Raw genomic sequence first — 45,586 nt, forward strand, 5'->3', positions numbered from 1 at the left:
CTTTTAACGCCCTGAGTAGCGTGGGGAGCGCCAGGCTGGCATGTGTGGGCGCGATTTTCTCGGACATCGGCGGCAAGGGCACATAACGGTCTTGCGGCGACAGCGGCGGCGCCATCGAAGGCCGGAGCTTGGCGATGATGATCACGTAAAGGATGTACAGTCCTGCCAGCATCAGGCCAGGGAAGAATGCACCGGCATACAGCTGCACGACGGAAACGCCTGCGGTTGCGCCATAGACGATCAGCAGCACCGAAGGCGGGATCAGGATGCCCAGGCAACCGCCGGCCGTGATGGCGCCGGCCGACATCTGCACGCTGTAACCCGCGCGCAGCATGGCCGGCAGAGCCAGCAGACCCATCAGTGTCACGACGGCGCCCACGATGCCGGTCGCCGTCGCGAAGATGGCACAGGTCACCAACGTGGCCACGGCCAGCGCTCCGGGCAAGCGCGACATCGCAAGGTGCAGGCTGCGGAACAGCTTTTCGATCAGGTTGGCACGCTCCACAAGATAGCCCATGAAGACGAACAGCGGAATCGAGATGAGCACGTCGTTGCTCATGGTCTTGAACGCGGCCTGCACCATCAGGTCCAGTGTGTGTGTGGTGTTGCGCTCGTAGGCCAGCCACGTGAAGATCATGCCCATTCCCATCAGCGTGAAGGCGGTGGGAAATCCCAGCATGATGGCCACGACCACCAGCGAAAGCATCAGCAGGCCAATGTGCCCGCGCTCGATGACCGGCACGGCGAAGAGCATGTAAATGGCGGCCACAACGATCAGCGCCATCAGGCTGAAGCCGAACCAGAGTTCCTTGCGGATTTTCATTGGGGGGCTCCTTCTCTGGCGACGTACTTGTCGAGCGCCTGGATGTCTTCATCCCTGACGTTGACCATCGCCTTGAGTTTGTCCACGTCCACTTCCTCGACGTCCTCCCCCCGGGAAGGCCAGAAGCCCTGGCGGATGCAGATCACGCAGCGGGCGATTTCCACCAGCCCCTGCATCAGCAGGATGAGGCCGGCGAAAGGAATGAAGAACTTGAAGGGATACAGCGGAATCGGATCCGCATTGAAAGTCTGCTCGCGGATGGCCAGCGAATCGGTGAAGTAATTCCAGCCGGCCCAGGTCAGCGCGACCACGCCCGGCAGGAAAAACAGGATGTACAAGGCCAGGTCCACCGAAGCCTGTGTGCGTGGGCGGAAAAATCCGTAGAGCACATCGCCACGCACGTGGCCATTCTTGGACAGTGTGTAGCCGCCGGCCATCATGAACAGGATGCCGTACATCATGATCTGTGCGTCCAGCATCCAGCCGTGCGGTTTTCCCAGCACATAGCGCGAGAAGACTTCCCAGGAAATGGCCAGCGTCAGCACGACGATCGACCAGGCGAACAACTGCCCTATCCAGGTGGACAGCCGGTCTACCGCCAGCAAGAGTTTTTGCATGTTATGTATCCCCAAATCCAAAGAAAAGGGCGGCCGTCCCGTTCAGGCAGCCGCCCCAGCCCGTCAAGCCGCCATCAGGCTTTCTTGGCGCCCTTGCCGAAGTAGCGGTCGTACGCCATGCGGAAGTTGGTGTTGTAGTCGTTGTCCCAGGCGACAGCGCGTTCCGCGAAAGCGCGCTGCGAATCCAGCACCTTCTTGAACAGCGGGTTTTCGCCGGCCTTCTTGCCGATGACCTTGTCCCACGCATCCAGTTGGGCCTTCAGGATGGCGTCCGGCGTCTTGTAGAAGTTGACCTTCGCTTTCTTCAGTTCAACATAGTCGCTGGAATTGCGGTCGATCGCCTTCCAGCTCATGTCGGCGCTGGCGGCCTGCACACCGTAGGTGATGATGGACTTGAGTTCGGCCGGCAGGGCGTTGTACTTGGTCTTGTTGAACAGGATCTCGAACTGTTCGCCCGACTGGTGGAAGCTCTGAAGCATGCAGTTTTTGGCCACGTCAGGAAAGCCCAGCACGCGGTCGGAGGAGGCATTGTTGAACTCGGCCGCATCGATCAGGCCCCGGTCAAGCGCGGGGACGATTTCGCCACCCGGCAACGGATTGACGGCGGCGCCCAGCTCGTTAAATACATCGACGGCCAGACCGACCGTACGGTACTTGAGGCCCTTTAGCTGCGCAACGCCGGCGATCGGCTTCTTGAACCAGCCCAGCGGCTGCACCTGCATTGGGCCGTACAGGAAGGAAACGACGTCCATGTTGATGGACTTGTAGATTTCTTCCAGCAGGGCTTTGCCGCCGCCGTACTCATGCCAGGACAGCACCATGTTGGCGTTCATGCCGTAAGCCGGGCCCGAACCCCACAGGGCCAGCGCCGAATTCTTGCCATAGTGGTAGGCCACCACACCATGGCCGCCGTCCAGCGTACCTTTGTTCACGGCTTCGAGCAACTGGAACGCCGGCACCACGGCGCCCGAAGGCAGCACTTCAATTTTCAGGCGGCCGCCGGCCATGTCATTGACCTTCTTCGCGAAGTCGTTGGCGTATTCATGGAAGATGTCCTTTGCCGGCCAGGTGCTCTGAAAACGAAAGGACGTTGTCTGCGCCATGGCAACCATGGGGGCGGACAGGGCGCCGGCTGCAACCGCAGCACCTTTTAGAAGGCCGCGCCTGCGGGGGCTTTTGCTCTCGGTCATGACTGTCTCCTTTGTTTGAAAAAGATAAGAACACTCATCATTCCGCCTTGCCCAAAGCTTACAAAGAGGGTTTCCACCAACGCCAAAGGTTCATTAGCTCTTCTCAGGGTGAAACTGTTTTGCGCCGTGTTCAGGAATCCGCTTTCGTGGAATCAGGCGACTTTGAACTTTTTCAGCGCGGGATCGCCCGGTGGAAACCGCAGCTTCAGCGCCAGAAGCCTGGCCCGGACAAGGGTTGCAATCATCAAATTGCGGTGCGTCTTGGAGTCGGAGGGCACGACGGTCCAGGGTGCCCAAGGCGTGCTCGTAGCGCGAAGCAACTCGGCGTAGGCCTTCTGGTACTGCGGCCACTGCTTGCGAACCTCCAGATCGCCCTCACTGAATTTCCAGTGTTTGGCGGGATCGTCCAGCCGCTCCTGCAGCCGCTGCCGCTGCTCGTCAGAACTGATGTGCAGCATGAACTTGAGGATCACGGTGCCGGTTTCCGACAGCATGCGTTCAAAGTCATTGATCTGCCGGAATCGCTGTGCCGTTTGTGCGGCTGTGATCCATCCGTTGACAGGCGGCACCAGCACGTCTTCGTAGTGGCTGCGGTTGAAAATCACGACTTCCCCCGTGCCAGGCATCTGCTGGTGGATTCGCCACAGATAGTCATGCGCACGTTCGTCTTCCGTCGGTGCCTTCCAGCTGACGGTTCGTACCCCCAGTGGGCTGATCCGTCCGAAAACGCCGCGCATTGTTCCGTCCTTGCCGGATGTGTCGGTGCCCTGGAGAACCACGAGGAGCTTGTAGCGCTTGTCCGCGTAAAAAAGGTTTTGCAGTTCGTCGATATCTGCCGCCAGCGCTTCGACCGCCGCTTTGTCGCGCGCCTTGTCTCCTGTTGAAAACGGTTTGGCGGCCGGGTCGAGGCTGGCGAGAGAAAATTTCCCGGGCCTGGTCGGTGACGGTTGCCAGGCGGCTGCAGCTTTGGCAAGAATCTTGGCGCGTGCCTTGCCAGGCGGTTTTATTTGTAAAGGTGTGTCGGCATTGCGGGGCATCCCGGTCTCCTGCAGTTCATTGATAGGTGATTGTGCATGCCTGGCCATGCGCGAAGGCCTCTGCTGCCTATGGCCTCACCCGCGTGCGGGGCGCCTCCGGGGGATAAACTTGATCTGCGCACTCCGGGTCTGCCATGCATGCGGGGGGCCTGAGATCGCTGTTGATCAATACCTGAACCGGGAGTCTCACCATGAAAAAAAACACCTCTCCAAACACTTCAGCACCGGCGGGTGTCCAGCCTGCTTCGGGTTATGCCGGCGACGTTTCTGCACCACTGGCTTTTGAATGGATGCAGTCAGGCGAGGCAGTGCTGGTGGATGTCCGCACCGACGCTGAACGTGAGTGGGTAGGTTACGTGCCCGGCGCAATACCCCTTGCGTGGAAGCAATGGCCAGGCATGGCGATCAATGCGGGGTTTGACGAAGGTCTGAAGGCTGCAGTGCCTGCCGGCAAGAAGGCCGTACTGTTGTGCCGCAGCGGCGTGCGCTCGGTCGCGGCGGCCAAACGTGCTACCGAGCTGGGCGTCGAGGCTTACAACATCCTCGAAGGTTTCGAAGGCGATGCTGACGAGCAGGGGCAGCGCGGCCGCAAGGGGGGATGGCGTTTTCGGGGATTACCCTGGAAGCAGGGTTGAGATGACGGCAACCCGCGTTTGGCCCGTCGCATCTACTTTTGGTAACTTGAATTTGTAAGCAAATGGCGGTTGGACTTCATCAAAATGAGGTGAATAGTTCACACCATGAGGTCGCGAATTTGGTGTATTGATGTACCCCCTGTTAATTCTGACAGGGGGTGAGAAGTATCAATTTGTTTGAGCGCTTTCAATGGGGTTCCCCTTTTTAAACGGAGCCCCCTCATGCAAGTACTCGAACGCAAACTTTCTCCTGATACTGCGTATTTTCCCAACCCCGCCCTGGGGACACGGCTGTGCCAGCGCATCTCCCGGGACTTCACGCCGCGCTGGAACCAGCAGTGGGGCGGGAAGTTCATGCTCCACGGCAAAACGCCCGACTCCAACGCCATCCGTCTGGACGGGAACGATTACCTCAGCGTAACGGGTCATCCGCACATTGTCCGTGCCCAGGTGGAAGCCTTGCGCAAGGAACAAGAGTTTGTCGTGCAGTCCGGGGTTTTTCACCTGAACCAGCATCCCACGCATGCGCTGGAGCTGGCTCTGGCCTCCTGGGTCGGCAAGGACGACGGGTTCATTTGCCAATCCGGCTACGCCGCCAATGTCGGCCTGCTGCAGGCGATTGCCGATGCCGAGACGCCCGTGTACCTCGATACGCTGGCCCATGCATCGCTTTGGGAAGGGGCCCATGCAGCGCGCGCTCCAGCCTTTGCCTTTCGCCACAACGATCCGGTTCACCTCGCCAGGATGATCGCCAAAAACGGACCAGGCATCGTGGTCGTTGATTCCGTCTATAGCACCACGGGCGCCATCTGCCCTTTGGGCGAAATTGTCGATGTGGCCGAGCAGCACGGCTGCATGATCCTGGTGGACGAATCACATTCATTGGGCACCCACGGCCCCGAAGGGGCCGGGCTGTGCGCCGAGTTGGGTCTCACCAGCCGCGTGCACTTCATCACCGCGAGCCTGGCCAAGGCTTTCGCGGGCAGGGCCGGGTTTTTTACCGCGCCGGCGCACATGCGTTATTACATCCTCTGTTCAAGTTTTCCCAACATTTTCAGCTCCAGCCTGTTGCCGCATGAGATCGCCGGCCTTGCGGCCACGCTGGAGGTGATCCGCGACAGCGACGACGCACGCATGCGGCTTCATGCCCACACGCGCCGGCTGCGGTCTGCCTTGACCGAGTTGGGCTATCCCATCCATCAGGGGAGCCAGCAGATCATCGCGCTGGAGGTCGGGCTGGAGTGCGACACCATGGTGCTTCGGGACCGGCTGGAGGAGCGCAACGTGTTTTCGTCGATGTTCTGCGCGCCTGCCACCAGCAGCAAGCGCGCCATGATGCGCTTGACCCTCAACGCCGGCCTGATGGACTCGGAACTGGACCACGTGGAGGCGGTCGCACGCGAGATTGCGCCTATCGTGAAACCGTGGGACTGGCCGATTGCCCGGCGCGCGCGGGCCGGCCAGGAGGCTTGATGCTGCCGTCAGTCCTGCAGGTGCCTTTCACCCGAGGTGGCAATAAATCGCTCGTGGCTGCTCATGAAGCCGGGGTTAAAAGGCTCGCCGACGGTAAAAAGCGCCGCATGGAGCGCGGCTGGCCCGGACGCAATGGCGAATGCCTGGCGCGGCTGGGGCTTGTGGCCGGCGCCCAGCGCCAGCTGCAGTTCCAGGTCGATGAGTTTCCTGCCTGCCGCCACGTCCTGTACGGTCGCGGCATCCCAACCTTGCGATGCCGCCATTTCGGCAAGCTCTGGCAGGTTCCCGGCAGGTTCCAGCTGCAGCCAGCTGACGCTGCCTTTACGGTCAAGGGCCAGCACGCCAAAGGGCGCACCGATCACCACATGCTCGATCCAGCCTTGCCGCAGTGCCAGGTTTTCCAGTTCCTGCGCGACGGATGGGTCGCACAACAGCGTATGCTGCGCGCGGGACAGCGTCGCCCGCCAGGTCTGCTGGTGTCGGGGGTCGGGCTGCCGCAGCAGCGCTTGCACGGCGTCAGTCAGGCGCAGCCGGATTTCCGGGGATTGCTTGGGTATGAATTGCTCGATCAGGCCGCGGTTGAAGGCCGAGACAGCGAGTTGCTCGTCGGCCCGGCCAGTCAGCAAAACCCGCGAGCCCGACCAGCCGGTGAGCTCGCTCAACACCCGCAGCCCGCTCATGGCCGGCATGGAATAGTCGACCACACAGACCTGGGTCAGCGCAAAGCGCGTCGCGCCGTCTTCACGCCAGTATTGAAGCAGTTGCGGGATCAGGGCCGCTCCCTCGCGCCAGCGGTTGATGATCTCCTGCTGGCGCCAGGCATCCGCCTCCCAGCGCGCAGGCTCCTGCAGCAGCAGGTCTATGCATGCAACCGGGCGCAGGAACAGGCGCACATACCAATCCAGCGGCATGACTTCCGCGAGCATTTCGAGGTAATCGGGGTCGTCATCCAGGAAAACCACGCCTCCGGGACGGCGGTAGAGTGCAAAGGACATGTTGTCAGTCTAGCGCGGGTTGTCAAAAGCAGTCATGAGCAAGGCTATCAGGCCGCAATCGGCAGCTCAATGGTAAATGCGGCTCCCACGGCAAACTCCGATTTCACATGAATGGTGCCACCTGCGCTTTGTACCACTTGCTGGCAAAAGGCCAGGCCCAGGCCGTGTCCCGTGCCACGGTTGCTCGAGAAGAACGGCTTGAAAATTTGCGGCACCAGGGCGGCGTCTATTCCCATGCCCTCATCGGCAACCATAATGCGGCCACGAGCCTGTGCCCGGCCAACCTCGATGCGCAGCGCGCCGTGCGGGTATTTCGAGTCGGCCGCCATCAGGGAATGCAGTGCGTTCTTGATCAGGTTGTCGAGCACCTGGGAAAACTGCGTGGCGGAAGAACGGAAGGTGAAATCTTCATGAACAAGCACCCGTACGCATTCGCGCTGGCGGCTCGACTGGTAGGGATACGCTGCCACGACATCCTGGACCAATCTGCCTGCCATGACCTGTTCGGTATGACGGGGCAGTTGCAGCAGCTTGGCATTTGCGATTTGCGTGTCGATCTGGTGGTTCATGTTCCGGACCAGCGCATGAAGGCGCAGTGCCAGTTTGTCCAGCTGCAATGCCCGTGGGTTGTCGGGCTGACGTTGCACTTCGAGCTGGATGGCATCGCCCAGCAGGGCCGCTGTCGACAGCGGCGTGCGCAGTTCATGCGCCATGATGCCGATGGTGGTGAGCGTGCTGGAAAGCTGTTCACGCCGCAGGTTGGCCGAAGAAAGGTTGAGCACCAGCGCGATCGACCAGGCAAATGCAAAAACCACCGCGTGTACGGTGCGCTGCTCTTCGGACAGCGCGGGAACCGCCGGCCCCACATACAGGAACATGATCCAGGCCAGCGCCCCCCCGGTGATGGTGCCCAGGGTGGCCAGGCGCCAGTCGGTGACGTGGTAGTAAATCAGCACCATGGCAGCCAGGGTGGCCAGCCACACGGTATTGCCGCCGTTGCACAGGTACATCCAGCTGAAAAGGACCGGCAGTTCGAGCCAGAACACCACGCCAAACACCCTCTGCGCCAACCGGCTTGCGGGATCGTGGTTGACGCGTTTGGTCATCAGGCTGTAGCCCAGCACGCTGGCCACGACGCGCAACGGCAGGTTTTCATAGGGTTGCGGCAGCCAGACCGACCAGATCCAGGCAAACAATGCGTTGCCCGAAAAAAAAGAAAGGCCCAGCCACCACAGGCGCCGCGGCGATGGATGCAAAATGGGCTCCAGGGGCGCAAGGATCAATTCCTCGCGCAGCCACTGAAGCAGGGGGCGCCGCGCAAGCCACGCGTGAAAGCGGGCGCTCCTCACTTTAAGAACTTCTCCAGCACAACCGGGAACTTGACTGATGATGCATATGACATTTGACTGTATTGTCCTGGTTCTTCTTTCGTCAAGCTAATGCTGCTACCTGCCAACTTTGACAGCGTCAGCCTGGACGGCGTCATCAGCGACTGGCTGTGCGCCCTGCGCGAGTTTTCTGTCGAGGCGCTCATGGTGCTCGGCCCTGATCCGTTCGGAGGGCAGGAAGACCGCCTGGTGCTGGCCATCCATCCGCCGCGCCTGCTCGAGGCCGCCGAGGCGCTGGCCGAAAGCCGGGACTTCGGCGCCCCCTGGCGGGATTCCGATGCGCCCCTGGTGGCCTGGCAGGATATTTCAAAGTCCGCGTTCGAAAACCTGAGCCGCTGGCGCCGGCTGTGGCTGGCCCACGGTTACCAGAGTGTGGTGCGGATTGCCTTTCCATTGACTGTGGGGCGGGCCTTTGAATGCTACCTCTTCAGCCCGCGCCAGTGGCATGACCGCAGCGAGGCCGCTTTGCTGGCCTGGTCCGCCCTCAACATCTGGCCGCTGCTCAAGCGTGCGCTGGCCGAAGCGCGCAGCCCGCTGAGCCCGCGCGAACTCGAATGCCTGAGCCTGGCCTTCCAGGGGATGACGGCACGCGAAACCGGCGAGTTGCTGGCCTGCAGCGAACGCACGGTGAACTTTCACCTCTCCAATGCCATGACCAAGCTCAAAGTCGACAACAAGCTGGCCGCCATCCAGCGTGCGTGCTGGTTCGGGCTGATCTGAGCGCTCCTTGCCGTGTCTACTGGAAAACCTGTAGGCCTGCGCGTGCAGGTGCGCGTCAAACCTGTTCATAATCCGCCAAATGACCTTTCTAGCGCTTGACGTGGGTAACACCCGCCTGAAATGGGCCCAGTACGAGTCCCCTGTGCCCGGGGCCAAGTTGCTGGCGCAGGGCGCGGTGTTTCTGGAAAACATCGACAAGCTGGCCGAAGAAGAGTGGGGCGGCATGCAGCCGCCTTCGCGCATCCTCGGCTGCATCGTCGCCGGCGACGCCATCAAGCGGCGCGTGGCTGAACAGATGGAGCTCTGGGACGTAGCGCCGCACTGGGTGGTTTCCAGCCCGCAGGAGGCCGGCGTCACCAACGGCTATGACCACCCGGCAAGGCTTGGCGCAGACCGATGGGTGGCCATCATCGGTGCGCGTCACCGGCTGCTGGCGCGCGGCATCAACAAGCCTTGCGTGGTCGTCATGGTGGGGACTGCCGTCACGGTCGAGGCGATCGACGCTTCCGGAAAATTCCTGGGCGGCTTCATTCTTCCAGGCCACGGCATCATGCTGCGCGCGCTCGAGTCCGGCACGGCGGGCCTGCACGTGCCCACCGGCGAGGTGCGTGACTTTCCCACCAATACCAGCGATGCGCTGACCAGCGGCGGCACTTTCGCCATTGCCGGTGCGATACACCGCATGGTGGAAAACGTCGCCCGCCACTGCGGTGAGACACCTGAATGCATCATGACCGGCGGCGCCGGCTGGAAGATGGCGCCCAGCATGTCTGTGAAGTTTGAGCTGGTGGACAGCCTGATTTTTGATGGCCTGCTGGCGATTGCGTCGCGTCGCTTTGCGGCATGACATCTACGGCCTCAGATCTTTAAGAATTTTCGGCCTCTAGCCAATGTGGTGCCTTGGCCGACAGCTATCAATTTCATAGCGGTATGGCATGAACGCCTTGGCCCCTTCAAGCGGGGGCCGCGGTCCGGCTTCGCCGGCCGCAAGGCGCCTGTCCCCTGCAAGGGGAGAGGAAGCTACACGAAGTGAGCTTCAACAGGGGTGTGTTATTCACTCTCCCCAGGGGAGCATCAGCGTCACGATGGACAGCTTGGCGAATTCCGGCACGAACTCGTCGATGATGCGCTGCGGTTCCGGGCACAGCGTGCTGTCGGTGATCACGCCAAACTGCACGCCGCCGCCATAGCTCAGGATGGACACGCCCAGGCCCACATCGCCCGACTGCGGCACCCAGAACAGGCTTTGCTCCAGCGTGGATCCGCAAAACTTGAGCTTTTCGCGCGGGCCCGGCACGTTGGTCATGACCGCCGTGGTCTTCTTGGCGAAGAGGTTGAGCATCACGTCCTGCGCGGGCTTGATCAACAAGCCCGCCACTGCCAGCAGGCTGAAGGCCAGCAGCGGCTGGTAGCTGCCCTTGAGCGCGGCCATGCGCCGGCGCACTTCGTACACGCGCTCGATGGGGTTGTCTACGCCAATGGGCAGCACCAGCGGCACCAGGCCGAAGCGGTTGCCCAGCTTGTGCGCCTGGTCCATGGGGCGCAGGTTGACCGGCACCATGGCGCGAATTTCCTGACCCGCCACATCGTCGCCGAATGATTTCAAATACTCACCCAATGCCCCGGCCACGCAGCTGAGCAACACGTCGTTGATCGAGCAGTTGAGTGCCTTGCCAACCGCCTTGACCTCGTCCAGCGGAATCGGCTGGCACCAGGCTACTTTTTTGGCGCCGCCGGGCTTGCCCTTGAGGCGGGTTTTCGAGTCGTCGGGCATCAGGGCCAACGCGGCGCCATCCTTGAGCACCTGCATCAGCACCCTGGCCATGTCCATGGAGCCATGCATGCCGTCTTCCACGCCTTTTTTGGGATCCCCGAGCATGCCCAGCGAACGCGCTGCGCCTTCGCCCACGGCGCCCAGTGCCTTGACGGTGATGTCGGTAAAAGGCTTGAGCAGGGTGTCGGCGATCCAGTCTTCCGTCCCGGCAGCCGCGGCCGCCTTTTTGCGCCGCTCCGGCGGCGGCGTGCCGCCGTCGACCAGCGACATGGTCACCGAGATCAGGGCAATGCCGTCCGCGATGCAATGGTGGATGCGCACGATCATGGCGCTTCCCTTGACGCCGTCGGGCCCGGTGTAATCCTCGATCAAATGGATTTGCCACAGCGGACGTTTTGGGTCCAGCCGCTGGGTGGCCAGCACGGCCACACGGTCCTGCAGGGCCTGTTCCTGGTTCGCCGATTTGGGCAACTTCTCGGGCACGACGTGGTTGGCCAGGTCGAAGTTGCGGTCCATCACCCAGGTCGCGCCGACGGCATCTTCCATCACGCGCTGCTTGAAGCGGTCGTACTTGAGGAGGCTGTTTTCAATGCGTTCGCACACTGCAGCGTGCTTCACACCCGGCGCCAGTTGCCATACGCCCACAATCATCATGAGGTTGGCATCGTTGTCCATGCGCAGCCAGGCCGTGTCGACCTTGCTCATGCGTTCCCCTGAAATGCCCAGGGTTCCCGAGACGGCCCGCTTGACGTTCTTCTGGACGTTTTTTGCCACTTTGCGGCCTGCGGCCTGAGCGGTAACGCGTGTAACCATGAGCACTCCCGATGCGAAACTGATGCGAACTTACCCCGGATGGGGTAAGTTCCCTATTTTGCAAGCAACGGCCTCGCTAAGATACCGGGCAGTTACCCCAAGCCGCCTCATTGGTGACCCACTTCTAAAAACGGAGATTCCACATGTCAGACCTGAAAGCCGCCTTCGACAAAGCCATGGCCGATTCGAAAAACCTCAGCGAGCGACCTGACAACGCCACGCTGCTGAAGATTTACGCGCTCTACAAGCAGGGCAGCATCGGCGACAACGCCGAGAAAAAGCCCGGCTTCGGTGACATGGTCGCCCGCGCCAAGTGGGATGCCTGGAACAACCTCAAGGGCACGTCGCAGGATGATGCGATGCAGCAGTATGTGGATCTGATTGAGTCGCTGAGCTGATTTGCTCTTGGGCAGTTTGTCAACGTAGCGCTCGATCTCTTACCCCACAACACCGCGTTCCCTCAGCGCACTGATCTGCACCTCCGTCAACCCGACCTCACGCAGCACCGCATCAGTATCCTGGCCGAGCGCAGGCGCATTACGCCTCTGGCTGCCAGGGGTGGCTGAGAGCTTGGGCACAAAGCCCGGCACGGCCAGGTCGGTGCCGTCGTCCATGCGCACTTTTTGCAGCATGCCGCGCGCGGCGTAGTGCGGGTCGGCGGCGATGTCGGCCACGGTGTAGATTTTTCCTGCGGGTACTTCGGCGGATTCCAGCGCTGCCAGCACTTCCTCCACCGTCAATCCCGCCGTCCATTGCCCAATTGCGGCGTCAATTTCCTGCACGCGTGCCACGCGGCCGGCGTTGTCTGCCAGGGCTGGATCGGTGGCGAGGTCCTGGCGGTTCATCACCGTCATCAGGCGTTTGAAAATGCTGTCGCCGTTGCCAGCGATCAGGGCGTAACCATCATCCTTACAGCGGTAGGCGTTGCTGGGGGCAATGCCGGGCAGTGCGCTGCCGGCCGGGCCGCGCACTGTGCCGAAAGCGCTGTATTCGGGCAGCAGGCTTTCCATGCAATTGAAGACAGCCTCGTACAGCGCCACATCAACGACCTGACCTTTACCCGAGGCATGGCGGTGCTGCAGCGCCAGCAGGATGCCGATCACGCCGTGCAGCGCGGCCAACGTGTCGCCTATGCTGACGCCAACGCGCACCGGCACGCGGCCGGGCTCGCCGGTCAGGTGGCGCAGGCCGCTCATGGCTTCGGCCACCACGCCAAAACCCGGGCGGTCGCGGTAGGGCCCGGTCTGGCCGTAACCGCTGATGCGCAGCATGATGAGCCGGGGATTGAGGGCCAGCAATTCATCAGGTCCCAGGCCCCAGCCTTCCATCGCGCCGGGGCGGAAGTTTTCAATCAGCACGTCGGCGTCCAGTGCGAGCTTGCGCACGATGTGCTGCGCTTCGGCCTGGCGCAAATCAAGCGCCACCGAGCGCTTGTTGCGCGACTGGACTTGCCACCAGACCGAGGTGCCATCTTTCAGCAGCCGCCATTTGCGCAGCGGATCGCCGCTACGGGGAGCTTCGATCTTGATGACGTCGGCGCCAAAGTCGGCGAGTGTCTTGGCGGCAAATGGCCCGGCAATGAGCTGGCCCAGCTCCACCACTTTCAGGCCGGTCAAGGGACCCGAAGAGGCGGTCATTTCGTCGCAGGCTTCTTTTTCGCGGCAACTTTTTTCGCCGCGGGCTTCCTGGCGATCAGGGTGTCCAGGTTTTTCACGATTTCCTCCTCGATCCGGTCCTTGAACGCGCCGAGCAGAAAACCCAGTTTGGCCTGGAGTTCGAAGCGGTCTTTGGTGACTGCCAGCGTGCCGCTGACACCGGAACGGGTAAAGCTGACCAGGTCTTCGTCCTTGCCCTCTTCGTAAGTGCATTCCATGTCGAACTTTTCTTCGGCCTGCTCGGCCCACTTGAAGGCGATCTTGCGCGCCTCGGCAAGGCCCAGGGTGTGTTCGCGCTGGATCTGGATGTCAGCCATTGGAAGTCTCCGTATTGTTGTGAATTTGAAGCGCCTTGTGCCGCTCGTCCTTGGGTAGGCGGGCCAGCTTTTTCACTGCATCATAAAACCGTTGCCAGTCACGGCCCTCGCGTTCGAACAATGCTTCAAAGCCTGGCACCAGTTCGTCGTACGCGGCCTGTGCCCCAAACGAGGCATTGTTGGCGTTCGCTACCCACAGGTCGTAACCGGCAAAGCCGCCCCATGATGCCTTCAGTCCGGCATAGGCGTCGCGAAAGCGCTGGTATGCTATTATTTTGATAGCTGCTTGCGCTCGTCCTGATTGGTCTGCAGCATCTTTTTGATCATAAATGGCGGCCAGTTCGCGGCGCGTGGCCAGCGCCAGCGCCCGGAACTGCCGGCGCCGGCCGTCGAACACCGCGTAGGCCTTGCGTGCGTCATCGCCCGCCTGCGTGGCCAGCCAGCGCTCGATGCCCAGGCGCTCGACGGCGGTGGCGAATGATTCATTGAACATCGTGTCGCCCGGCGCAAACACCACCTGGTGCGACAGCTCGTGGAAGATCAGCCGCGCCAGTTCGCCTTCCGGGTAGCCGATGAAGGTGTTGAGCAAAGGGTCGCCGCCGGCCCAGTTCATCCAGCCCAGGGTGGAATAGGCGGGCACGCCATAAACGCTGGCTTCCAGGCCTTCGGCCTTGAGCCGCGCCGCTTCGGCGCGCGCGTCAGCCTCGTTGAAGTAACCGCGGTAGCCGACACAGCCCGTGACCGGGAAGCACCAGGTCTTGAGCGTCAGCGAAAACGCCGGCGCCGCTACGACGTTCCACACCACGGCGCTGCGGTGCAGGTCAGCATAGCGGCGGTAGCTGGCGTTGTCCGGCAGTTTCAACTCGGCCACCGCAAAGCTGCGGATGCGCTGCGACAGTTCCAGCCGGCTTTTCAACGAGGTCGATGTCTGCGCATCACCGAGCCAGTCGCTTACCGGCCGGGCCGCGTTCAGCATCTGCATGTGGCCGCTGACAGACTGCCAGTAATAACTGAGGTCAGCGCAACCCGTGAGGCACAGCGCGGCTGCAGCCAGTGCTGCACCGAGGCCGGTCAGTGTCAGGGCGCGGGCTCGGGTCACTGTGCGGCTCAGGCAGGCTCGGCTTCGCGCTGCACCTGCACCAGGCAATCGTAGAAGACGGGGCCGCGGCCCATGTCGGTGAGGTGCTGGCTGGTGAGCTGGTTCACGTTGGTGCCGTCCAGGCCCAGCTTGCGCCACCAGATGCCCAGGCCGTTGACCACGCCGGGGCGTGCCCGCGCGGAGACCTCGGCCTTGACGCGGTATTCACCGCGCTGGTTGAACACCCTGACGACGGCGCCCGTGGTGATACCGCGCGCGGCTGCGTCGTCCGCGTGGATTTCCAGCACCGGTTCGGTTTCGATGTCGCGCAGGCTTTTCACATTGACAAAACTGGAGTTGAGAAAGTTGCGTGCCGGCGGCGAGATCATGGCCAGCGGGAACCGGTCGTCGGTGCCGGACGCTTCATGGTTGGGCACATGGCCGGGCAGTCCGTCGGCGCCTGTCGCCGCCAGCCGTGCGCTGTAGAACTCGCAGCGGCCCGATGGCGTGGGGAAGTTGCCTTCGGCAAACGGCGCGTCGGGCAGCTTGAGGGTGGAAAAACCTTTGTCCTGCAACTGCCGGAAGTCCACCTTGTCGCCATAGGCCGCGCGGCACAGCGACTCGTCGCTCTCGGCAAAGCAGGGGTCGGTAAAACCCATGTGGGCAGCCAGTTCGCGAAAAATCTGCGTATTGGGTTTGGCCTGGCCCATCGGTGCAACGGCGGGGCGGTTCAGCAACGCATCGGTGTGGCCGTAGGACGCATGCACATCCCAGTGCTCCAGCTGTGTGGTGGCCGGCAGGATGTAGTCGGCGTAGTCGGCCGTGTCGGTCTGGAAGTGCTCAAGCACCACAGTGAAGAGGTCTTCGCGCGCAAAGCCCTGAACCACTTTTCCGGATTCCGGTGCCACTGCCACCGGGTTGCTGTTGTAGACGATCAGCGCCTCGATCTTCGGGCCGAACTGCGGCGACGCGGGTTCCAGCAGGGCGTTGCCGATGGTGCTCATGTTGATGGTGCGCGGCTGGCGGCCTCGCAGCAGGTCGGGGCGTTGCAGCGCGGCCTTGTCGACGGGGAACAAGCCCGAGCTGCTGAGAAGCACGCCGCCGGCCCGGTGCCGCCATGCGCCCGTCAGCGCCGGCAGGCAGGCGACGGCGCGCGCCGCGTTGCCTCCGCCGTGCACGCGCTGCATGCCGTAGTTCAGCCGGATCGCAGCGGGTTGCTTGTTGACAAAGCATTCGCCATAGTCGCGGGCCAAGGAGCGAATCTGTTCCACGGGCACACCGCACACCTGTGCTGCGCGTTCAGGCGGCCACTGCAGCGCGCGTTCGCGCAGCCCGCCGTCCGGGCTTTGCCAGCCCAGCGTGTGCTGCGCGATGTAGTCGTGGTCGAGCCAGTCGTGGGTGATCAGTTCATGCATCAGCGCCAGCGCCAGCGCGGCGTCGGTGCCGGGCAGCAAGGCGATGTGCTCATGGCATTTCTCGGCGGTTTCGCTTTTGCGCGGGTCAATGCACACAAGTTTGGCGCCGTCTCTTTTGGCCTGCTGTGCATAACGCCAGAAGTGCAGGTTGCTGCCGATGGAGTTGCTGCCCCAGATGATGATGAGTTTCGATTCGGCAAAAAACTCCACCCGCATGCCGACCTTTCCGCCCAGTGTTTGCGTCAGGCCTTCGCCGCCCGCCGAAGCGCAGATGGTGCGGTCCAGCAACGAGGCCCCCAGCTGGTGAAAGAAGCGGCCCGCCATGCTCTCGCCCTGCACCTGGCCCATGGTGCCGGCATAGCTGTAGGGCACGATGGCTTCAGGGTTGCGTGCGGCGATGGGCTTGAGGCGGGCCGCAATGTCGGCCAGCGCCGCCTCCCAGCTCACGGGCTCGAACTGTCCGCTGCCTTTCGGGCCGCTGCGCTTGAGCGGGCTCAGCAAGCGCTCCGGATGGTAGGTGCGTTCGGTGTAGCGCGAGACCTTGTTGCACAGCACGCCGCCGGTATGCGGGTGGTCCGGGTTGCCCTGCACGCGGGTGGCCACACCGTCTTCCACAGTAGTCAGCAATGAACAGGTGTCGGGGCAGTCGTGCGGACAGGCGCCCAACACCTGCACGGCGCCAGGCTTCAGCCCAGTGTCAGGTTTGGCCTTGGCTATAGGGGAGATGCTGATGGTATTGCTCATGGTTCAACTTTATATTGGCAGCCATACCGGCCCCCGGGGATGAGGAGACAACATGACAACAAAAACAGGAATGCAGTCATTCCGCGCGCTGGCCAGGATCACCATGGTAGCGGCACTGGCCGCCCTGATGGCGCCGGGGGTGTATGCCGAGGACGGCATCAGCAAAACCGCGGTCACGCTAGGCCAATCTTTGGCCATGACCGGACCCGGCAGCACGCTGGCTGTGCCGTTCGCGCAAGGCGCGCGCCTTTACTTCGACCACGTCAATGCCGGCGGCGGCGTCAACGGCCGCAAGATCGAACTGACCACGCTGGATGATGCGGGGAACCCCGAGACCGCAGCGGCCAATACCCGCAAGCTGCTGGACCAGAAGGTGTTTTCGCTGTTCGGCTACTACGGCTCCCCGCAGGTTACGGCCGTCAATCCGTTGCTGAAAGACACCGACATCCTGCTGTTCGCGCCCATGGCCGGCGCCGACGAGCTGCGCGGCTCGCTCTACCCGAATGTCTATTCCGTCCGGCCCGGCTATTCGGAAGAGGCGGCCGTGATCACGCGGCACGCCGAAACGCTGGGCATGCGCAAGCTGGCCATCCTGCACGGCAAGGATGCCGAATCGCTGGCGGCGCTCGACTCGGCCGAGCGCACCATGGGCGGGCTGGGTGCCAACCTGGTCGCCAAGTCGGCCCTGGCCGGCGGCAATGTGGCCACCAGCGTTGACCAGGTGCTGGCGAAAAAACCGGAATCGATCCTCGTGATCAGTGATGCTGCCGGCGCCGCCGGTGCGATACGCGACTTGCGCGCCAAAGGCTTTCGCGGGCCTATCTATGGCTTTTCCACTACCGGCGAAAGCCTGCTGGCCGAGCAACTGGGTGCGGCGGGCGCCGGTGTGGTGGTGGTGCGCGTCACACCCAAATCAGACAACGCCAAGAGCGTGCTGGTCCGTGAGCTGCAGACCGATGCTGCAGCGGCAAAACTCGGCAAACCCAATGTGTACATGCTTGAAGGCTACATTGCTGCCTGGACGTACGTTGAAGCGTTGCGCAAGGCCGGCAAGGACCCCACGCGCGCCAAACTACGCAAGGCACTCGACACCATGCAGGAGCTGAACCTCGGCGGCTTTCGGGTGCATTTTGACGGCGACCGCGTGGGCTCCAAACTGGTGGAACTCAGCCTGATTGATGGCACCGGACGGGTGCGCGAATAGGCGCCAATACGAGGCCAATTCGCGGCAAAAGGTGGCAGTTTCCTGAATTTAGGGCCTAAAACAACGCTGGTGCGGCTTAATTCCGCTCCCAACGGTGATTGATGTCACGGGGTTGCCTTCTATTACCTTACGGGTAAACAAACTGTAAGGTGGGTTGCGAAAATCAGGCCATGACCTCCATAACCACATCTACCCCCACACTCAGCCGCAGAAAATTCTCTGTGGTCGCAGGCGCATCCATGCTTGCCGGCTTCAACCTGGCCCATGCGCAGAACGACAAGATCATCCTGGGCCAGTCGGCGCCTTTCACCGGCCCTGCCGCGCAGCTGGGCATCCAGTTCTACCAGGGTGCGAAGGTGTACTTCGACCAGGTCAACGAACAGGGCGGCGTCAACAAGCGCCTGATTGAGATCCGCAACCTCGACGACGGCTATGAGCCAGCCCGTTGCGCCGAAAACACCCGCAAGCTGATCGACGACGACGTGTTTGCACTGTTTGGCTATATCGGCACGCCCACCAGCATCGTCGCCCTGCCGATGGCCACCAAAGACAAAGTCCCGTTCATCGCGCCGTTTACCGGTGCCATGGCCTTGCGTGACCCCTTCAACAAATACGCTTTTCACGTGCGCGCGTCCTACAACGACGAAACCGGCCTCATCGTCAAACAGCTGACCGCCCTGGGGCTGAAGAAAATCGCCGTGTTCTACCAGAACGACGCTTACGGCAAGGCCGGGCTGGACGGCGTTGTGCTGGCCCTGGGTGCGCAGAACCTCAAGCCCGTGGCACAGGCAACGGTCGAGCGCAACACGGTAGACGTGGCCAAGGCCGTCACCACGCTGGTGGCCGCAGGGCCCGACGCAGTGGTGCAGATCGGCGCTTACAAGGCCTGCGCAGCTTTCATTCGCGAAGCCCGCAAGGCTGGCTACGGCGGCACGTTCTACAACGTGTCGTTTGTCGGCACGCAGGCGCTGGCCGACGAGCTGGGCAAGGACGGCGCGGGTGTGGTGGTATCGCAGGTCATGCCTTCACCCTACAACGGCGCGCGGCCGATTGTGCGCGAGTTTACCGAAGCGGTGAAGGCGGCCGGCAAGGATGCAAAGGTCAATTTCTCCAGCATGGAAGGCTATGTGGCCGCCAGGATCCTGGTGGACGGCCTCAAGCGCGGCGGCGCCAAGATGAGCCGCGAGTCGCTGATTTCCGGCATGGAAGCCATCGGCACCCAGTCGGTGGGCGGGTTCTCCGTATCGTTCTCGCCGACCGACCACGTGGCGTCCCACTTTGTGGAGATGTCGATGCTGACGGGCGACGGCCGAATCAGGACTTGAAGTACTGACTCCCCCCGAAGCGGCCTTGCGGCCGCCCCGCACCGCCGCCTGAGGCGACGGCTCTTCGGAGCCGTCCAAGCCTGCGCAGGCAGGCTTGGAGCCGCGGCTCTCAGCCCCCAAGGAGGCGCCACCTGCGGCCCGGCAAAGCCGGTTCCGCGATGGCCTGCGCAAAAGCCCGCCTCTAGCGAAGCTCGCTGGTGTTCGCCAGGCCTTCCATGAACGCCTCGCATCGCGCGAGCTGCTCCAGGCTCACAAATTCGTCCGGCTGGTGCGCCTGGTTGATGCTGCCGGGGCCGCACACCACGGTGGGAATACCGGCGCTCTTGAAAATGCCCGCTTCGGTGCCGAAGGCGACCAGCGTGGTCTCTTTCGCGCCGGCCAGGCGCTGCGCCAGTTGCGTCACCGTGTCGCCGGCGGAGCCGAGGAAGGCCGGCACTTCACAAATCGTCTCAAAGCTGAAGCCGGCCTCGGGCGCTATCTTTTTCATAGCTGGTTGCGCACGTTCTGTATAGGCTACAAGCTCTTTTTGCATAAGGGTCGCATCCGCCGTGGGCAGGTTGCGGAACTCGTAGCGGAACTCCGCGTCGCGCGGCACCACGTTGTCGGCGATGCCGCCATGGAACTGCCCGACGCTGGCCGTGCTGAAAGGCACGTCGAAGCCTTCATAGCGCGGCTCGTTCGCTTCAAAACCTTCGGCCATGTCGCGCAGCTTGCCGACGACACGCGCCGCCATCTCGATGGCGTTGACCGACTGCGGCGTGAGCGAGGAATGCGCCTCCTTGCCGCGCACACAGCATTTGTAGCGGTACACGCCCTTGTGCGCGGTAGCCGGCACCATGCTGGTCGGCTCGCCAATGATGCAGGCCAGCGGTGCAATGCCCGCGTCTTTCATGTCGGCTATCAGCTCCCGCACGCCCAAGCAGCCGACTTCCTCGTCGTAGCTCAATGCCAGGTGCACCGCAAAAGGCGCCTGGCTGTTCAAAAAATCCCCGGCATGGGCCAGGGCCAGACCGATAAAACCCTTCATGTCACAGCTGCCGCGGCCGTACAGCCTGCCATCGCTGACCGTGGCCGACAACGGGTCCAGCGTCCAGTCCTGGCCGTCCCAGGGCACGGTGTCGGTGTGGCCTGAAAGAATGATGCCGGCCGGCTTGCCGTCGCCCAGCGTGGCAAACAGGTTGGCCTTGGTTTTGCCGGCATTGGTGGTGATGCGGCTGGCCACGCCGAGTTTTTGCAGCTCGTCGCGTACGAAGTGGATCAGCTCGAGGTTGGAGTTATGGCTGACCGTGTTCATGCGCACCAGGGTCTGGATCAACTGCAGGGCGAAGGGTGAGACGGCGGGCAGGGAATGAGTGGCAGCGAGGGTGGATGAAAGTGTGGGGGTGGGTGCGAAAGACATGGCTTCATTTTGGCCGTATTCGGCAATGTCCGTTGCCTGTCCGTCAGTTATGCTTGAAGCCCGCTTCCGGCGGGGTCCCGTGGGGTATTTCCCTTCCCGATGGCATCTTCGTCCTCCTCACCGTTTGAAACAGGCGGCCCTTCGATACGAACCCTGCCTGGGTATTGCCAATTCTCATGAAGATATTGATCGTCAATGACAAGGTCCCCGCGTACATCCGGTTTCACTCGGAAACCGTCAATGCTGTCGACTTGCCGGACGGAACTTTCAGCGTCACGAACAGTTCGTTTCTGGTGCGGAATCTGGCCTACGGTGACCGGGTTAGTGCAAGCGTTAGTGCCGAGTCAGGTCTTGTCTTCGCCAGGCTGGTCGAAGCGGGCGGCTTTTCGTCCTTCAGGGCGTATAGCAAGCATCGCGAGGCTAAAAAGCTGTTGTACGAAGCGTGTCGTGCGACTGATCAGATGGGCGCTGGCAGTAGCCTGTTGAACGATCACCGGCTCGCTTTGGTGACGATTCCTCCAAGCGTCGACTGCCTGAGCGTTGCAGTCGCATTTCGCGAGTCCTTGAAGGAAGTTCCACTGGTATTTACCTGGATGGCGCTACGCCACAAGGCGACTGGAAGCGAAACAAAGGAAGCCGTGTGACGCCCATGCTGCAATGGATAATCGCCTATTCCTGCGAACTGAGAGCCTTTTTGGTTAAGAGCGCGAGTCTTGGGAAGCTGAGGGGCTACGAATGACAAGAGGGGTATGGGAGGCGCCGGCTGCATTGATCCGGCTCATGCGGCCGCACCAATGGCTCAAAAACGCCTTTGTATTTGCCGGCCTGGTGTTCAGCCAGAACTGGCAGGACAGTGCGCTGGACCTGCGCGTGTTTTACGCCTTTGCCGCGTTCTGCTGCCTCTCGAGCATGGTCTACATCATCAACGACTGGCATGACCGCGCAAGCGACGCCCTGCACCCCGCCAAGCGGCACCGGCCGCTGGCCAGCGGCGCAGTCGCCGTGCCGGTGGCGCTGGTGCTGGCGGGCCTGTTGCTGGTGGCGGGGCTGCTGCTGGCTGCAGGCAACCGTACGCTGCTGGTGCTGCTGGGCCTGTACACGGTGCTCAACCTGGCCTATTCGTGGCGGCTCAAGCAGGTGCCGGTGGTCGACGTGTCCATCATTGCCTCGGGCTTCATGCTGCGCCTGCTGGCCGGCACCGTGGCGGTGGGGATCCCGCCTTCGCGCTGGCTGCTGCTGACCGGTATTTTTGTGGCGCTGTTCCTGGGTTTTTCCAAACGCAAGGCTGAAAGTTTTCATGAGGAAGCCAGCCAGCGCGCCGTGCTGGCGCACTACCCGGCGGCCCTGCTCGACACCTTCATGGCCGCGACCATGACGGCCACCCTCACCACCTACAGCCTGTTTGCCACCAGCCCCGAGGCGCAACTGCAGCACGGCGAACGGCTGCTCTACACCGTGCCGGTGGTCATTTTCGGCATGCTGCGCTACACCTACCAGGTGCACCGCGGCCGCGGCGAAGACGTGGCGCGCGACATGCTGCGGGACCCGTGGATCCTGGCGGCCGGCGCGCTCTGGCTGGCTATCTTCCTGAGCCGCCGCCTGTGATTCCCGGGGGCGCTCCGCCGCCCGCGCGCGGCACCTTGCCGTTCAAGCAGCTGTTGCTGGTGCTCGGCGTGGTGGCTACGGCTTATGCGGCCGTGCTGCTGATCTGGGGTGACAGCCCCAGGGCATCGCTCGCGCTGCTGTGGTCGTGGACGGGCGTACAAGCTGCAGGCCTTTGCCTGCTCAACTATTTGCTGCGAGGCCTCCGTTGGCGGCTCTGGATGGCTCACTTCGGGCGCCAGTTCGGCTGGCTGCAGGGGCTGAGGCTCTACCTGGCCGGTTATGCCTTCACGCCCACGCCGGGCAATGTGGGTGAAGCGGTGCGCGGCCTGATGCTGGCGCAGCGGCCGCTGGGCGCGGCGCAGAGCCTGGCCATCTTCGGCGCCGAGCGCCTGGCCGACCTGCTGTGCCTGCTGCTGCTGTGTTTGCCGGCCATGTTGTGGGGCCTGAACCATGGTGCGATGCCGTTGTCGGGCGGCTGGCTGATGGGCTTGCTGGCGGTTGGTGCGCTGTTGGCCGTCATGGCTGCGGCGCTGTTCTTTATTTACCGTGCACGGCTCTTTGCGCGTTTTGCCTGGCTGCAAGAAGCATGGCATTGCCTGTCGGTGCACCCTTGGCTCTGGTTTGGCCTGACCCTGGTGGCCTGGGCTGCGCAGGGGCTGGCGGTCTGGCTGGTCTGCCGTGCCATGAATGTGCACCTTGAATTGCTGACGGCCGCCGGCTTTTACGCGGCGGCCATGGTGGCCGGCGCATTGTCGGCGCTGCCGGCCGGCCTGGGCGGCACGGAGGCCGTGCTGACGGGCCTGCTGGTGGCGCAAGGCGCTACACCGGCTGCGGCCCTTTCCATCACGGTGCTGGTGCGGCTGCTGACGCTGTGGCTCGCCGTGGCCATTGGCGTGGTGGCCTTGCTTTATAGTGCGGCCATCCGCAAGGAAATCAGCTTTCGCTAGCCCGTGCGGGCCTTCCTCCCCGGCCTTCCGCTGTAGCGCGCAGCATCGCCATACCGATCGCCCTTCCTGCTGACACGCCAAACCAAACCGTTTCTCCCCCAGCTTCCAGTTTCATGCCCCAGTACCACGACACCGCCGCCTTTCCTGTTTCGCTGAGCCGCTGGCTACTCGCCGCCGGTCTTCTGTCACTGCTGCTGCGTTTGTGGATTGCCGTCACGTTTCCGGTCACCGGCGACGAGGCCTTCTTCTACTGGTGGGGTGTGTACCCCGACTGGGGCTACTCCGACCACCCGCCGATGGTGGGCTGGCTGATCGCGCTGATGCGCGCCACGCTGGGCGACAGCCTCTGGTCCATTCGCTTGCCCATTGTGCTGCTGCCGCTGGCGCTGGGCGCGGCGCTCTGGTGGGCGCTCAAGCCGGCGGGCAAGGTGCGCGCGGCCTGGGCGGTGCTGTTTTTCTGGCTCGCGCCGCTGAACTGGCTCAACGTGCTGATCACCACTGACACCCCGCTGATCTTCTGGTCGGTGCTCTCGGTGGCCGCCCTGATGCGTGCCGAGCGACGTGCGGCGCTGGACCGTGCCGCCTACGGGCTCTACGCCCTGTCAGGCCTCTTCCTGGGCTGTGCCTTTCTTTCGAAGTACTTCTCGGTGGTGCTCGGCTTCAGCTATCTCGTTTACTTCGTGTTGTACCGGCGCGAACGGCTCGCGGGTTTTGCGCTGCTGGTGCTGTGTGCCTTGCCTGGCCCGGCCATCAACATCGCCTACAACATGTCGCACGGCTGGTCGAACATCATGTTCAACGTCTACAACCGCAATGAAGACGCGGTGTTCGAATGGCGCAAGCCGCTGACCTACGTCGGCATGATGGTCTACCTGATCACACCTGTGGCGGTATGGATGGCTGTGCGCTACCGTGAAGCGCTGATGGCCGCCGCACGAAGCCAGCGCCTGCTGGCCTGCCTGGTGGTGGTGCCGCTGCTGTTCTTTGCGCTGCTGTCAGGCAAGAAGGTGATCGGCCTGCACTGGGTGCTGTCGTTTTACCCTTTTGGCTTCGCATTTTTGGCGTTTGCCTTGCCGGCTGACAGGCTCAAGGCCTGCGCCAAAGGGCTGGCCGTGTTTGCCGGCCTGCATGTGCTGGTGGTGGCCGGGCTGTACATGACGTCGCTGGATACCTGGAAAACGACCAAGCTCTATCCGCAGATCATCCGCAGCTACAAGACCGCTGAAATGCTGCAGCAGGTCACCGCGCCGGGCGTGGTGCTGATGGGTGAGGCCTACACGCCCGCGTCGATTTTCGGGTTTGAGCGCCGCGAATACATGCCTGTGTTCGGCGTCGGCAAGTTCCATGCACGCCAGGACGACATGCTGGTCGACTTTTCGCTCTACCAGGGCAAGACGGTGCGTGTCATCGTCGCCGACAAGCCGAGGCTGGAAGAGTTTGCGCCCTACTTCGAGTCGGTGCGTGTGCTCAGCTTCGAGCAGGACGGCGTGCCTTTTTATGCGGTCGAAGGCACGGGCTTCAAATACCAGGCCTACCGCGAAGGTGTGCTGGGCACGATTTTCAAGCGCTACTTCAACATTCCCTCGTGGCTGCCCATGACGGGCTGCCCGTTCTGCGTGCGCTACTGCGGGCAGGTGCGATGCCCGAGGTGAGCGCTACCGGGGCCGGCCCTGTCGTTGCCGCCTTTGACTTCGACGGCACGCTGACCCGGCGCGATACCTTCACGGTGTTCCTGGCACGCGGCCTGGGCTGGCCGCGCTTTCTGTGGGCCGTGTTGCGCTGCCTTCCCTGGCTGGCCGGTTATGCGCTGCGCCTGGTGCCCAACCACGTCGCCAAAGGCAAGCTGATGCAGGCCACGCTGGCCGGCCGCAGCCTGGCCGAGATGCAGGACTGGACGGCCCGCTGGCTGGCACACGATTTCCCCGGCCAGCTGCGTGAAGACGCCATGGCGCGCCTGGCCTGGCACCGCGAGGCCGGGCATTGCTGCGTGATGGTCAGCGCCTCGCCTGATATCTACCTGCAGGTGGTGGCGCGCCAGCTGGGCTTTGACGCGCTGCTCTGCACCGAGATGGAAGTGGTAGGCGAAAGCGTGAGCGAACGTCTCACCGGCCGCCTCACTGGTCGCATGAGTACCCCCAATTGCCATGGCGAACAGAAGGTTCTGCGCCTGCAGGCGTGGGCGCTGGCGCGCTATGGGGAAACAGGACTGGGTGGCGTGACGCTGTATGCCTATGGCGACACCTCCGGCGACAAGCCCATGCTGCGGCTGGCCCGGCATGCGTGGTACCGCGGCAAGCCCTGGGTGGACGAAACGCAGCGGGTGTGAGGGCTTGAATTGGCCGGGTCGGCGTCTGACGCAGGAGGTTCACGCGGTCGCTATTATTTTGATAGCTGCTAGCGCACGACCCGTATGCCTTTCAGCCTTGTTTGACACTCAAAAAATGCCTCAAAACCTGTTTGCGACGCTGAAAATCGCCAAAACGGCCCCAAAGCACAGTTTGAAGGTCGTTTTGGCCCGTTTTTGGGCATCAATTTGCCCTCCAGCCCAATAGGGGTGTGCGCGAGTAGCTATCAAAATAGTAGCAAAAATGGGCAGGGCCCGCACGCCTTGCGACGCGCGGGCCCTGCCGGGAATGTTGAGGTAAGGCTGTTGCCGGCTCAGTCCTCGAGTTCGGCCTTGGCCATCTCCACATCCAGCCGCTCAGTCGCATCCAGCGGCTTGGCTGCAGCGGCCTGCTCGTACAGCTTGGTGGCTTCCTTCATTTTTTTGTCGCCTTCCAGCATGACCAAGCCGTTGGCGTATTCGATCATGCCGATGGCCGAGCCCGGGTTCAGCTTGAGCGCGTCCTTGTAGAGCGCCAGACCGATGTCTTTTTTGGCGCCGTAGGTCATGCCGCCGATCAGCGAGCCCACCTTGTCGATCACTTCGGCATGAAAGGCCGCCAGCGCGATGTGGGCGTCTGCGTGCTTGGGCGACAGCTTGATGGCCTGCTCCAGCGAATTCTTCACCTTGGTTCCCAGGCCCTGGGCCAGCGCCTTTGCCACGCTGATGCCCTGGCTGTAGCGGCCCAGCGCGTAGGCCTGCCAGTACCAGGCGTTGGCGTTCTTCGGGTCGTCCTTTTGCTGGGCTTCGGCGCGTGCGGCCACTTCCATGAACATGTCCAGCTTGGCTTTTTCCTTGGTTTCCAGGTAGGTGGCGTACATGCTGGTGGCCTTGTTGGCCACGGTGATGCCGTTGCCGCCGGCCTTGATGCCGGCCTCTGCCGCCTTCTGGAAGTCGCCGTTGTGAAACAGCACCCAGGCCTGCAATACATCGGCATCCTTGGGCAGGGGTTCGCAGTCGCCCTGGTGCAGGCGGGCCCAGCTCTTTTTCAGGCTGGCGGCATCAAATGTGTAGTCGCCGGCGTGGGGAAAGGCAGTCCATTTGGCCATTTTTGTTGTCTCCTTGGTAAAAATTGTTGGTGTTATGAATGCGGCGTTGTGAGGGCGCTCAAGCCGGGTTGCTGTAGGCGCCTACCAGCGCCTGCAAATGCGCACGCTGGCCTTGCTCGAGGTAGGGAATCAGCAGGTTGAGCACGTGGTGGGCGCCGCGCAGCAAGGCGGCCTGCGCATTGGCCGGCTCCAGCGCGTTGCGCGGGTCGCGCACGTACTCAAAACTCAGCCAGTAAGTCAGTACCACCACCATGCTGGTGGCCGTGGCCTCGACCTCGCGCGAATCAATCGTCACGGCGCCGGTTCGGCTCATGCCGTCCAGCAGGGCTTTCACGGCGCGGGTCTTGTTTTTGAGGACCCACTGGAAGTGCGTTTCGAGCCGGCGGTTTTTGCTCAGCAGGTCGTTGAGGTCGCGGTACAAAAAGCGGTATTGCCAGATCAGCTCGAACAGCGTGTGCATGAAAAACCAGGCGTCTTCCACATCGCGCACGCCGTCGCTGGCATTGAGCAGCTCGCTCAGGGACTTTTCGTAGCGGTCAAAGAGCGAGTTGATCAGCTCGTCTTTGGCCGGGTAGTGGTAGTACAGGTTGCCGGGGCTGATGTTGAGCTCGGCGGAGATCAGGGTGGTCGACACATTGGGTTCGCCAAAGCGGTTGAACAGGTCCAGGGTGACCTCCAGGATCCGCTCGGCTGTACGGCGCGGCGCTTTTTTCGCCATAAGTTGTCTACCTTGTGTTTTCTTGACTCTAACCCACCGGTTCCCTGCGCGGCACTAGGGAAGTCCAGCAATCTGCGGGGGTGTGTGAGGGGGCGTAACCAGCATGGCGCAACTTTGGCAATCTTTGGCAGGTATTTGGAAAACCTTTGTTTAAGCCGGGGCCGGCGCCGGGGCGGACAGCTTGCCGGCAGCCGGGCGCAGCACGTGGCTCAGATCTTCCATTGCGTCTTCCAGCGAGGCAATGGCGCGGCCCAGGCGGGTGGCCGCGGGCCTTTCGGCCACCAGGTGGCGCCGGGGGTCTTCCAGCACGTCCAGGTTCAGCGACACGCCGTGCCGCGCCAGCGTGGCCGCCAGCGTGGTCTTGCGCGAGCGCAGCATCTGCCGGGTGTTCTGGTAGGCATGCTCGGCCAGTTCGCGGCGCTGCCGGTAGCTGAAGGTATTAGCCAGGAACATCTCGGTGTCGCGGGCGTCGGGTTCCAGCAGCACGATGTCGGTGCCGGGGTAGGCGTGCGCGTAGTGCTTCATGCCAAGTTCCAGCCGCGAATGGATCATTGAGCGGAAGGTCTGGCTCATCACGGCGGGCAGGCCGCCGTTCACGATGCGCGGAATCGCCTGCTTTTCGGCTGGCAGGCCGCGGCGCATGACACGCTGGTTCATGGCCAGCGCCGGCGCGCGGGTGGCGTTGAAGGGCACGAGCGGGTTCAGGCAGAACATCAGGTCAACGCCGTCGTCCAGGGCCACGCCGGCGTGCATGGTCTTTTTCAGGGCACCGTCCACGTAGTAATGGCGGTCGATCTCCACCGGCGGAAAGAGGCCCGGCAGGGCAGAGCTGGCCTGTACGGCTTTGGAGATTGGAACGTGGTCCCAGCCGGGGCGGCCGAAGGGCGCGGCGTCGCCGCTGTCAAGGTTCGTCGCGACCAGTGTCAGCCGCGTGCGGAGCTGGCGAAAGTCGTTGGTGCGGCCGGGTTTGGAAAACAGCGCGGCCAGGCGCGTGTCGATTTCGTCGTTGGAGAAAATACCAGTCGGCAGTGCCGGGCCCAGCGCCTCCAGCGCATTGACCAGCGACTTGCGCCCGAAGGTGGCGCGCCAGGCCGCCGACGCCAGCAGGCCGGGCAGCATGATGCTGCGCCGCAGAAATTCGCCGTACGCCGGCACCATCAGCCAGGCCGGGTCAAACACCTCCGACGCCTGGTCGTCGTTTTCAATGAAGGCGGCGCACAGTTCACGCGGTGTCATGCCGTTGGCCAGGCCCGCGGCAATAAAGCCGCCGGCGGACACGCCGACATAGTGGTCCAGTCCGGTGAATGAAAGCCCGTGCAGGGATTCGTCAAGCGCGCACAGCGCACCGATTTCGTAGATGGCACCCAACGGTCCACCGCCAGAGAGGGCCAACGCAATGCGCGGTTTTGTTGGGCGTTTACTTTTGGCGTGCTTCGCTTGGGTCATGGCTGGAAAGTGTAGACGGCGGCCCTGGATCTATTTGCTGCTTTGCAGCAAAGTCGGGGCATTGGGTGATTGCGCGCGGGCGTAAAAAAAGGGACGGCATGTCCCTTTTTCCAGAGCACCGTGTCCTCAGGCCGATTTGCGTGCAGCGGGGCGTTTTGCCGCGGGGCGGGCCGCCTTTTTTGCTGCGGGTTTTGCCGCTGCGGTTTTGGCAGCTGGCTTGCCGCTCATTTTTTGCACATTGCGGTTGAGCTCGTCGATGCGTGCGATCAGTGCGTCCACGTCTTTGGCCGAAGGCACGCCGAGTTTGTTCAGGGCTTTGGCCACGCGGTCTTCGAAGATGTTTTCCAGCTTGTCCCACTGGTGTCCGGCTTTGGACTGGATGTCGGTCGCCATGCTGGCCATCTTGTTGGTGGCTTCGGAGATCTTTCCTTCGGCCACGGCCTGGGTCTTGCGCTGGATGGACAGGCCTTCCTTGACCAGGGTCTCAAACACTTTGCCGCCTTCTTCTTGCGCCTTGGAGAAAGCGCCCAGGCCGGCGAGCCAAATCTGCTGGGCGGACTCCTTGACGGCCCCAGACAGCTGTGGACCGGACTTCTTGTCAGCGCTCATTTTTTGCAATTTCTTGACCATGGGTTACTCCAGACAGTTTGTGTTTATGGAACTTCGCGGGCAGTATGCCGCATGCACCCGGAAAATATAAGGCCTCCACGTGGTGGTGTTTAGGTGCTGTGTTCTAGAACGCGGTCTGTTTAATCCGTGGGCAGGTTCTAGGCAGGCGGCTCTATGGAAAAGCACGTGCGAGGCGGGTGAGCGCGGGTTTCTGCTGAATAGAGACTTATGCGCTTTAAGCAAGAATCACTTTTTGACTTGGCCGTTCAGCGGAGGAAACACAAAATGCATTATTTCGTTACAGGGGCCACAGGCTTCATTGGCAAGCGCCTGGTAAAAAAACTTCTGGAACGAAAAGGAACGACCGTTCATTTCCTTATCCGCAAGGAAAGCGCCGGCAAAGTGGCAGCACTGCGCGAGTATTGGGGTGTGCCTGCTGCCCGTGCGGTGGCTGTGCACGGCGACCTGACCAGCAAAAAGCTCGGTGTCAGCAGCGAAGACATCAAGAAACTCAAGGGGCAGGTCGGGCATTTTTACCACCTCGCGGCGGTGTATGACCTGGGCGCCGACGAGGAAAGCCAGGTAGCCGTCAACATTGACGGCACCCGCAACACGGTGGAATTCGCCAAGGCGATTGATGCCGGCCACTTTCACCATGTGAGCTCCATCGCCGCAGCGGGCCTCTATGAAGGCGTGTTCCGGGAAGACATGTTCGAGGAAGCCGAAAACTACGAACACCCCTACTTCATGACCAAGCACGAGAGCGAAAAAATCGTGCGCAAGGAATGCAAGGTTCCCTGGACGGTGTTTCGCCCGGCCATGGTGGTCGGCGACAGCACCACCGGCGAAATGGACAAGATTGACGGGCCGTATTACTTCTTCAAGCTGATCCAGCGCATGCGGCAGCTGCTGCCGCCCTGGATGCCGGCGGTGGGGCTCGAAGGCGGACGGGTCAATATCGTTCCGGTCGACTTTGTCGTTGATGCGCTGGACCACCTCAGCCACAAGGCCGGCATTGCCAAAAAATGCTTTCATCTGGTGGACCCGGTGGGCTACCGCGTGGGTGATGTACTGGACATCTTCAGCCGCGCGGCCCATGCGCCCAAGATGAACCTGTTCGTGAACGCCGCCTTGCTGGGCTTCATTCCGCGCGGCGTCAAAAAGAGCCTGATGGCGCTGGCGCCGGTACGCCGTGTGCGCAATGCGGTGCTGGCCGACCTCGGCCTGCCCGAAGACATGCTGACATTTGTCAACTACCCGACCCGCTTTGACTGCCGCGACACCATGGCCGCGCTCAAGGGCTCGGGCATTGAGTGCCCGAACCTCAAAGACTACGCCTGGCGCCTCTGGGATTACTGGGAGCGCCACCTGGACCCGGACCTGCACATCGACCGCTCGCTGCGGGGCACGGTCAACGGCAAGGTGGTGCTGGTCACCGGGGGATCATCGGGCATCGGCCTGGCGGCGGCACACAAGTTTGCTGATGCCGGCGCCATCACCATCATCTGCGGGCGCGACCAGGACAAGCTCGACGAAGCCTGCAAGGAAGCCAAGGCCAAGGGCTATAACTTTGTGGCTTACCCGGCCGACATCGCCGACATGGCCGACTGCGACCGCTTCATCCAGGAGCTGATCGCCAACCACGGCGGCGTGGATTTCCTGATCAACAACGCGGGCCGGTCCATCCGCCGCGCCATCGAAGCCAGCTACGACCGCTTCCACGATTACGAGCGCACCATGCAGCTCAATTACTTCGGCTGCTTGCGCGTGACCATGGGCCTGCTGCCCGGCATGGCGGCCAAGCGCAAGGGCCATGTGGTCAACATCAGCTCCATCGGTGTGTTGACCAATGCACCGCGCTTCTCGGCGTACGTCGCCTCCAAGGCCGCGCTGGATGCGTGGACGCGCTGCGCCTCCAGTGAGTTCGCGGATGTGGGCATCAGCTTTACGACCATCAACATGCCGCTGGTGCGTACGCCCATGATTGCGCCGACCAACCTGTACAACAACGTGCCAACGCTCTCCCCTGAAGAAGCCGCCGACATGATTGCGCAGGCCTGCATCTTCAAGCCGGTTCGCGTGGCCACCCGCCTCGGCATCACCGGCCAGCTCATGCATGCGCTGGTGCCGCGCATCGCCCAGATCGCCATGAACACCAGCTTCCGGATGTTCCCCGATTCATCAGCCGCCAAGGGTGAGAAATCCACCAAACCGACGCTGTCGGCCGAAGCGGTGGCGATGCAGCAGATGATGCGCGGGATTCATTTCTGATCGCTTGTTAGCGCCATTGCGCGAAGGGCCTGGTTTTCCAGGCCTTTCGTTTTTTCGCCCGCGGCGAGGTGGGAGATAATCCTGGTCCAGATGCGGCTGCGGCACTTGCCGGCCAGTGCCGCCAAAAAGGAGACCCCATGATTTTGGTGACAGGCGGTGCCGGCTTTATCGGCTCCAATTTCGTGCTCGACTGGTTGGCAGACGGCGGTGAGCCGGTCATCAATCTCGACAAGCTGACCTATGCGGGGAACCGTGAAAACCTGACCTCTCTCGAGGGTGACGGCCGCCATCATCTGGTGCAGGGTGACATTGGCGACGCCGAGCTTCTGGGGCGGCTGTTTGCCACCCACCGGCCGCGAGCGGTCGTTCATTTTGCGGCCGAATCGCATGTTGATCGTTCAATCCTCGGCCCTGAGGAATTTATCCAGACCAATATCGTCGGCACCTTTCGCCTGCTCGAGGCCGTCAAAGCCTACTGGGGTACGCTGGAGGGTGACGCCAAAGCGGGGTTTCGCCTGCTGCATGTTTCGACCGACGAGGTTTATGGCTCGCTTGCGCCTGCCGATGCTGCGTTCACGGAAACCCACCCTTACGAGCCGAACAGTCCGTATTCCGCCTCCAAGGCCGCGAGCGACCACCTTGTGCGCGCCTATCACCATACCTACGGCTTGCCGGTCCTCACAACCAACTGCAGCAACAACTATGGCCCCTACCATTTCCCGGAAAAGCTGATCCCGCTGATGATCGTCAATGCGCTTGCCGGCAAGCCGCTGCCGGTCTATGGCGACGGCCAGCAGGTTCGCGACTGGCTGTACGTCAAGGACCACTGCAGCGCGCTGCGCCGTGTGCTGGAAGCCGGAAAGCCCGGGGAGACCTATAACGTAGGCGGCTGGAACGAAATGCCCAACATTGATATTGTCCATACCGTCTGCGCCCTGATGGATGAACTGCGACCGCGTGCCGACGGCGGTAGTTACCGGTCGCAGATCAGCTTTGTGAAAGACCGCCCCGGCCACGACCGGCGCTACGCGATCGACGCGCGCAAGCTGCAACAGGAACTCGGCTGGAAACCGGCCGAAACTTTCGAGACCGGAATCCGCAAGACGGTGCAGTGGTACCTGCAAAACCCAGAATGGGTAGACCGGGTGCAGAGCGGCGCCTACCGCGACTGGACCAACCGGCAGTACGGGGCTGCCGCTTGAAACTCCTGCTGCTCGGCAAGAACGGGCAGCTGGGCCGGGAGTTGCAGCGCAGCCTTGCACCCTTGGGCGACCTGGTGGCGCTTGACCGCCACAGCACGGACTTCTGCGGTGACCTGGGTGATCCGGCGGGCCTGGCGGCCGGCATTCGGCAGCTGCGCCCCGACGTGATCGTCAATGCTGCGGCCTACACGGCAGTCGACCGCGCCGAGAGCGAACCTGAACTGGCCGGACGCATCAACACCGAGGCGCCGGCCTTGCTGGCGCTGGAAGCCGCAAGGCTGGGGGCCTGGCTCGTCCATTACTCGACCGACTATGTATTTGACGGCCGTGGAAGCCGGCCCTGGCGTGAATCCGACGATCCAGCGCCGCTCAACGTGTATGGCAGGAGCAAGCTCGAAGGCGAGCAACGGATCCAGGCGACCTGTCCGAAGCACCTGATTTTCCGCACGGGCTGGGTGTACGGCGACGGCGACAACTTCCTGACGGCCATACTGCGCCTTGTCAGGCAGCAGGAGCGTATCGAAGTCGTTGATGACCAATTTGGCGCACCTACCAGCGCGGCCCTGCTGGCCGACGTCAGCGCGCGGGCTATAGGCGCGGCACTGGGGTCGCCCGGTTTCCCCGGCCTGGCCGGTCTTTACCACCTGGCAGCCGCGGGTGAAATCAGCCGCCACGGCTATGCCCGGCACATCCTGGACTACCTGGGGCGCCTCCCTTCGGCCGTCGACATCGCTACCCGGGAGCTGGTGCCTGTGAAGTCGCACAGCCGCAGGGCCGCCGCGGTCCGGCCGCTTAACAGCCGTCTCGATTGCTCAAAAATAAGCGGGGCGCTGGACCTCGTCCTGCCGCGCTGGGAGCGTGGCGTGGAGCGGGCGCTCGACCGGCTGGCCGGGAGTTCTCAGGCAACGCGATAATTGCCAGTTAAGGGCGCTGCGGGCCGTACGGTTCCGGTCTACATCATTCACATCAGGGGCGACATGACACAACGCAAAGGCATCATCCTCGCTGGAGGCTCCGGCACCCGCCTGCATCCGGCCACGCTTGCGATGAGCAAGCAGCTTTTGCCGGTGTATGACAAGCCGATGATTTACTACCCGCTCAGCACGCTGATGCTGGCGGGACTGCGCGACATATTGATCATCAGCACTCCGCAGGACACGCCGCGCTTTCAGCAATTGCTGGGTGATGGCTCGCAGTGGGGCATCAGGCTCGAATATGCAGTGCAGCCCAGTCCGGACGGACTGGCGCAGGCCTTCATCATTGGCGAAAAATTCCTCGGCGATGCACCGTGTGCGCTTGTGCTTGGCGACAACATTTTTTATGGCCACGATTTCGCAGTGCTGATGGCCGAGGCCGATGCCAAGCCGTCAGGCGCGACTGTCTTTGCCTATCATGTACACGACCCTGAGCGCTATGGGGTTGTATCCTTCGATGCGGCAGGCAAAGCCGCGAGCATCGAGGAAAAACCGGTTAAGCCCAAAAGCAGCTACGCGGTAACGGGACTCTATTTCTTCGATAACGACGTCGTTGGCGTAGCAAAGCAAGTCAAGCCGGGTGTTCGTGGCGAGCTTGAGATCACCGACGTCATCCGTTCCTACCTTGAGCGCGGTGCGCTCGATGTCCAGGTCATGTTCCGTGGGTATGCCTGGCTCGATACCGGCACACACGACAGCCTGCTTGAAGCGGGCCAGTTCATCGCCACGCTGGAGCGGCGGCAGGGCTTGAAGATCGCCTGCCCGGAGGAAATCGCCTGGCGCAAGGGGTTTATTTCAGCCGCCCAGCTCGAAGAACTGGCCAGGCCGCTGGTCAAGAGCGGTTATGGGCAATACCTCATGCGCTTGCTGACCGAACAGCAGCTTGCTTGAAGTGCGATGAAGATCGTCGCCACGTCGCTCCCTGAGGTGTTGCTGGTCGAGCCGAAGGTGTTCGAGGACGCGCGCGGATTCTTTTTGGAAAGCTTCAATGAAAGGGCTTTCAACCAGGCCACCGGCCTTGACCTGCATTTTGTCCAGGACAACCACAGCCATTCAATGCGCGGTGTGTTGCGAGGATTGCACTACCAGGTAGGCCGGCCGCAGGGGAAGCTTGTCCGGGTGACCTGCGGCGCAATTTTCGATGTCGCGGTTGATCTGCGCCGCGGCTCCACAACGTTTGGCCAATGGACGGCTGACGAGCTTTCTGCATCGAATCGCCGGCAAAAATGGGTTCCGCCCGGCTTTGCGCATGGGTTTCTTGTCCTGGGCGACGGCGCGGACGTGCTGTACAAGACCACCGAGTACTACGCGCCCGAACACGAGCGGTGCCTGCGCTGGGATGATCCCACTCTTGCGATCGAATGGCCGCTGGCGCAAGCCCCTCTGCTGTCAGCAAAGGATCGGGCGGGACTGGCTCTCGGTGCGGTGGAAACCTTTTGATTTATTTTTACCCGGATCAAAGGTATCACTTACAATCCCCCGTTCAACAATTGAACAGGCTGTATCGGCAATACTCATGACCCCTCAGGAACTGCCCTATTACTTGCTGTGCCAGCTCCTGGATGAGCCGGCGGCCAGCCAGCGCAGCCTTGCCGAACGCTTCGGCGTGAGTCTTGGCAAGGTGAATTACTGTCTGCGCGCGCTTGTCGACAAAGGCCTCGTCAAGGCCAGCAACTTCAAGCGCAGCGACAACAAGCTGGCTTACGCCTACGTATTGACCCCGGCGGGGCTTGAAGAGAAGAGCCGGCTGACCAAAGCATTCCTGCAACGCAAGCTCGTCGAGTTTGAGGTTTTGCAGCAGGAAATAGAGGCGCTTCGCCAAGAGGCGGAAGAGGCATGACCCTTGCATCCCAGGCAGTTGTCGCCATCCGTCCGGTGGTGCTTTGCGGTGGCAGCGGCACACGTTTGTGGCCGCTTTCGCGCAAGGCATTTCCCAAGCAGTTCATTCCCTTGTTCGGCGAAAAATCGCTGTTGCAGCTTACCCTGGAGCGCTTGGCGCCGCTGGCGGGCGGTCTGCCCGAGTCGATCACCTGCATCGCCTCTGACGACCACCGGTTCCTGGTGACCGATGTTGCACAGCATGCCGGACTGGCGGTCAGGCAAATACTCGAGCCTGAACCCAGAAACACTGCCGCGGCCATGGCCCTCGCCGCGCTGGCTGCACCGGCAGATGCCTTGCTGCTGTTTTGTCCGGCTGATCACCATATCCCGGATGCAGACGCCTTTGCTGCGATGGTGCGCGGCGCGGTTCCCGCGGCGCTGGCGGGCCGGCTCGTGACTTTCGGTGTGCAACCCAGCATGCCGAGTACGGCGTACGGTTATATCCAGAAGGGGGCTTCGACGGGCGAAGGCGGGTTTCAGGTCGCGCGGTTTGTCGAGAAACCCGCCCTCGATAAGGCCGTGGAGTTTCTCGGTAGCGGCCAGTATCTCTGGAACGCCGGAATATTCCTGATGCAGGCGCGTGCATTGCTCGACGCGTTGCAAACCCACGCTCCCGATATTCTCGAAAGCTGCCGCCAGGCGATGGATGCGCCGCAGCAAGACGGGCTGTTCACGCGACCCCATGCCGAGTCTTTCAGGGCCTGCCGGAGCCAGTCCATTGACTACGCGGTCATGGAACGCGCAGACAACGTCGTGGTCTATCCATTTAATGGGCTTTGGAGCGATGTCGGCAGCTGGAATGCCGTTGCCGGTCTGGCGCAGCTGGAACAGGATGGAAACCGTGCCGGCGGCGACACCCGGAACGCGCATCACCTGCGTTCGCGCAATACCTATATTCACGCAAGCGGTGGCCGTCCGGTCATGACGCTGGGTACCGCAGATCTGCTGATCATCGATACCCCCGATGCGTTGCTGGTTGCGCATACTTCTGATGCCGAAGCGGTCAAGGAGGTTGTCGCACGGCTCGAAGCGCTTGACTCGGCCCAGGCGGTGCAGCACCGCCGCGTCGCACGGCCGTGGGGCTGGTACGACTGCGTCGATGCCGGTGACCGGCACCAGGTCAAACGCATCACGGTGCGCCCAGGCGCCTCCCTGTCGCTGCAAATGCATCATCATCGCGCCGAGCACTGGATTGTGGTCTGCGGCACCGCGGAAGTTGTCAACGGCGACAAGGTCCTGCTGCTCACGGAAAATCAAAGCACCTATATCCCGGTCGGGCAAAAGCACCGGCTGACCAACCCTGGCAAGACACCGCTTGAACTGATTGAAGTGCAAAGCGGAGCCTATCTTGGCGAGGACGATATCGTCCGGTTTGAAGACACCTACGGAAGAATTGAAAAAATAAAATGACCCAAAAAGTTGCATTGATCACCGGCGTGACCGGTCAGGACGGCTCTTACCTCGCCGAGTTCCTTCTTGAAAAGGGCTACATCGTGCACGGTATCAAACGCCGCGCGAGCTCGTTCAACACCGAGCGAGTCGATCACCTGTACCAGGACCCGCACATCGATCACCGCAACTTCGTGCTGCATTACGGCGATCTGTCCGACAGCAGCAACCTGACCCGCATCCTGCAGCAGGTTCAGCCGGACGAGGTTTACAACCTCGGTGCGCAAAGCCATGTGGCGGTGAGCTTTGAGTCACCGGAATACACGGCAGATGTCGACGCGATTGGCCCGCTTCGGTTGCTTGAGGCGATCCGCATCCTCGGCCTGGAAAAGAAGACACGTTTCTACCAGGCATCGACTTCCGAGTTGTACGGCCTGGTGCAGGAGACGCCGCAGAAGGAAACCACGCCTTTTTATCCAAGAAGCCCGTATGGCGTGGCCAAGCTCTACGCCTACTGGATCACGGTCAACTACCGCGAGGCCTACGGCCTCTATGCCTGCAATGGCATCCTGTTCAACCATGAAAGTCCGCGCCGTGGTGAGACCTTCGTGACGCGCAAGATCACGCGTGGCCTGGCCAACATTGCGCTCGGCCTTGAAAAGTGCATTTTTATGGGGAACATGGACGCATTGCGTGACTGGGGCCATGCCAAGGACTATGTGCGCATGCAGTGGATGATGCTGCAGCAGGACGCGCCCAAAGATTATGTAATTGCAACGGGTGTGCAGTACACCGTGCGTCAATTTATCGAAAAATCCGCCTTGCAGCTTGGCATTACCCTCGCATTCGAGGGAACCGGCGTCGGCGAGCACGCTGTCGTGCGTGCGATCGAGGGCGATAAGGCGCCAGCCGTCAAGGTCGGCGATGTCATCGTCAAGGTTGATGCGCATTACTTCCGGCCCGCCGAAGTCGAAACCCTGCTGGGTGATCCCTCCAAGGCGAAAAAAGAGCTCGGCTGGATTCCCGAAATCACGCTCGACGAAATGGTGCAGGAGATGGTCGCCCACGATCTCGAAAATGCCCGCCAGCATGCGCTTCTCAAGCGCCACGGCTATGCCGTACCTGTGAGCAAGGAAAACTGATAGATGGACCAGCAGGCAAAGATCTACGTCGCAGGCCATCGGGGAATGGTGGGAGGTGCGATCGTCCGTGCGCTCATTGCGAGGGGGCACGACCCACAGTGCATCATCACGCGCATGCATGCGGAGCTCGACCTCGTGAATCAGCAGGCAGTTAACGAATTTTTCGCGAAAGAAAAACCTGCCGAGGTGTACCTGGCTGCTGCAAAAGTTGGCGGCATCCACGCCAACAACACCTACCCGGCCGAATTCATCTATGACAACCTCATGATGCAGGCAAACGTGGTCCAGGCTGCGCATGCCAATGGCGTGCAGAAGCTGCTGTTTCTCGGCTCTAGTTGTATTTATCCCAGGCTCGCGCCGCAACCCATGACCGAGGACGCACTGCTGACCGGCAAGCTGGAGCCGACCAATGAGCCTTATGCGATCGCCAAGATTGCGGGCATCAAGCTTTGCGAGAGCTACAACCGTCAGTATGGCCGTGACTATCGCAGCGTCATGCCGACCAACCTCTATGGCCCGGGTGACAACTATCACCCGGAAAACAGCCACGTGATCCCGGCGCTGATCCGGCGCTTCCATGAGTCCAAGGTCAAGGCCGTACCGCAAGTGGCGATCTGGGGAACTGGCACTCCCAGGCGGGAATTCCTCTATGTCGACGACATGGCCGCTGCCAGTGTCCATGTCATGGGTCTTGAACCTGCGGAGTATGCCGAACAGACAGAACCCATGCAGGCCCATATCAACGTCGGCGCAGGCAGTGATGTGTCTATCGCCGAACTTGCCCACCTTGTTGCGCGTGTCGTCGGTTATGAAGGCGAAATCACCTTCGACCCATCCAAGCCGGACGGCGCGCCGCGCAAGTGGATGGACTCAAGCCGCATTAACGGGCTTGGCTGGTCTGCAGCGGTGGGGCTTGAGCAAGGCCTTGCGATGGCTTACGCAGACTTCAAGCGACTGGAGCAGCAGGCATGAAAATCACAATCATCGGCACGGGTTACGTCGGCCTTGTCACTGGCGCCTGCCTTGCCGAGCTTGGAAACCATGTTTTTTGCCTGGATGTTGACCAGTCCAAGATTGACATTCTCAACAGTGGCGGGGTGCCTATCCACGAAGCCGGGTTGAAGGAAATCATTGAGCGCAATGTCGCGGCGGGGCGCTTGGTGTTTTCGACCGACATCGTCGCCAGTGTTGCGCATGGTGCGGTGCAGTTCATTGCGGTCGGCACGCCGCCCGATGAAGACGGAAGCGCTGACCTGCAATATGTACTGGCTGCCGCGCGCAATATTGGCCGCCACATGGGCGACTTCAAGGTCGTTGTTGACAAGTCAACCGTGCCCGTCGGCACCGGAGACAAGGTGACCGAGGTGATCGCTGCGGAGCTCGCGGCACGTGGCGCCGCCAGCACCGGGTTCGCGGTTGTCAGCAACCCCGAATTCCTCAAGGAAGGTGCGGCCGTTGAGGATTTCATGCGGCCCGACCGCGTGGTGTTGGGTGTTTCCGGTGACGCCGCGGGACAGAAAGCATTGGCCATCATGCGCCAGCTGTATGCGCCGTTCAACCGAAACCATGAGCGGACCCATGTGATGGATGTGCGCAGCGCCGAGTTGACCAAATATGCGGCCAATGCAATGCTGGCCACACGTATCAGCTTCATGAACGACCTCGCCAACCTGGCCGAGAAGGTGGGCGCAGACATCGAGCTTGTGCGCCAGGGCATAGGCTCCGACCCGCGCATCGGCTACAGCTTCCTGTATGCGGGAACCGGATACGGCGGAAGTTGTTTTCCCAAGGATGTACAGGCTCTCGTGCGAACCGCTGCTCAGCATGGGCAGCGATTGCATGTGCTTGAAGCTGTTGAAGAGGTCAACAACCGCCAGAAGCTTGTGCTGGTTGACAAGATCGTTGCACGCTTTGGCGAAAATCTCAGTGGCCTCACGTTCGCCCTCTGGGGCCTGGCGTTCAAGCCGAATACCGACGATATGCGAGCGGCCCCCAGCCGGGTGATCGTTCGCGAATTGCTGCGGCGCGGTGCGCGTGTGCAGGTCAACGATCCGGTTGCGATGGCGGAGGCGAAACGCAGCCTTGCGCTTGACCTTGCTGGCACGCCGGAATGGCTTGCATCGATCAGCTGGCACGAGCAGGCAATGGACGCACTGTCGGGCGCCGATGCCCTCGTCATAGCGACTGAGTGGAAAGCCTACCGGAGTCCGGACTTTCCGGCGATGCGCGCAGCGCTGCGCCAGCCGGTCATTTTCGACGGTAGAAATCTTTATGAACCGGCGGCGTTGCGCGACGCCGGTTTTGAATACAGCGGTATTGGACGGCAGACGCCGCACCATCCATGAGCGATTTCACAGTCCTGGAACTGCCGGGTGTCAACGACGCGCGTGGCGGCCTCACGGTATTGGAAAAGAGGTTGCCGTTCGATATTCAGCGCGTCTACTGGATCTACAACGCGGCCGGGCAGACGCGCGGTGGCCACCGGCATCACGTCACACGGCAGGCGTTGGTCGCAGTCAACGGAGAGATATCGGTGCACATGAGCGACGGTAAACACCAGCGGGATATTGTGCTGAATACGCCGGCCCAATGTTTACTGGTCGAGCCCGAGGACTGGCACACGATGACTTTTGGAAAGGATGCCGTGCTGTTGGTGATGGCTTCGCATACCTACGACAAAAACGATTACATCAGCGAGAGCTACCCATGATCGAATACGAAAGCCTGGCGCAGTCCAACGCGCAATTCATGGATGAGCTCGACGCCGCAGCGAGCCGTGTGATCCGTTCCGGGTGGTATGTGCTGGGCCAGGAAGTTACCGCCTTCGAGGCCGAGTTCGCCGCCTATGTGGGCGCAAAACACTGTATCGGGGTGGCCAACGGGCTCGATGCGCTGATCCTCTCGATTGAAGCGCTGGATTTACCCAAAGGTAGCGACATCCTCGTCGCGTCGAATACCTATATCGCCACGATCCTGGCGGTACTGCGGGCCGGTCATCGTCCGGTGCTGGTCGAACCCGAACTCGCTACCTTCAACATCGACCCGGCGCTGCTGGCCAGCGCGCTGACCGGCAATACGCGGGCGATCTGCGTGACGCACATGTTCGGCAAGAGCTGCCGCATGGACGCCATATCAGCCTTTGCCAGAGAGCACGGCCTGAAGCTGATTGAGGACTGCGCCCAATCGCATGGTGCGAAGCTGGGTGGCCGGCAGACCGGTACCTTTGGCGACGCCGGTTGCTTCAGTTTCTATCCGACAAAAAACCTGGGGGCCGTTGGCGACGCGGGGGCGGTAGTGACCGATGATGACGCGCTGGCTGATCGCCTGCGACATCTGCGCAACTATGGCTCAAAGCAGAAGTACGTCAACCGTTACATCGGCATTAACTCGCGCCTTGATGAGTTGCAGGCTGCGTTGTTGCGCGTCAAGCTCAGGCACCTGGGTGGCATGACGTCTCATAAGCGTGCCTTGGCGGATGTCTACGCGGCTAACCTGCCGGCGTGGGTGCAAAAGCCCTTGCAACGCGCGGATGAATTCGATGTATTCCATATCTACGGTATTCGCCATCCCCAGCGCGACGCGCTGCGCCAGTACCTTCTGAATGCCGGCGTGAAGACCGAGGTGCATTACCCGATTCCACCGAATCGCCAGGAAGCGATGCAGGGCATTCTCGTGGGCGACTATCCGATTTCCGATGAGCTGCATGCGACCGAGCTGAGCTTGCCGATTTCGAACGGGCATACGGCCGCCGATGTGCAGCGCGTCTGTGAAATCTTCGCAAGTGCTCCGTCTGACCTGGCCCTCACATCATGACCTCTGACCTTAAAACAGCACCACAGGGCATTTCCAGAGATGACCTCGAAAGCTGGGATACCGTTATCCAGCCTCGCGGCAAAGTAATTGCGGTCGACCTTCGCAGCGTATGGGCTTACCGAAATCTGGCGTGGATGTTCTTCAAGCGCGACTTCATCACGTTTTACAAGCAGACGATTCTCGGCCCCCTCTGGTACCTGATTCAGCCGGTGGTGACCGCGTTGACCTATTTCATCGTGTTCGGCAAGATCGCCAACATCTCGACAAATGGTTTGCCGCCGTTTCTTTTCTACATGTCGGGCATTGTGATGTGGACATACTTCTCGACTTGTCTTTCAAACAATGCCGAGGTCTTTTCAAAAAATGCTTCGTTGTTCGGGAAGGTGTATTTCCCCCGGCTGGTGGTCCCGCTGTCGGTCGCGTTAAGTGGTCTCGTTGCGTTTGCAATCCAGTTTGCCTTGCTGACGGTGGTCACGATCGGCTTCATGCTGTCGGGAGCAGATGTGTCGCTCCACTGGCAGGCTTTTGCCGCCGTTCCGCTGCTTGTTCTGTATGTCGCGGCGCTGGGCATTGGCGTCGGCCTCATCGTGTCAGCCATGACGGTGCGGTTCCGTGACCTGGCGTACGTTACTGGTTTTGTGATTCAGCTCTGGATGTACGCCACGCCGGTCGTCTATCCGTTCACGCAGATTCCCGCCAAATACCAATGGTTTTTTCACCTCAACCCAATGACCGCACCGATCGAAACCCTTCGCATGGCGATGTTTGGCGCCCCTGGAGTAGGTCTGTCCATCTGGGCGGCTAACCTTGCGGTGACTGTCGGGCTTCTGGTTGCGGGTGTCATTCTTTTTTCCCGGGCCGAGTCCCTTGCCATGGACACGGTGTAAGCCATGAGCAACGATATCGTTATCCGCGCTGAGCACATCAGCAAAGAATACCGCCTTGGTGTTATCAACCATGGCACGCTTTATCGCGACATGCAGAGCTGGTGGGCGCGTTACCGCGGTCGTTCTGATCCCAATGCCGAGATCAAGGAGCTCGCCACGCAGAAACGCGACCATGCCCGTATTGAAGGCGACCTGTTCCACGCACTCAACGACGTTTCCTTTGAGGTCGGCCGCGGCGACATTGTTGGGGTGATCGGGCGCAACGGAGCCGGCAAGTCGACCTTGCTCAAGGTCATTTCCCGGATCACCGCGCCCACCAGGGGATACATTGGCCTCAAGGGGCGTGTTGCAAGCCTGCTGGAAGTCGGCACCGGGTTCCATCCAGAGCTCACCGGCCGCGAGAATGTTTTCCTTAACGGTGCGATTCTCGGAATGTCGAAGGCTGAGGTCACTGCAAAATTCGAACAGATCGTTGAGTTTGCCGAAATTGGGCAATTCATCGATACACCGGTCAAGCGCTATTCGTCAGGCATGTATGTACGGCTGGCCTTCTCGGTTGCGGCGCATCTGGAGCCTGAGATTCTTCTGGTCGACGAGGTGCTCGCGGTCGGCGATATCAATTTCCAGAAGAAGTGCATGGGCCGCATGCAGGAAGTTGGCAAAAGCGGAAGGACGATTCTTTTTGTCAGCCACAACCTGACCGCCATCAGCAGCATCTGCCCGACGGCAATCCTGATGTCGGACGGCAAGGTTGCCGATACGGGCGCCACCAGTGATGTCATCAGAACCTATCTCAACGACAGTGAGAATGGCGGTGGCAAGGCCTTGTATTCCATTGCACCGGAATCCGTCGACGGGAAGGCAGTCATCTACAAGGTTGCAGCCCTCAACGCTCGCGGTGTCTACGACGGCCCGCTGGAGCTTACCGAGCCCTTTTCAGTAGAGGTTGAATACGAAATCCGCGAGGCCATGTCCGGTCTCAGCGTGGGCCTGCAGATCATTGCGGATGATGGCTATACATGTCTTTACAGCCTTTCTGACCCGGAACTGGATGTCCGGCGGCTTGAAACGCGCGAACCGGGCAAGTACAGGTCGCTCCTCCGGTTCCCGGCCTGCCTGCTCAATACGGGGTCTTATTCCATACGGGTAGGGATTTCGTCGCGCTTCTCCATATTCTCCGTTGCGGAGGGAGTGCAATTCGAAGTCGAGGACAACGTTGGTGTTATCCAGATGCTGGGACAGAACCGAAAACCGTCGGTCTCGGCACTTCAGTTCCCTTGGGAAATCGAAAAACTCTAATGCCTGGTCTTATCGTTGGGATGAAATAGCGTGAAAAAAGTACTTGTTACCGGAGCAGATGGTTTTATCGGCTCGCATCTTGTCGAGAGCCTTGTCAAGGCTGGGTATTCCGTGCGAGCCCTATGTCAGTACAACTCGTTCTCCAGTTGGGGATGGCTCGACGATTCGCCTTGCCGCAACGATATTGAAGTCGTGCTCGGCGATGTGCGTGATCCGGCCCAGATGCGGCTGATCTCCGGGGGCATCGACACGGTATTCCACCTGGCCGCATTGATCGCGATTCCTTATTCTTACCACGCGCCTTCAAGCTATGTGGACACCAATGTGCAGGGTACGCTCAATGTGTTGCAGGCTGCCCTGGATACCGGCGTAAAACGCGTGATCCATACCTCCACGAGCGAGGTTTACGGCACCGCACAGTTCGTGCCGATCAGCGAAGAGCATCCGCTGCAGGCTCAGTCGCCCTATTCGGCCACCAAGATTGCTGCGGATGCGCTTGCCTTCAGCTATTTCAGCAGTTTCGGGCTTCCAGTCACCATTGCGCGTCCGTTCAATACCTACGGTCCCCGGCAGTCCGCTCGCGCGGTGATTCCAACCGTGATCAGCCAATTGCTGGCGGGCAGCCGCAAGATCAAGCTCGGCAGCATCACCCCCACCCGTGATTTCAATTTTGTGCTTGATACCTGCGCTGGATTTCTTGCCCTCGCCGAATGCGCCGGTGCGGTTGGGCAGACCGTCAACATTGGTTCTGGCGGCGAGATATCAGTGGGTGACACTGTCAGGTTGATTGGCCGAATCCTCGACGTGGAGGTCGAAATTGAATGCGATGAGCAGCGGTTGAGGCCGGCTGCCAGCGAGGTTGAGCGCCTGTGCTGCGATAACCGGAAGATCCAGGCGCTGACGGGCCATCAACCGGCGTATGACCTTGAGGCGGGATTGCGCGCGACTGTCGACTGGCTCAAGCTTCCCGAAAACTTTAAACGCTACAAACCAGGAATGTTCAATGTCTAAGCGGGCAGTCATTCTTGCCGGCGGCAAAGGCACGCGCCTGAGGCCCTACACCGTAGTGTTGCCCAAGCCCCTGATGCCGATCGGCGAATACCCGATCCTCGAAGTGATCGTGCGCCAGCTCGTCAAGGCTGGTTTTGATCACATTACGCTGGCGGTCAATCACCAGGCTGAAATCATCAAGGCGTTCTTCCAGAATGGTGAGCGCTGGGGAATTCGCATCGACTATTCGCTCGAAGACCAGCCGCTCGGCACGATGGGGCCACTCAAGCTCATCAAGGACCTGCCGGACAACTTCCTGGTCATGAACGGCGACATTCTCACCGACCTGGACTACGCTGAGTTCCACAATGCGCATACG

The 45,586-nt window shown here is 61.5% G+C and carries 44 protein-coding genes; 28 read left to right on the forward strand and 16 right to left on the reverse strand.

Going from position 1 to position 45,586, the window contains the following annotated elements:
• The 4 genes from AC1D0Z_RS04030 to AC1D0Z_RS04045 form a co-directional block, all read right to left on the reverse strand.
• Positions 1-823 (reverse strand): TRAP transporter large permease subunit (locus AC1D0Z_RS04030; RefSeq protein WP_477656958.1); only part of this gene is annotated, 823 nt, incomplete at its 3' end.
• Entirely contained in the window at positions 820-1,440 is a 621-nt protein-coding gene (locus AC1D0Z_RS04035; RefSeq protein ID WP_477656959.1) for a TRAP transporter small permease subunit, read from the reverse strand. The genes AC1D0Z_RS04030 and AC1D0Z_RS04035, both read right to left, overlap by 4 nt.
• Positions 1,441-1,514: 74 nt before the next feature.
• On the reverse strand, positions 1,515-2,630 hold the full coding sequence (locus AC1D0Z_RS04040) for a TRAP transporter substrate-binding protein (RefSeq protein WP_477656960.1): 1,116 nt from the start codon (positions 2,628-2,630) through the stop codon (positions 1,515-1,517).
• Between the two features lie 152 nt (positions 2,631-2,782).
• On the reverse strand, positions 2,783-3,667 hold the full coding sequence (locus AC1D0Z_RS04045; protein ID WP_477656961.1) for a PPK2 family polyphosphate kinase: 885 nt from the start codon (positions 3,665-3,667) through the stop codon (positions 2,783-2,785).
• 191 nt (positions 3,668-3,858) lie between these two features.
• Here AC1D0Z_RS04045 and AC1D0Z_RS04050 point away from each other — a divergent pair, with 191 nt between their 5' ends.
• Together AC1D0Z_RS04050 and cqsA are read left to right on the forward strand one after the other, a co-directional pair.
• Positions 3,859-4,302 (forward strand): rhodanese-like domain-containing protein, encoded by a 444-nt coding sequence (locus tag AC1D0Z_RS04050; protein WP_477656962.1) that lies wholly within the window; start codon positions 3,859-3,861, stop codon positions 4,300-4,302.
• 222 nt (positions 4,303-4,524) lie between these two features.
• Positions 4,525-5,775 carry an alpha-hydroxyketone-type quorum-sensing autoinducer synthase gene (gene cqsA, locus AC1D0Z_RS04055; RefSeq protein WP_477656963.1) on the forward strand — a complete coding sequence of 417 codons (1,251 nt, stop codon included), beginning with the start codon at positions 4,525-4,527 and terminating at the stop codon, positions 5,773-5,775.
• 8 nt (positions 5,776-5,783) lie between these two features.
• Here the strand turns inward: cqsA and AC1D0Z_RS04060 are convergent, their stop codons facing one another.
• Positions 5,784-6,770, reverse strand: a complete 987-nt coding sequence (locus tag AC1D0Z_RS04060) for a response regulator (RefSeq protein WP_477656964.1) — start codon at positions 6,768-6,770, stop codon at positions 5,784-5,786.
• A 47-nt stretch (positions 6,771-6,817) separates the two neighbouring features.
• Complete coding sequence (locus AC1D0Z_RS04065) at positions 6,818-8,119, reverse strand: sensor histidine kinase (RefSeq protein WP_477656965.1); 1,302 nt, start codon at positions 8,117-8,119, stop codon at positions 6,818-6,820.
• Positions 8,120-8,209: 90 nt separating this feature from the next.
• Here AC1D0Z_RS04065 and AC1D0Z_RS04070 point away from each other — a divergent pair, with 90 nt between their 5' ends.
• A complete protein-coding gene (locus AC1D0Z_RS04070) occupies positions 8,210-8,878 on the forward strand; it encodes a helix-turn-helix transcriptional regulator (RefSeq protein WP_477656966.1) in 669 nt (222 codons plus the stop codon).
• A gap of 79 nt (positions 8,879-8,957) precedes the next feature.
• Positions 8,958-9,725, forward strand: a complete 768-nt coding sequence (locus AC1D0Z_RS04075; protein ID WP_477656967.1) for a type III pantothenate kinase — start codon at positions 8,958-8,960, stop codon at positions 9,723-9,725.
• A gap of 207 nt (positions 9,726-9,932) precedes the next feature.
• On the opposite strand, the gene AC1D0Z_RS04080 is transcribed toward AC1D0Z_RS04075, so the two are convergent.
• Positions 9,933-11,465 (reverse strand): wax ester/triacylglycerol synthase family O-acyltransferase, encoded by a 1,533-nt coding sequence (locus tag AC1D0Z_RS04080; protein ID WP_477656968.1) that lies wholly within the window; start codon positions 11,463-11,465, stop codon positions 9,933-9,935.
• Positions 11,466-11,608: 143 nt separating this feature from the next.
• Here AC1D0Z_RS04080 and AC1D0Z_RS04085 point away from each other — a divergent pair, with 143 nt between their 5' ends.
• Positions 11,609-11,863 (forward strand): acyl-CoA-binding protein, encoded by a 255-nt coding sequence (locus AC1D0Z_RS04085; protein WP_477656969.1) that lies wholly within the window; start codon positions 11,609-11,611, stop codon positions 11,861-11,863.
• A 39-nt stretch (positions 11,864-11,902) separates the two neighbouring features.
• On the opposite strand, the gene AC1D0Z_RS04090 is transcribed toward AC1D0Z_RS04085, so the two are convergent.
• The 4 genes from AC1D0Z_RS04090 to AC1D0Z_RS04105 are packed head-to-tail and all read right to left on the reverse strand — an operon-like array spanning position 11,903 to position 16,674.
• On the reverse strand, positions 11,903-13,102 hold the full coding sequence (locus AC1D0Z_RS04090) for a CaiB/BaiF CoA transferase family protein (RefSeq protein WP_477656970.1): 1,200 nt from the start codon (positions 13,100-13,102) through the stop codon (positions 11,903-11,905).
• Positions 13,099-13,437 (reverse strand): polyhydroxyalkanoic acid system family protein, encoded by a 339-nt coding sequence (locus tag AC1D0Z_RS04095; protein WP_477656971.1) that lies wholly within the window; start codon positions 13,435-13,437, stop codon positions 13,099-13,101. Before AC1D0Z_RS04095 ends, AC1D0Z_RS04090 begins: the two co-directional genes overlap by 4 nt.
• Positions 13,430-14,536, reverse strand: coding sequence for an aminopeptidase (locus AC1D0Z_RS04100; protein ID WP_477656972.1), 1,107 nt, complete (start codon positions 14,534-14,536; stop codon positions 13,430-13,432). The genes AC1D0Z_RS04095 and AC1D0Z_RS04100 overlap by 8 nt, the downstream gene beginning before the upstream one ends.
• An 8-nt stretch (positions 14,537-14,544) precedes the next feature.
• On the reverse strand, positions 14,545-16,674 hold the full coding sequence (locus tag AC1D0Z_RS04105; protein ID WP_477656973.1) for a molybdopterin-containing oxidoreductase family protein: 2,130 nt from the start codon (positions 16,672-16,674) through the stop codon (positions 14,545-14,547).
• A 52-nt stretch (positions 16,675-16,726) separates the two neighbouring features.
• Here AC1D0Z_RS04105 and AC1D0Z_RS04110 point away from each other — a divergent pair, with 52 nt between their 5' ends.
• Together AC1D0Z_RS04110 and AC1D0Z_RS04115 are read left to right on the forward strand one after the other, a co-directional pair.
• Positions 16,727-17,878 (forward strand): ABC transporter substrate-binding protein, encoded by a 1,152-nt coding sequence (locus AC1D0Z_RS04110; protein WP_477656974.1) that lies wholly within the window; start codon positions 16,727-16,729, stop codon positions 17,876-17,878.
• A 170-nt stretch (positions 17,879-18,048) separates the two neighbouring features.
• Complete coding sequence (locus AC1D0Z_RS04115; protein WP_477656975.1) at positions 18,049-19,203, forward strand: ABC transporter substrate-binding protein; 1,155 nt, start codon at positions 18,049-18,051, stop codon at positions 19,201-19,203.
• A 181-nt stretch (positions 19,204-19,384) separates the two neighbouring features.
• Here AC1D0Z_RS04115 and argE read toward each other — a convergent pair whose 3' ends face one another.
• On the reverse strand, positions 19,385-20,602 hold the full coding sequence (gene argE / locus AC1D0Z_RS04120) for an acetylornithine deacetylase (protein ID WP_477656976.1): 1,218 nt from the start codon (positions 20,600-20,602) through the stop codon (positions 19,385-19,387).
• A 176-nt stretch (positions 20,603-20,778) separates the two neighbouring features.
• Between argE and AC1D0Z_RS04125 the strand changes: the two genes are divergently transcribed.
• From AC1D0Z_RS04125 to AC1D0Z_RS04145, 5 genes are all read left to right on the forward strand, one after another.
• Entirely contained in the window at positions 20,779-21,246 is a 468-nt protein-coding gene (locus tag AC1D0Z_RS04125) for a DUF4265 domain-containing protein (RefSeq protein ID WP_477656977.1), read from the forward strand.
• A gap of 91 nt (positions 21,247-21,337) precedes the next feature.
• Complete coding sequence (locus tag AC1D0Z_RS04130; RefSeq protein WP_477656978.1) at positions 21,338-22,207, forward strand: decaprenyl-phosphate phosphoribosyltransferase; 870 nt, start codon at positions 21,338-21,340, stop codon at positions 22,205-22,207.
• On the forward strand, positions 22,204-23,154 hold the full coding sequence (locus AC1D0Z_RS04135) for a lysylphosphatidylglycerol synthase transmembrane domain-containing protein (RefSeq protein WP_477656979.1): 951 nt from the start codon (positions 22,204-22,206) through the stop codon (positions 23,152-23,154). Before AC1D0Z_RS04130 ends, AC1D0Z_RS04135 begins: the two co-directional genes overlap by 4 nt.
• 113 nt (positions 23,155-23,267) lie before the next feature.
• On the forward strand, positions 23,268-24,806 hold the full coding sequence (locus AC1D0Z_RS04140) for an ArnT family glycosyltransferase (protein WP_477656980.1): 1,539 nt from the start codon (positions 23,268-23,270) through the stop codon (positions 24,804-24,806).
• Positions 24,740-25,480 carry an HAD-IB family hydrolase gene (locus tag AC1D0Z_RS04145; RefSeq protein ID WP_477656981.1) on the forward strand — a complete coding sequence of 247 codons (741 nt, stop codon included), beginning with the start codon at positions 24,740-24,742 and terminating at the stop codon, positions 25,478-25,480. The genes AC1D0Z_RS04140 and AC1D0Z_RS04145 overlap by 67 nt, the downstream gene beginning before the upstream one ends.
• Positions 25,481-25,812: 332 nt before the next feature.
• Here the strand turns inward: AC1D0Z_RS04145 and AC1D0Z_RS04150 are convergent, their stop codons facing one another.
• The 4 genes from AC1D0Z_RS04150 to AC1D0Z_RS04165 all read right to left on the reverse strand — a co-directional run bounded on the left by AC1D0Z_RS04150 (position 25,813) and on the right by AC1D0Z_RS04165 (position 29,380).
• On the reverse strand, positions 25,813-26,586 hold the full coding sequence (locus AC1D0Z_RS04150) for a hypothetical protein (protein ID WP_477656982.1): 774 nt from the start codon (positions 26,584-26,586) through the stop codon (positions 25,813-25,815).
• A gap of 58 nt (positions 26,587-26,644) precedes the next feature.
• Positions 26,645-27,304, reverse strand: coding sequence for a TetR/AcrR family transcriptional regulator (locus tag AC1D0Z_RS04155; RefSeq protein WP_477656983.1), 660 nt, complete (start codon positions 27,302-27,304; stop codon positions 26,645-26,647).
• Between the two features lie 150 nt (positions 27,305-27,454).
• A complete protein-coding gene (locus AC1D0Z_RS04160; protein WP_477656984.1) occupies positions 27,455-28,750 on the reverse strand; it encodes a patatin-like phospholipase family protein in 1,296 nt (431 codons plus the stop codon).
• Between the two features lie 126 nt (positions 28,751-28,876).
• A complete protein-coding gene (locus AC1D0Z_RS04165; protein WP_477656985.1) occupies positions 28,877-29,380 on the reverse strand; it encodes a phasin family protein in 504 nt (167 codons plus the stop codon).
• Positions 29,381-29,644: 264 nt separating this feature from the next.
• On the opposite strand from AC1D0Z_RS04165, the gene AC1D0Z_RS04170 reads away from it, so the two are divergent.
• The 16 genes from AC1D0Z_RS04170 to AC1D0Z_RS04245 all read left to right on the forward strand — a co-directional run.
• The gene (locus AC1D0Z_RS04170) at positions 29,645-31,630 is read left to right on the forward strand and encodes an SDR family oxidoreductase (protein WP_477656986.1); all 1,986 of its coding nucleotides are present in this window, start codon (positions 29,645-29,647) and stop codon (positions 31,628-31,630) included.
• Between the two features lie 137 nt (positions 31,631-31,767).
• Complete coding sequence (rfbB, locus tag AC1D0Z_RS04175; protein ID WP_477656987.1) at positions 31,768-32,832, forward strand: dTDP-glucose 4,6-dehydratase; 1,065 nt, start codon at positions 31,768-31,770, stop codon at positions 32,830-32,832.
• On the forward strand, positions 32,829-33,746 hold the full coding sequence (gene rfbD / locus AC1D0Z_RS04180; RefSeq protein WP_477656988.1) for a dTDP-4-dehydrorhamnose reductase: 918 nt from the start codon (positions 32,829-32,831) through the stop codon (positions 33,744-33,746). Before rfbB ends, rfbD begins: the two co-directional genes overlap by 4 nt.
• A 63-nt stretch (positions 33,747-33,809) precedes the next feature.
• Complete coding sequence (gene rfbA / locus AC1D0Z_RS04185; RefSeq protein ID WP_477656989.1) at positions 33,810-34,697, forward strand: glucose-1-phosphate thymidylyltransferase RfbA; 888 nt, start codon at positions 33,810-33,812, stop codon at positions 34,695-34,697.
• Between the two features lie 6 nt (positions 34,698-34,703).
• Positions 34,704-35,246, forward strand: a complete 543-nt coding sequence (gene rfbC / locus AC1D0Z_RS04190) for a dTDP-4-dehydrorhamnose 3,5-epimerase (protein WP_477656990.1) — start codon at positions 34,704-34,706, stop codon at positions 35,244-35,246.
• Positions 35,247-35,322: 76 nt separating this feature from the next.
• Positions 35,323-35,646, forward strand: coding sequence for a MarR family EPS-associated transcriptional regulator (locus AC1D0Z_RS04195; protein WP_477656991.1), 324 nt, complete (start codon positions 35,323-35,325; stop codon positions 35,644-35,646).
• Entirely contained in the window at positions 35,643-37,097 is a 1,455-nt protein-coding gene (locus AC1D0Z_RS04200) for a mannose-1-phosphate guanylyltransferase/mannose-6-phosphate isomerase (protein WP_477656992.1), read from the forward strand. The genes AC1D0Z_RS04195 and AC1D0Z_RS04200 overlap by 4 nt, the downstream gene beginning before the upstream one ends.
• Positions 37,094-38,218 carry a GDP-mannose 4,6-dehydratase gene (gmd, locus tag AC1D0Z_RS04205; RefSeq protein ID WP_477656993.1) on the forward strand — a complete coding sequence of 375 codons (1,125 nt, stop codon included), beginning with the start codon at positions 37,094-37,096 and terminating at the stop codon, positions 38,216-38,218. Before AC1D0Z_RS04200 ends, gmd begins: the two co-directional genes overlap by 4 nt.
• Before the next feature lie 3 nt (positions 38,219-38,221).
• Entirely contained in the window at positions 38,222-39,190 is a 969-nt protein-coding gene (gene fcl / locus AC1D0Z_RS04210) for a GDP-L-fucose synthase (protein WP_477656994.1), read from the forward strand.
• Positions 39,187-40,563, forward strand: coding sequence for a UDP-glucose dehydrogenase family protein (locus AC1D0Z_RS04215; RefSeq protein WP_477656995.1), 1,377 nt, complete (start codon positions 39,187-39,189; stop codon positions 40,561-40,563). Before fcl ends, AC1D0Z_RS04215 begins: the two co-directional genes overlap by 4 nt.
• Positions 40,560-40,928 (forward strand): sugar 3,4-ketoisomerase, encoded by a 369-nt coding sequence (locus AC1D0Z_RS04220; protein ID WP_477656996.1) that lies wholly within the window; start codon positions 40,560-40,562, stop codon positions 40,926-40,928. Before AC1D0Z_RS04215 ends, AC1D0Z_RS04220 begins: the two co-directional genes overlap by 4 nt.
• Positions 40,925-42,031, forward strand: a complete 1,107-nt coding sequence (locus tag AC1D0Z_RS04225; RefSeq protein WP_477656997.1) for a DegT/DnrJ/EryC1/StrS family aminotransferase — start codon at positions 40,925-40,927, stop codon at positions 42,029-42,031. The genes AC1D0Z_RS04220 and AC1D0Z_RS04225 overlap by 4 nt, the downstream gene beginning before the upstream one ends.
• Positions 42,028-42,918, forward strand: coding sequence for an ABC transporter permease (locus AC1D0Z_RS04230; protein WP_477656998.1), 891 nt, complete (start codon positions 42,028-42,030; stop codon positions 42,916-42,918). The genes AC1D0Z_RS04225 and AC1D0Z_RS04230 overlap by 4 nt, the downstream gene beginning before the upstream one ends.
• A gap of 3 nt (positions 42,919-42,921) precedes the next feature.
• The gene (locus AC1D0Z_RS04235) at positions 42,922-44,217 is read left to right on the forward strand and encodes an ABC transporter ATP-binding protein (RefSeq protein ID WP_477656999.1); all 1,296 of its coding nucleotides are present in this window, start codon (positions 42,922-42,924) and stop codon (positions 44,215-44,217) included.
• 30 nt (positions 44,218-44,247) lie between these two features.
• Positions 44,248-45,228: an NAD-dependent 4,6-dehydratase LegB gene (locus AC1D0Z_RS04240; protein WP_477657000.1), complete on the forward strand. Its 981-nt coding sequence runs from the start codon at positions 44,248-44,250 to the stop codon at positions 45,226-45,228.
• The coding region (locus tag AC1D0Z_RS04245; RefSeq protein WP_477657001.1) for a sugar phosphate nucleotidyltransferase at positions 45,221-45,586 on the forward strand (366 nt) is incomplete at its 3' end. The genes AC1D0Z_RS04240 and AC1D0Z_RS04245, both read left to right, overlap by 8 nt.

It is taken from the genome of Polaromonas sp. P1_E3, from assembly GCF_056405935.1.

Bases quoted from the DNA above. Each gene is read 5' to 3' on its own strand.
- AC1D0Z_RS04035 (WP_477656959.1), bottom strand. From the start codon at position 1,440: ATGCAAAAACTCTTGCTGGCGGTAGACCGGCTGTCCACCTGGATAGGG.
- AC1D0Z_RS04040 (WP_477656960.1), bottom strand. From the start codon at position 2,630: ATGACCGAGAGCAAAAGCCCCCGCAGGCGCGGCCTTCTAAAAGGTGCT.
- AC1D0Z_RS04045 (WP_477656961.1), bottom strand. From the start codon at position 3,667: ATGCCCCGCAATGCCGACACACCTTTACAAATAAAACCGCCTGGCAAG.
- AC1D0Z_RS04050 (WP_477656962.1), top strand. From the start codon at position 3,859: ATGAAAAAAAACACCTCTCCAAACACTTCAGCACCGGCGGGTGTCCAG.
- cqsA (WP_477656963.1), top strand. From the start codon at position 4,525: ATGCAAGTACTCGAACGCAAACTTTCTCCTGATACTGCGTATTTTCCC.
- AC1D0Z_RS04060 (WP_477656964.1), bottom strand. From the start codon at position 6,770: ATGTCCTTTGCACTCTACCGCCGTCCCGGAGGCGTGGTTTTCCTGGAT.
- AC1D0Z_RS04070 (WP_477656966.1), top strand. From the start codon at position 8,210: ATGCTGCTACCTGCCAACTTTGACAGCGTCAGCCTGGACGGCGTCATC.
- AC1D0Z_RS04075 (WP_477656967.1), top strand. From the start codon at position 8,958: ATGACCTTTCTAGCGCTTGACGTGGGTAACACCCGCCTGAAATGGGCC.
- AC1D0Z_RS04080 (WP_477656968.1), bottom strand. From the start codon at position 11,465: ATGGTTACACGCGTTACCGCTCAGGCCGCAGGCCGCAAAGTGGCAAAA.
- AC1D0Z_RS04085 (WP_477656969.1), top strand. From the start codon at position 11,609: ATGTCAGACCTGAAAGCCGCCTTCGACAAAGCCATGGCCGATTCGAAA.
- AC1D0Z_RS04090 (WP_477656970.1), bottom strand. From the start codon at position 13,102: ATGACCGCCTCTTCGGGTCCCTTGACCGGCCTGAAAGTGGTGGAGCTG.
- AC1D0Z_RS04095 (WP_477656971.1), bottom strand. From the start codon at position 13,437: ATGGCTGACATCCAGATCCAGCGCGAACACACCCTGGGCCTTGCCGAG.
- AC1D0Z_RS04105 (WP_477656973.1), bottom strand. From the start codon at position 16,674: ATGAGCAATACCATCAGCATCTCCCCTATAGCCAAGGCCAAACCTGAC.
- AC1D0Z_RS04110 (WP_477656974.1), top strand. From the start codon at position 16,727: ATGACAACAAAAACAGGAATGCAGTCATTCCGCGCGCTGGCCAGGATC.
- AC1D0Z_RS04115 (WP_477656975.1), top strand. From the start codon at position 18,049: ATGACCTCCATAACCACATCTACCCCCACACTCAGCCGCAGAAAATTC.
- argE (WP_477656976.1), bottom strand. From the start codon at position 20,602: ATGTCTTTCGCACCCACCCCCACACTTTCATCCACCCTCGCTGCCACT.
- AC1D0Z_RS04125 (WP_477656977.1), top strand. From the start codon at position 20,779: ATGAAGATATTGATCGTCAATGACAAGGTCCCCGCGTACATCCGGTTT.
- AC1D0Z_RS04130 (WP_477656978.1), top strand. From the start codon at position 21,338: ATGACAAGAGGGGTATGGGAGGCGCCGGCTGCATTGATCCGGCTCATG.
- AC1D0Z_RS04140 (WP_477656980.1), top strand. From the start codon at position 23,268: ATGCCCCAGTACCACGACACCGCCGCCTTTCCTGTTTCGCTGAGCCGC.
- AC1D0Z_RS04150 (WP_477656982.1), bottom strand. From the start codon at position 26,586: ATGGCCAAATGGACTGCCTTTCCCCACGCCGGCGACTACACATTTGAT.
- AC1D0Z_RS04155 (WP_477656983.1), bottom strand. From the start codon at position 27,304: ATGGCGAAAAAAGCGCCGCGCCGTACAGCCGAGCGGATCCTGGAGGTC.
- AC1D0Z_RS04160 (WP_477656984.1), bottom strand. From the start codon at position 28,750: ATGACCCAAGCGAAGCACGCCAAAAGTAAACGCCCAACAAAACCGCGC.
- AC1D0Z_RS04165 (WP_477656985.1), bottom strand. From the start codon at position 29,380: ATGGTCAAGAAATTGCAAAAAATGAGCGCTGACAAGAAGTCCGGTCCA.
- AC1D0Z_RS04170 (WP_477656986.1), top strand. From the start codon at position 29,645: ATGCATTATTTCGTTACAGGGGCCACAGGCTTCATTGGCAAGCGCCTG.
- rfbB (WP_477656987.1), top strand. From the start codon at position 31,768: ATGATTTTGGTGACAGGCGGTGCCGGCTTTATCGGCTCCAATTTCGTG.
- rfbA (WP_477656989.1), top strand. From the start codon at position 33,810: ATGACACAACGCAAAGGCATCATCCTCGCTGGAGGCTCCGGCACCCGC.
- rfbC (WP_477656990.1), top strand. From the start codon at position 34,704: ATGAAGATCGTCGCCACGTCGCTCCCTGAGGTGTTGCTGGTCGAGCCG.
- AC1D0Z_RS04195 (WP_477656991.1), top strand. From the start codon at position 35,323: ATGACCCCTCAGGAACTGCCCTATTACTTGCTGTGCCAGCTCCTGGAT.
- AC1D0Z_RS04200 (WP_477656992.1), top strand. From the start codon at position 35,643: ATGACCCTTGCATCCCAGGCAGTTGTCGCCATCCGTCCGGTGGTGCTT.
- gmd (WP_477656993.1), top strand. From the start codon at position 37,094: ATGACCCAAAAAGTTGCATTGATCACCGGCGTGACCGGTCAGGACGGC.
- fcl (WP_477656994.1), top strand. From the start codon at position 38,222: ATGGACCAGCAGGCAAAGATCTACGTCGCAGGCCATCGGGGAATGGTG.
- AC1D0Z_RS04215 (WP_477656995.1), top strand. From the start codon at position 39,187: ATGAAAATCACAATCATCGGCACGGGTTACGTCGGCCTTGTCACTGGC.
- AC1D0Z_RS04220 (WP_477656996.1), top strand. From the start codon at position 40,560: ATGAGCGATTTCACAGTCCTGGAACTGCCGGGTGTCAACGACGCGCGT.
- AC1D0Z_RS04225 (WP_477656997.1), top strand. From the start codon at position 40,925: ATGATCGAATACGAAAGCCTGGCGCAGTCCAACGCGCAATTCATGGAT.
- AC1D0Z_RS04230 (WP_477656998.1), top strand. From the start codon at position 42,028: ATGACCTCTGACCTTAAAACAGCACCACAGGGCATTTCCAGAGATGAC.
- AC1D0Z_RS04235 (WP_477656999.1), top strand. From the start codon at position 42,922: ATGAGCAACGATATCGTTATCCGCGCTGAGCACATCAGCAAAGAATAC.